The sequence below is a fragment of the Catenuloplanes niger genome, assembly GCF_031458255.1.
Taxonomy (GTDB): Bacteria; Actinomycetota; Actinomycetes; order Mycobacteriales; family Micromonosporaceae; genus Catenuloplanes; species Catenuloplanes niger.
In genome coordinates this window covers 3,904,860-3,962,530 of record NZ_JAVDYC010000001.1, presented here as the reverse complement: position 1 = coordinate 3,962,530, position 57,671 = coordinate 3,904,860, and the positions used below count along the sequence as shown (strand labels likewise).

General features: G+C 72.4%; 48 protein-coding genes and 1 pseudogene (2 of these 49 cut by a window edge). 35 read left to right on the top strand and 14 right to left on the bottom strand.

Annotated elements, in window-relative coordinates:
• On the top strand, positions 1 to 971 hold the 3' portion of the coding sequence (locus J2S44_RS17260; RefSeq protein ID WP_310429744.1) for a sensor histidine kinase. The gene continues 670 nt to the left of window position 1, outside the view; the window shows 971 of its 1,641 coding nt (coding positions 671-1,641); its start codon lies beyond the left edge, outside the window; it ends in the stop codon at positions 969 to 971.
• 130 nt (positions 972 to 1,101) lie between these two features.
• On the opposite strand, the gene J2S44_RS17255 is transcribed toward J2S44_RS17260, so the two are convergent.
• Positions 1,102 to 2,763 (bottom strand): glycosyltransferase family protein, encoded by a 1,662-nt coding sequence (locus J2S44_RS17255; protein WP_310414744.1) that lies wholly within the window; start codon positions 2,761 to 2,763, stop codon positions 1,102 to 1,104.
• A gap of 116 nt (positions 2,764 to 2,879) precedes the next feature.
• Here J2S44_RS17255 and J2S44_RS17250 point away from each other — a divergent pair, with 116 nt between their 5' ends.
• The 4 genes from J2S44_RS17250 to J2S44_RS17235 are packed head-to-tail and all read left to right on the top strand — an operon-like array spanning position 2,880 to position 6,638.
• Positions 2,880 to 4,130 carry an efflux RND transporter periplasmic adaptor subunit gene (locus tag J2S44_RS17250; protein WP_310414741.1) on the top strand — a complete coding sequence of 417 codons (1,251 nt, stop codon included), beginning with the start codon at positions 2,880 to 2,882 and terminating at the stop codon, positions 4,128 to 4,130.
• Positions 4,127 to 4,864 (top strand): ABC transporter ATP-binding protein, encoded by a 738-nt coding sequence (locus J2S44_RS17245; protein ID WP_310414738.1) that lies wholly within the window; start codon positions 4,127 to 4,129, stop codon positions 4,862 to 4,864. Before J2S44_RS17250 ends, J2S44_RS17245 begins: the two co-directional genes overlap by 4 nt.
• Positions 4,861 to 6,057 (top strand): ABC transporter permease, encoded by a 1,197-nt coding sequence (locus tag J2S44_RS17240; protein ID WP_310414735.1) that lies wholly within the window; start codon positions 4,861 to 4,863, stop codon positions 6,055 to 6,057. Before J2S44_RS17245 ends, J2S44_RS17240 begins: the two co-directional genes overlap by 4 nt.
• Before the next feature lie 14 nt (positions 6,058 to 6,071).
• Positions 6,072 to 6,638: a single stranded DNA-binding domain-containing protein gene (locus tag J2S44_RS17235; RefSeq protein ID WP_310414732.1), complete on the top strand. Its 567-nt coding sequence runs from the start codon at positions 6,072 to 6,074 to the stop codon at positions 6,636 to 6,638.
• A gap of 20 nt (positions 6,639 to 6,658) precedes the next feature.
• Here J2S44_RS17235 and J2S44_RS17230 read toward each other — a convergent pair whose 3' ends face one another.
• A complete protein-coding gene (locus tag J2S44_RS17230; RefSeq protein ID WP_033339298.1) occupies positions 6,659 to 7,009 on the bottom strand; it encodes an STAS domain-containing protein in 351 nt (116 codons plus the stop codon).
• Between the two features lie 198 nt (positions 7,010 to 7,207).
• Here J2S44_RS17230 and J2S44_RS17225 point away from each other — a divergent pair, with 198 nt between their 5' ends.
• The 9 genes from J2S44_RS17225 (at position 7,208) to J2S44_RS17185 (ending at position 15,699) form a co-directional block, all read left to right on the top strand.
• Positions 7,208 to 8,071 carry an STAS domain-containing protein gene (locus tag J2S44_RS17225; RefSeq protein WP_310414730.1) on the top strand — a complete coding sequence of 288 codons (864 nt, stop codon included), beginning with the start codon at positions 7,208 to 7,210 and terminating at the stop codon, positions 8,069 to 8,071.
• Entirely contained in the window at positions 8,071 to 8,496 is a 426-nt protein-coding gene (locus J2S44_RS17220) for an STAS domain-containing protein (RefSeq protein WP_310414727.1), read from the top strand. Before J2S44_RS17225 ends, J2S44_RS17220 begins: the two co-directional genes overlap by 1 nt.
• A gap of 2 nt (positions 8,497 to 8,498) precedes the next feature.
• Complete coding sequence (locus tag J2S44_RS17215; RefSeq protein ID WP_310429742.1) at positions 8,499 to 8,918, top strand: anti-sigma regulatory factor; 420 nt, start codon at positions 8,499 to 8,501, stop codon at positions 8,916 to 8,918.
• A 37-nt stretch (positions 8,919 to 8,955) separates the two neighbouring features.
• The gene (locus tag J2S44_RS17210; RefSeq protein ID WP_310414725.1) at positions 8,956 to 9,951 is read left to right on the top strand and encodes a SpoIIE family protein phosphatase; all 996 of its coding nucleotides are present in this window, start codon (positions 8,956 to 8,958) and stop codon (positions 9,949 to 9,951) included.
• A complete protein-coding gene (locus tag J2S44_RS17205; RefSeq protein ID WP_310414722.1) occupies positions 9,948 to 11,300 on the top strand; it encodes a sensor histidine kinase in 1,353 nt (450 codons plus the stop codon). The genes J2S44_RS17210 and J2S44_RS17205 overlap by 4 nt, the downstream gene beginning before the upstream one ends.
• A 5-nt stretch (positions 11,301 to 11,305) precedes the next feature.
• Complete coding sequence (locus J2S44_RS17200) at positions 11,306 to 12,850, top strand: SpoIIE family protein phosphatase (protein ID WP_310429740.1); 1,545 nt, start codon at positions 11,306 to 11,308, stop codon at positions 12,848 to 12,850.
• 76 nt (positions 12,851 to 12,926) lie between these two features.
• Positions 12,927 to 13,463, top strand: a complete 537-nt coding sequence (locus J2S44_RS17195) for a PadR family transcriptional regulator (RefSeq protein WP_310414718.1) — start codon at positions 12,927 to 12,929, stop codon at positions 13,461 to 13,463.
• Positions 13,460 to 14,146 carry an ABC transporter ATP-binding protein gene (locus tag J2S44_RS17190; protein ID WP_310414715.1) on the top strand — a complete coding sequence of 229 codons (687 nt, stop codon included), beginning with the start codon at positions 13,460 to 13,462 and terminating at the stop codon, positions 14,144 to 14,146. The genes J2S44_RS17195 and J2S44_RS17190 overlap by 4 nt, the downstream gene beginning before the upstream one ends.
• The gene (locus J2S44_RS17185; protein WP_310414712.1) at positions 14,143 to 15,699 is read left to right on the top strand and encodes an FtsX-like permease family protein; all 1,557 of its coding nucleotides are present in this window, start codon (positions 14,143 to 14,145) and stop codon (positions 15,697 to 15,699) included. The genes J2S44_RS17190 and J2S44_RS17185 overlap by 4 nt, the downstream gene beginning before the upstream one ends.
• A 42-nt stretch (positions 15,700 to 15,741) precedes the next feature.
• On the opposite strand, the gene J2S44_RS17180 is transcribed toward J2S44_RS17185, so the two are convergent.
• The gene (locus J2S44_RS17180) at positions 15,742 to 17,841 is read right to left on the bottom strand and encodes a S9 family peptidase (protein ID WP_310414710.1); all 2,100 of its coding nucleotides are present in this window, start codon (positions 17,839 to 17,841) and stop codon (positions 15,742 to 15,744) included.
• A 125-nt stretch (positions 17,842 to 17,966) separates the two neighbouring features.
• Here J2S44_RS17180 and J2S44_RS17175 point away from each other — a divergent pair, with 125 nt between their 5' ends.
• Positions 17,967 to 19,232 carry an FAD-binding oxidoreductase gene (locus J2S44_RS17175; RefSeq protein WP_310414706.1) on the top strand — a complete coding sequence of 422 codons (1,266 nt, stop codon included), beginning with the start codon at positions 17,967 to 17,969 and terminating at the stop codon, positions 19,230 to 19,232.
• A gap of 80 nt (positions 19,233 to 19,312) precedes the next feature.
• Here the strand turns inward: J2S44_RS17175 and J2S44_RS17170 are convergent, their stop codons facing one another.
• Complete coding sequence (locus tag J2S44_RS17170; RefSeq protein ID WP_310414704.1) at positions 19,313 to 21,361, bottom strand: SpoIIE family protein phosphatase; 2,049 nt, start codon at positions 21,359 to 21,361, stop codon at positions 19,313 to 19,315.
• Positions 21,362 to 21,510: 149 nt separating this feature from the next.
• Between J2S44_RS17170 and J2S44_RS17165 the strand changes: the two genes are divergently transcribed.
• Together J2S44_RS17165 and J2S44_RS17160 are read left to right on the top strand one after the other, a co-directional pair.
• A complete protein-coding gene (locus J2S44_RS17165; protein ID WP_310414701.1) occupies positions 21,511 to 25,938 on the top strand; it encodes a HAMP domain-containing protein in 4,428 nt (1,475 codons plus the stop codon).
• Entirely contained in the window at positions 25,938 to 26,492 is a 555-nt protein-coding gene (locus J2S44_RS17160; protein ID WP_310414698.1) for a response regulator, read from the top strand. Before J2S44_RS17165 ends, J2S44_RS17160 begins: the two co-directional genes overlap by 1 nt.
• Positions 26,493 to 26,594: 102 nt before the next feature.
• Here J2S44_RS17160 and J2S44_RS17155 read toward each other — a convergent pair whose 3' ends face one another.
• The gene (locus tag J2S44_RS17155; RefSeq protein WP_310414696.1) at positions 26,595 to 26,918 is read right to left on the bottom strand and encodes an STAS domain-containing protein; all 324 of its coding nucleotides are present in this window, start codon (positions 26,916 to 26,918) and stop codon (positions 26,595 to 26,597) included.
• A 153-nt stretch (positions 26,919 to 27,071) separates the two neighbouring features.
• Here J2S44_RS17155 and hemL point away from each other — a divergent pair, with 153 nt between their 5' ends.
• From hemL to ccsB, 6 genes are read left to right on the top strand one after another with little or no spacing between them, the layout of a single operon-like run.
• Complete coding sequence (gene hemL / locus J2S44_RS17150) at positions 27,072 to 28,382, top strand: glutamate-1-semialdehyde 2,1-aminomutase (RefSeq protein ID WP_310414693.1); 1,311 nt, start codon at positions 27,072 to 27,074, stop codon at positions 28,380 to 28,382.
• A 3-nt stretch (positions 28,383 to 28,385) separates the two neighbouring features.
• Positions 28,386 to 29,036: a histidine phosphatase family protein gene (locus tag J2S44_RS17145; RefSeq protein ID WP_310414690.1), complete on the top strand. Its 651-nt coding sequence runs from the start codon at positions 28,386 to 28,388 to the stop codon at positions 29,034 to 29,036.
• A 2-nt stretch (positions 29,037 to 29,038) separates the two neighbouring features.
• The gene (locus J2S44_RS17140; protein WP_310414688.1) at positions 29,039 to 29,614 is read left to right on the top strand and encodes a TlpA family protein disulfide reductase; all 576 of its coding nucleotides are present in this window, start codon (positions 29,039 to 29,041) and stop codon (positions 29,612 to 29,614) included.
• Positions 29,607 to 30,362, top strand: coding sequence for a cytochrome c biogenesis CcdA family protein (locus J2S44_RS17135; protein ID WP_310414685.1), 756 nt, complete (start codon positions 29,607 to 29,609; stop codon positions 30,360 to 30,362). Before J2S44_RS17140 ends, J2S44_RS17135 begins: the two co-directional genes overlap by 8 nt.
• Entirely contained in the window at positions 30,359 to 31,993 is a 1,635-nt protein-coding gene (gene resB, locus J2S44_RS17130; RefSeq protein WP_374727857.1) for a cytochrome c biogenesis protein ResB, read from the top strand. Before J2S44_RS17135 ends, resB begins: the two co-directional genes overlap by 4 nt.
• Positions 31,993 to 32,976, top strand: coding sequence for a c-type cytochrome biogenesis protein CcsB (gene ccsB, locus J2S44_RS17125; RefSeq protein WP_310414682.1), 984 nt, complete (start codon positions 31,993 to 31,995; stop codon positions 32,974 to 32,976). The genes resB and ccsB overlap by 1 nt, the downstream gene beginning before the upstream one ends.
• 4 nt (positions 32,977 to 32,980) lie before the next feature.
• Here ccsB and J2S44_RS17120 read toward each other — a convergent pair whose 3' ends face one another.
• On the bottom strand, positions 32,981 to 33,628 hold the full coding sequence (locus tag J2S44_RS17120; RefSeq protein ID WP_310414679.1) for a hypothetical protein: 648 nt from the start codon (positions 33,626 to 33,628) through the stop codon (positions 32,981 to 32,983).
• 147 nt (positions 33,629 to 33,775) lie between these two features.
• Between J2S44_RS17120 and J2S44_RS17115 the strand changes: the two genes are divergently transcribed.
• Genes J2S44_RS17115 through J2S44_RS17105 form a run of 3 tightly spaced genes read left to right on the top strand, consistent with a single transcriptional unit; the run spans position 33,776 to position 36,733 of the window.
• A complete protein-coding gene (locus tag J2S44_RS17115) occupies positions 33,776 to 35,224 on the top strand; it encodes a menaquinone biosynthesis decarboxylase (protein ID WP_310414677.1) in 1,449 nt (482 codons plus the stop codon).
• Positions 35,221 to 36,117 (top strand): menaquinone biosynthesis prenyltransferase MqnP, encoded by an 897-nt coding sequence (gene mqnP / locus J2S44_RS17110; RefSeq protein WP_310414674.1) that lies wholly within the window; start codon positions 35,221 to 35,223, stop codon positions 36,115 to 36,117. Before J2S44_RS17115 ends, mqnP begins: the two co-directional genes overlap by 4 nt.
• Positions 36,110 to 36,733 (top strand): UbiX family flavin prenyltransferase, encoded by a 624-nt coding sequence (locus tag J2S44_RS17105; protein WP_310414671.1) that lies wholly within the window; start codon positions 36,110 to 36,112, stop codon positions 36,731 to 36,733. The genes mqnP and J2S44_RS17105 overlap by 8 nt, the downstream gene beginning before the upstream one ends.
• A gap of 5 nt (positions 36,734 to 36,738) precedes the next feature.
• Here the strand turns inward: J2S44_RS17105 and J2S44_RS17100 are convergent, their stop codons facing one another.
• Entirely contained in the window at positions 36,739 to 37,002 is a 264-nt protein-coding gene (locus J2S44_RS17100; RefSeq protein ID WP_310414668.1) for a BldC family transcriptional regulator, read from the bottom strand.
• 224 nt (positions 37,003 to 37,226) lie between these two features.
• Here J2S44_RS17100 and J2S44_RS17095 point away from each other — a divergent pair, with 224 nt between their 5' ends.
• Together J2S44_RS17095 and cds1 are read left to right on the top strand one after the other, a co-directional pair.
• Positions 37,227 to 37,676: an Lrp/AsnC family transcriptional regulator gene (locus J2S44_RS17095; protein WP_306837012.1), complete on the top strand. Its 450-nt coding sequence runs from the start codon at positions 37,227 to 37,229 to the stop codon at positions 37,674 to 37,676.
• Entirely contained in the window at positions 37,673 to 38,770 is a 1,098-nt protein-coding gene (gene cds1, locus J2S44_RS17090) for an L-cysteine desulfhydrase Cds1 (protein WP_310414665.1), read from the top strand. Before J2S44_RS17095 ends, cds1 begins: the two co-directional genes overlap by 4 nt.
• Before the next feature lie 895 nt (positions 38,771 to 39,665).
• On the opposite strand, the gene J2S44_RS17085 is transcribed toward cds1, so the two are convergent.
• From J2S44_RS17085 to J2S44_RS17075, 3 genes are all read right to left on the bottom strand, one after another.
• Positions 39,666 to 41,312 (bottom strand): DEAD/DEAH box helicase, encoded by a 1,647-nt coding sequence (locus J2S44_RS17085; protein ID WP_310414662.1) that lies wholly within the window; start codon positions 41,310 to 41,312, stop codon positions 39,666 to 39,668.
• A gap of 232 nt (positions 41,313 to 41,544) precedes the next feature.
• Positions 41,545 to 43,815 carry a hypothetical protein gene (locus tag J2S44_RS17080; RefSeq protein WP_310414659.1) on the bottom strand — a complete coding sequence of 757 codons (2,271 nt, stop codon included), beginning with the start codon at positions 43,813 to 43,815 and terminating at the stop codon, positions 41,545 to 41,547.
• A 74-nt stretch (positions 43,816 to 43,889) separates the two neighbouring features.
• On the bottom strand, positions 43,890 to 45,401 hold the full coding sequence (locus J2S44_RS17075) for a C40 family peptidase (protein ID WP_310414656.1): 1,512 nt from the start codon (positions 45,399 to 45,401) through the stop codon (positions 43,890 to 43,892).
• Positions 45,402 to 45,702: 301 nt separating this feature from the next.
• Here J2S44_RS17075 and J2S44_RS42920 point away from each other — a divergent pair, with 301 nt between their 5' ends.
• The 6 genes and pseudogenes from J2S44_RS42920 to J2S44_RS17045 all read left to right on the top strand — a co-directional run bounded on the left by J2S44_RS42920 (position 45,703) and on the right by J2S44_RS17045 (position 51,008).
• Positions 45,703 to 46,368: a hypothetical protein gene (locus J2S44_RS42920; protein WP_374727856.1), complete on the top strand. Its 666-nt coding sequence runs from the start codon at positions 45,703 to 45,705 to the stop codon at positions 46,366 to 46,368.
• Between the two features lie 49 nt (positions 46,369 to 46,417).
• The gene (locus tag J2S44_RS17065; RefSeq protein WP_310414653.1) at positions 46,418 to 46,681 is read left to right on the top strand and encodes a DUF4229 domain-containing protein; all 264 of its coding nucleotides are present in this window, start codon (positions 46,418 to 46,420) and stop codon (positions 46,679 to 46,681) included.
• A gap of 110 nt (positions 46,682 to 46,791) precedes the next feature.
• Positions 46,792 to 48,090: pseudogene (locus J2S44_RS17060) on the top strand (M14 family metallopeptidase); the annotation flags it as partial.
• A 217-nt stretch (positions 48,091 to 48,307) separates the two neighbouring features.
• The gene (locus J2S44_RS17055; protein WP_310429735.1) at positions 48,308 to 49,234 is read left to right on the top strand and encodes an ABC transporter substrate-binding protein; all 927 of its coding nucleotides are present in this window, start codon (positions 48,308 to 48,310) and stop codon (positions 49,232 to 49,234) included.
• Complete coding sequence (locus J2S44_RS17050) at positions 49,168 to 50,247, top strand: FecCD family ABC transporter permease (protein ID WP_374727990.1); 1,080 nt, start codon at positions 49,168 to 49,170, stop codon at positions 50,245 to 50,247. Before J2S44_RS17055 ends, J2S44_RS17050 begins: the two co-directional genes overlap by 67 nt.
• Positions 50,247 to 51,008 (top strand): ABC transporter ATP-binding protein, encoded by a 762-nt coding sequence (locus J2S44_RS17045; protein ID WP_310429733.1) that lies wholly within the window; start codon positions 50,247 to 50,249, stop codon positions 51,006 to 51,008. The genes J2S44_RS17050 and J2S44_RS17045 overlap by 1 nt, the downstream gene beginning before the upstream one ends.
• A 5-nt stretch (positions 51,009 to 51,013) precedes the next feature.
• Here J2S44_RS17045 and J2S44_RS17040 read toward each other — a convergent pair whose 3' ends face one another.
• Positions 51,014 to 52,270 (bottom strand): hypothetical protein, encoded by a 1,257-nt coding sequence (locus tag J2S44_RS17040; RefSeq protein ID WP_310414648.1) that lies wholly within the window; start codon positions 52,268 to 52,270, stop codon positions 51,014 to 51,016.
• 86 nt (positions 52,271 to 52,356) lie between these two features.
• On the opposite strand from J2S44_RS17040, the gene J2S44_RS17035 reads away from it, so the two are divergent.
• Complete coding sequence (locus tag J2S44_RS17035; RefSeq protein ID WP_310414645.1) at positions 52,357 to 53,538, top strand: NAD(P)/FAD-dependent oxidoreductase; 1,182 nt, start codon at positions 52,357 to 52,359, stop codon at positions 53,536 to 53,538.
• A 53-nt stretch (positions 53,539 to 53,591) separates the two neighbouring features.
• Here J2S44_RS17035 and J2S44_RS17030 read toward each other — a convergent pair whose 3' ends face one another.
• The 3 genes from J2S44_RS17030 to J2S44_RS17020 all read right to left on the bottom strand — a co-directional run.
• The gene (locus J2S44_RS17030; RefSeq protein ID WP_310414642.1) at positions 53,592 to 54,428 is read right to left on the bottom strand and encodes a CPBP family intramembrane glutamic endopeptidase; all 837 of its coding nucleotides are present in this window, start codon (positions 54,426 to 54,428) and stop codon (positions 53,592 to 53,594) included.
• Between the two features lie 117 nt (positions 54,429 to 54,545).
• Entirely contained in the window at positions 54,546 to 56,348 is a 1,803-nt protein-coding gene (locus tag J2S44_RS17025; protein WP_310414638.1) for a glycoside hydrolase family 15 protein, read from the bottom strand.
• A 39-nt stretch (positions 56,349 to 56,387) separates the two neighbouring features.
• Positions 56,388 to 57,671: the 3' portion of a HelD family protein gene (locus J2S44_RS17020; RefSeq protein ID WP_310414635.1), read on the bottom strand. 690 nt of this gene lie beyond the right edge of the window; only the last 1,284 of its 1,974 coding nucleotides appear in the window; the start codon falls outside the window, past its right edge; it ends in the stop codon at positions 56,388 to 56,390.

Here is a 57,671-nt window from a genome sequence, read left to right as displayed (position 1 = left end):
CCGGCGACCTGTCCCACCGCGCCGACGACGCGGACCCGCACACCGAACCCGGCCGCCTCGGCGTCGCGCTCAACTCGATGCTCGCCCGGATCGAGGCGGAGGTGAGCGCGCGGACCGCGTCCGAGGCCCGGCTCCGCCGGTTCGTCGCGGACGCCGGCCACGAACTGCGCACGCCGCTGACCTCGATCCGCGGCTTCGCGGAGCTGTACCGGCGCGGCGGCTCCCCGCCCGGCCCGGTGCTCGACGAGACGATGAGCCGGATCGAGTCCGAGGCGGCCCGGATGGGTCTGCTCGTCGAGGACCTGCTGCTGCTCGCGAAACTGGACGAGCAGCGCCCGCTGCAACGCAGGCCGGTCGACATGCTGCAGATCGCGGCCGACACGATCCGGGACGCGCACGCCCGCGCGCCCGGCCGCCCGATCCGGCTGGCCGCGCTCGGCCCGGACGACGACGCCGACTTCGAGCCGATCACCGTGCCCGGCGACGAGCACCGCCTGCGCCAGGTCGCCACGAACCTGGTCAACAACGCGCTGGTCCACACGCCCCCGGACGCCCACATCACCATCCGCGTCGGCCGCTGGACCCCCGCCGGCCCACCCGAAACCGCCCCGGCCCCGCACTCCCGACCCGGCCGCCCACAACCGGCCACTCCGCCGGCCACGGCTGCCGGTTTCGCGGCACCGGCCGCAGCTGCCGGTTTCGCGGCGCCGGCCACGGCGACCGGTTTCGCGGTGCTGGAGGTCAGCGACACCGGCCCCGGCATCCCCGCCGACCACGCGGAACGCGTCTTCGAACGCCTCTACCGCGTGGAGAGCAGCCGCGCCCGCGGCCGATCCGGCGCCGGCGGCTCCGGCCTCGGCCTCTCCATCGTCGCCGCCATCGTCCAGGCCCACGGCGGCCACGTCGAGCTCATCACCGCCCCCGGCCAGGGCGCCACCTTCCGCGTCCTCCTCCCCGCGAATGGGCCCTGAGCACGCGCCCCGAGGGGTCGTTCGGTGACCGGCGGCGGCACCGGCAGGGAGGAGCGCCAGCGACGACCGGTGCCCGCGGGAGCACTGGGAACGCGGGCACGCCGGAAGCGGGAAAGGCTCGCCGGGTTTTTCAGCGGTCCTCCTGGTAGATCAGGTAGCCGCCGGCCGGGGTGACGTCGAAGACGCGCAGCGTGCGGGCGCGGAACGCGGTGAAGGCGTCGTCCAGGTCGGAGCCGGCGGGCAGGACCCAGGCCGGGTCGGGGGCGTTGCGGACCACGGTGCCGTAGATGGGGAAGCGGTCGCCGCGCTGGTCGAGGCGGGCGTCGATGACCGCGCAGATGATGCGTTCGCCGGTGCGGAACGTGATGCGGTCGCAGGTGTCGCGGTCGGAGTAGACGCGGTTCGCGCCGGCCCGGTCGAGCGCGGCGACGAGCGCGCGGTCGTCGTCGGCGGCGGCGGAGAGCGCGGGACCGCGCAGGACGAGCGCGGCGGTGGCCGCGACCGCGAGCGTGAGCACGGCGGCGAGCACGGCGGAGCCGGTCAGGCCGGCGAGCGCGGCCGGCAGCGTGCGGGCCTGGCGGCCCCACAGCCGGGCGGCGGCGTGCCACAGCGGCCACAGCACCGCGGGCAGCGCGATCAGCGTGTAGTGCAGGTTCTTCGCGGCGGCCGCCGGGGCCAGCGCGGAGTTGGCGGTCAGGAAGAAGATCGCGAGCGTGCCCACGGTGGCCAGGATCAGCGTGAGCCGGCCGGCGTGCCGCGGCACCCGGGCGGGCGCCGCGTCTCCGAGCCCGCGGATCGCGCCGACGAGCGCGACGAGCAGCAGCGCCAGGTATGCCGGACCCCACCACGCCTGCCAGGTCACGCACTCGCCGGGCGCGCACAGGCCGGCGCTGATCGGGACCGCGGTGAAGAGCATGCCGGTCAGCCGGCCGGCCAGCGGCGCCTCGATCAGGTTGCCGCTGGCCAGCACGAGCAGCTGGTACGGGCTGCGGGGCGCACCGAGCACGGCGAAGGCGATCAGCGGCACCGCGCCGAGCGCGGTCCCGGCCGCGACGATCAGCCAGGCCGGCACGCGCCGGAAGCTGAGCAGCAGCATCAGGCCGGCGGCCGCGACGAACGGCAGGACCCACCAGTGCGTCCACACCATGACGCCGGCCAGCACGCCCCAGCCGAACAGGCCGAGGCCCGGCCGTTTCAGCTCGGCGCCGGCCAGCCGCACGGTGAGCAGCAGGAGCAGCGCGACCGCGAAGAGCATCTCCGGGTACGCCCCGGCGCCGGTCAGCTCGTTGCGGATCACCCGGTCCGAACCGAGCGCGAACAGGCCGATCGACAGCGCCGCGAACCAGGGCGTGTAGAGCCGGCGGAGCAGCATGAACGCCACGATCAGGAACCCGGCGAAGCAGATCAGCGCGGGTAGCCGCACCGACCACGACCCGGTGCCGAGCACGCGCACGAACGGCGCCGCCAGGAACGCCTGCAGCGAACCCATGAACCGCTCGCTGTCCAGGAAGAGCGGCAGCTCCTGGCCCTGCGCGATGCGGAGCGCGGCCAGTCCCGCAGCCGCCTCGGCCGCGTCACCGGGCGGCACCTCACCGCGCACCAGCAGCACGCGGTAGCCCAGCCCGAGCAGCCCGAAGAAGATCGCCCAGACGGCCGCGGCCCGCCGGCCCGGACTGTCCGACGGCCGCCGGTGCCCGCGCGGCTCCGGCCGGCCGGTCAGCACCGGCACGCGCCGGTCACCGCGCGCCGGACGATCGTCCCGGCGCACGCCCTCGGCCGTCCCGGCGCTCACCGATCGAGTTTGCCACACCCCACCGGCAAGTATTGAGGTCTTGCTATCGGATGCTTCCCAGTGCGTTCCGAGGCTGTCCTGGGGTGGTGTCGAGAGGGGGCGGCGACGCTACGCGCATGTCTGTGCGACGACCCCTCTTCGCTCGCCGCCCCTCCTGGATCGTCAACACCGGCCTCGGGCTGGCGATCGCCGGTGTCGGTGTGTGGGCCTACCTGTCCTTCGCCCAGCCCGCGCGCGGTGAGGCGAGCGCGACCACGAGCACGACGCGGACGCTGACCGTGCAGCAGGGCACGGTGACGTCCACGGTCGGCGCGGACGGCTCGGTGACCAGTGCTAACACGGCCAGCGCGAGTTTCGGCACGTCCGGCACGGTCACCGAGATCACCGTCCGGGTCGGTGACGTGGTGAAGAAGGGGCAGGTGCTCGCGAGGATCGACCCGACCGCGGCGAACCGGAACCTGACGGCGGCGCGGGCCGACCTCACGGCCGCGCAGGACGCGCTGGCCCGCGCCGAGGAGGCCGGCAGCGACACCTCGTCCGCGACGGCGCAGGTGACGCAGGCCGAGCTCGCGGTCGAGGCGGCGGAGGACGCGGTCGAGGGCGCCACGCTGACCGCGACCATGGACGGCACCGTCATCACGATCAACGGCAGCGTCGGGGGTACGGCGAGCGGGTCCGCATCGAGCGGCGGCGCCACCACCGGCTCCAGCGGGTCCGGTGGCTCCAGCGGGTCCGGTGGTTCCAGCGGTGGTGGGCAGACCGGCGAGAGCGGCACCGGCACCGCGTTCGTCGAGATCGCCGACCTGGACACGCTGGAGATCACGGCCTCGTTCGCGGAGGCGGACGCCACCGAGCTGGAGGTGGGGCAGGCCGCGACCGTCACCTGGAACGCGCTGACCGGCGTCACCGCGGCCGCGACCGTCGCCTCGATCGACCCCGGCGCGTCCGGCGAGGGCGAGTCCGTCACCTACGGCGCCACGCTCACGCTGGCCGAGGTCCCGGACGGCGCGAAGTCCGGCCAGACCGTCTCGGTCTCGGTCACCACCGGCACCGCGGAGAACGTCGTGATGGTCAATTCGGCCGCGATCACGTCCGGCGGCCGCGGCCACACGGTCACCACCGTGGTCGACGGCCGCCAGGTCGTCACCACCGTGGAGGTCGGCCTGGAGGGCGACACGACGACCGAGGTCACCTCCGGCCTCGCCGTGGGCGACCAGGTGGTCTACACGATCGAGGAGAGCGGCGGCTCGGGCGAGCAGGGCGGCGGTTTCCCCGGCGGCGGGGCCGGTCTGCCCGGCGGCGGTCAGCAGGGCGGCTTCACCGGCGGCGGCACCCGCGGCGGCGCACCGGCCGGTGGCGGCCGGTGACGACCGCGGCGACCCACCGCCGGGCCGGCGCACCGGAGAAGCCCCCGACACCGGTCCTCGACGTGCGGCAGCTGCGCAAGGTGTACGGCACGGGCGAGGCCACCGTGCACGCGCTCGCCGGCGTGAGCCTCACCGTGGAGCGCGGCGACTACGTGGCGATCATGGGCTCGTCCGGGTCCGGCAAGTCCACGCTGATGAACATCCTCGGCTGTCTCGACGTCCCGTCCACCGGCCGCTACCTGCTGGACGGCGTGGACGTCAGCGGGCTCTCCGACCGGCAGCTCGCGGTGGTCCGGAACCGGCTGATCGGCTTCGTCTTCCAGTCGTTCAACCTGATCCCGCGCACCACCGCGCTGGCGAACGTGGAGCTGCCGCTCGCCTACGCGGGTGTGCGGCCGGCCGTGCGCCGCCGGCGTGCCCTGGCCGCGCTGGACCTGGTCGGCCTCGCCGCCCGGGCCGGTCACGAGCCGAACCAGCTCTCCGGCGGCCAGCAGCAGCGCGTGGCGGTGGCCCGCGCGCTGGTCACCGAGCCGGCGCTGCTGCTGGCGGACGAGCCCACCGGAAACCTGGACAGCCGTTCCACCGCGGACGTGCTGAGCATCTTCGACGACCTGCACGCGCGGGGCCGGACGATCGTGCTGATCACGCACGAGGCCGAGGTGGGCGCGCGGGCCGGGCGGCTGATCCGGCTCCTCGACGGCCAGGTCCGGTCCGACGAGAGGAACCGCCGGTGAGCACCTGGGAGATCCTGACGTTCGCCGTCCGGGGCGTGACCGCGAACAAGCTGCGTTCCGCGCTCACCACGCTCGGCATCCTGATCGGCGTCGCGGCCGTCATCCTGCTGGTCGCGGTCGGCAACGGCTCCGCGGCCGCGATCACCAGCCAGATCTCCGCGCTGGGCACGAACACGATCACGGTGCTGAGCACGAACCGCGGCGGCGCCACGAACACGGCGCTGACCCCAGAGATCGCGGAGGCGTTGCGGGACGGGACGCTGGCGCCGGACGTACGGTCGGTCTCGCCGGTGGTCAGCGCGTCCGGCACGCTCACCTACGACGGCACCGACCACGAGATCAGTCAGTTCATCGGCACCGGCAGCGGTTACCTGGCCGCGCAGTCCTACGAGATCGACCGGGGTGCCGCGTTCACCGACGCGGACGTGTCGCAGGGCCGGCGGGTGACCGTGATCGGGCAGACCGTGGCGGAGGAGCTGTTCGCGGGCGTCGACCCGGTGGGCGAGCAGGTCACGGTCGGCGGCGCGCTGTTCACCGTGGTCGGCGTGCTGGCCGAGAAGCCCTCGTCCGGCGTGCAGGACGCGAACGATCTCGCGATCGCGCCGCTCACCGCGGTGCAGCAGACGCTCGCCGGGTACGGCTCGCTCAGCTCGATCGTGGTGGAGGCGGTCTCCGCCGACCGGGTCACCGCGGCGCAGAACGAGATCGCCACGATCCTCGACCAGCGGCTGAAGGTCGCGGACGGGGACACCGCGCCGTACCGGATCCAGAACGCGTCGCAGCTGCTGGAGACGCAGACCGAGACCGCGGACACGTTCACCGTGCTGCTCGGCGCGGTGGCCGGCATCTCGCTGCTGGTCGGCGGCATCGGCATCACGAACATCATGCTGGTCACGGTCACCGAACGGACCCGGGAGATCGGCATCCGCAAGGCGCTCGGCGCGCCCCGCCGGGTGATCCTGACCCAGTTCCTCGCCGAGGCCACGATCCTGAGCCTGACCGGCGGCGGCCTGGGCGTGCTGATCGCGGTGCTCGGCAGCCGGTTCGAGATCGCCGGTGTCCAGCCGGTCATCGTGCCGAGCTCGGTCTTCCTCGCGCTCGGCGTCTCCGTGGCGATCGGCCTGTTCTTCGGCGGCTACCCGGCGAGCCGGGCCGCGCGCCTCCGCCCGATCGACGCACTCCGCTACGAATAGGAACGCAGGTCACGATGGCTTTCAGACGATCGAAGCACCGGGGTACGGACACGGCCGTGCCGGCGAGCCCGGAGCCGGCCGACGCCGGGCTGGCGGCGGAGCTGGCCGCGGTCGCGCCGAGACAGTGGTGGAACCGGTGGACGCCGGTCCTGACGGCCGTGCTGCTGCTGGGCGGCGGCGTCATGGCGGGCGTCGAGATCCAGCAGCGCTGGGGCCCGGCCACGGTGCCGGGCGGCGGGGCGACGTTCCCCGGTGGCGCGGCCGGTTTCCAGGGGCGCTCGGGCGGCGGTGCGCAGGAGACCGAGCAGGGCTCGGATCAAGCAGCCGAGCAGGGCTCGGATCCGGCGGCCGAGAGCGGCGGCGATACCACGGAGGGCACCGTGAAGCTGGTGAACGGCACCACCGTGTACATCGTCACAGCCGACGGCCGGACCGTCACGGTGCGGACCTCGGACGGCACCGCGGTGCGCACGTCGGCCGACGGCACCCTCAGCGACCTGGCCGAGGGTGACACCGTCACCGTCGAGGGGACCGCGGGCGACGACAACTCGGTGACCGCCGCCACGATCACCGAGCGGTAGCGGAACGTCCCGGCGGCGCGTCAGGCCGAGGCCGGCGCGCCGTCCACGGCCTCGTCCACGGTCGGGTACGTCTGGAGCACCTCGACCAGGCCGCTCACCTCGAGGATGCGCAGGACGCCACGCTGCGGCGCCGCGAGCCGGACCAGGCCGCCGCTGTCATCCGTGCTGTTCTTGGCGCGGACGAAGACGGACAGGCCGGTCGAGTCGCAGAACGACACCTCCGCCAGGTCGAAGACGAGCCGGGTGCGGCCCTTCTCCAACAGGTCGGTGATCTGATCCTGCAGCTGCGGGGCGGTGGCCATGTCGAGCTCACCTGCGACCGACACGACGACGACGTCATCGCGCTGTTCGGTCTTGACCGTCAAGGACATTTAGCCGACCTCCTGTTATGGACGAAACGCTACTCCACCGGCGGCATGCTTGCAGTGTGAGGCGGATGCCAGATACTTGGCGTCGAGCAACTAACCGTCTTCGCTCCGGTGATAGTGTCCCACCGGTCGGTCAACTGAGTGATCCCCAGGTACCGAGTCTCCGGACGGCATGCCCACGGAGCTGATCAGGAGGCGAACGTGGCGCTCAGCGCGGAGGCGGCGAGCCGGCTCACCGCCCGGCTCGACGAGCACGAGGACCAGATCTCCCAGTTGTGGGTCCGTGAGGTCGGGGTCACCCTGCGCGGGCGCCTCAGCCAGGGCGAGCTCGACCGGCAGATCCGTGAGTTGTTCAGATCACTGCGCGACCTGCTGGCCGGCGGTGGCACGCGGCTGGAGGGCAACGACGGCGCCGAGGTGCGCGCGCTGCTGGCGGAGATGTCCCGTTCCCGGGCGTTGCAGGGCTTCACCTCCACCGAGACCGCGGTCAGCATCTTCGCGGTCAAGGAGGCGTTCTCGGTCGCCACGAACGCGTACGACACCGCGGAGTCGATGAGCGACTTCATTGCGTTCTCCGGGCTCGTCGACGAGCTGGGCCTGTTCACGTTCGCGACGTACGCGCAGGCCCGCGAGGAGGTCATCGCGGACCAGGCGGAGCAGCTGCTGGAGCTGGCCACGCCGGTGGTCAAGCTGTGGGACGGCGTGGTCGCGGTCCCGCTGGTCGGCACGCTCGACTCGGCCCGCGCCCAGGTGGTGATGGAGCGCCTGCTGCAGACGCTGGTCGACACCGGCTCGCCGTACGCGATCATCGACATCACCGGCGTCCCGGCGGTCGACACCCAGGTCGCCCAGCACGTGCTGAAGACCGTGGTCGCGGCGCGGCTGATGGGTGCGGAGTGCATCATCTCCGGCATCCGGCCGCAGATCGCGCAGACGATCGTGGCGCTCGGCATCGAGTTCGGTGACATCGCGACGAAGGCCACGCTGGCCGACGCGCTCCGGCACGCGCTGCGCCGCACCGGCGCCGACGTGACCCGCCGCGGCTCGGCCCGGCGGGAGCACTGATGGAGCGCGTACCGGTCCTCAAGATCGGGGACTTCCTCCTGGTGTCGATCCAGGTCGACATGGAGGACCAGATCGCGCTGCAGCTGCAGGAGGACCTCTCCGAGCGGATCGTTCAGACCGGCGTGCACGGCGTGATCATCGACATCACCGCGCTGGACATCGTCGATTCGTTCGTCGGCCGGATGCTCTCCACGATCGCCGCGATCTCGAAGGTGCTGGACGCCGAGACCGTGGTGGTCGGCATGCGCCCGGCCGTGGCGATCACGCTGGTCGAGCTGGGCCTGTCGCTGAACGGCATCCGCACCGCTCTGAACGTGGAGCGCGGCATGGAGCTGCTCGCCCGGGCGCGCGAGGAAGAGGACCTTCTCGACGGCGAGGACGACGACGAGCAGCCCGCGGAGGATGGGACGGCGGTGACGTCGTGACCATGGGCTTCGCCGGCGCCGCGGATGCCGGCGGCACGCTCGTGATCTCCAGCGACGAGGACGTGGTCCGCGTCCGGCAGCTCACCCGTACCGTGGCGGTCAAGGTCAAGCTCTCCCTGGTGGACCAGACCAAGCTGGTCACGGCCGCCAGCGAGCTGGCCCGCAACACGCTCGTCTACGGCGGTGGCGGCACGGTCGAGGTGACCGTCGTCGACAACGGGCGACGGCGCGGTGTACGAATAGTCTTCAGTGACCAGGGTCCCGGCATCGCCGACCTCGACCTCGCGCTCACCGACGGCTACACCACCGGCGGCGGCCTGGGGCTCGGGCTGAGCGGGTCGCGGCGGCTGGTGGACGAGTTCGACATCGAGACAGCGGTCGGCGAAGGCACCCGCATCACGGTGACCAAGTGGGCGCGCTGAGGCGACCCCTCGGGCACTGAACGTTAGAGGGGCGCACATGTCCGACGAGGGCACCTGGTTCCGCATCGACAACTCCAGCGTGGCGTCGACGGTGCGCCGTGCCGCCGACCGGCTGGCCGAGATGCTCGCACTGCCCGAGAGGGCCGCCTCCGACCTGTCGATCGTGACCGCGGAGCTGACCAGCAACCTGCTCAAGCATGCGGTCGACGGCACGCTGCTGCTGCGTCCGGTGCGCAACGCGGACACGGCCGGCGTCGAGCTGGTCGCCGTCGACTCCGGCCCCGGCATGGCGGACCTGTCCCGCTTCATCCGGGACGGGCACTCCACCGCCGGCACGCTCGGCATCGGGCTCGGCGCCATCGTCCGGCAGGCCGGCTGGTACGACATGCACTCGGTGCCGGGCCGCGGCACGACGGTGGCCGTGCAGGTGTGGCCGGGTGACGTGCCGGAGCCGGCCTGGGCGGCCGGGGCCAGCCGCCCGATCACCGGCGAGGCGGTCAGTGGCGACGGCTACGCCATCCGGGTCGCCGACGGCCGGCACCAGGTGCTGGTCAGCGACGGTCTCGGGCACGGCCCGCTGGCCGCCACCGCCAGTCAGGCCGCGGTCAACGCGTTCCGGGCCGCGCCGGCCGTACCGCCGGCGGCGCTGGTCGAGACCGTGCACCGCGCGATCGCGCACACCCGCGGTGCGGCGGTCGCGGTCGCGGAGCTGGACGCGGCCGCCGGCCTGGTGCGCTACGCCGGGCTGGGGAACATCGCGGGCACGATCGTGGACGGGATCAGCCGCCGCGGCATGATCTCGTTGCCCGGCATCGCCGGTCACCAGCGCCGCCAGGTCCGGGAGTACGAGTACCCGATCGGCCCGTCCGCCGCCGTGGTGATGCACTCGGACGGCGTGGTGGACCGCTGGCAGCCCGCCGACTATCCGGGGCTGAACACGGCCGCGCCGGTGCTGATAGCGGCCACCGTGCTGCGCGACGCCGGCGTGCGGCGTGACGACGCGTGCGTGCTGGCTGCGAGACTGCCGTCATGAGCGAATTCGTGCTGCTGAGGATGGCGCTGCGTCGTGAGCACGACATCTTCGTGATCCGGCAGCGCGGTCGCGAGGTGGCAGCCGCGGTCGGGCTCGAGCACCAGGATCAGATCCGGCTCGCGACCGCGCTCAGCGACGTCGCCCGCCTGCTGCTGCCGGTTCCCGGCGACGCCGACGTGGCATTTGTTGCGCTGACGGCCACACCTCCTAGGCTGGTGGTAGAGATTGTCGCCGGTCCGGGGGCGGCTGCGATGTTGAAGGGCGGGCCCGCGGGCCGGCTGGTCCACAGTTTGGAGGTCGACGGTGACGAGCACGCCACGCGCGTACGGCTGGTCAGCCGGCTTCCGATCGGTGCCGTGCCGTTGACCGAGGAACACATCGCGAACCTGCGCCGGGAGGTGGCCGCCAACGAGCCGGGTACGCCACTGGACGAGCTCGCCGTGCAGAACCGCGAGCTGATGTCCGCGCTGGAGGAGGTCCGGGCCCAGCGCGACGAGCTGGCCGAGACGAACCAGGGCGTGATGGCGCTCTACAACGAGCTGTCCCAGGAGCTTGAGGAGACCAACCGCGGCGTGGTCGCGCTCTACAACGAGCTGGACGAGAAGTCCGCTCAGCTCAAGGCGGCCAGCGAGGCGAAGAGCCGGTTCCTGGCGAACGTCAGCCACGAGCTGCGCGCGCCGGTCACCGCGGTCATCGGCCTGACCCGGCTGCTCGCCGACTCCGGCTCCGACCCGCTCACCGACGAGCAGACCCGGCACGTCGACCTGATCCGCGGTTCCGCGACCGACCTGCTCACGCTGGTCAACGACCTGCTCGACCTGGCCAAGGCGGAGGCCGGCCGGCTGGAGCCGGTCTGGACCGACGTGGACCTGCGCGCGCTGTTCGGCCAGCTGCGCGGCACCGCCCGCGCCATCATCACCCGGCCCGGCGTGGGGCTGGTGGTGGAGGACCCGCCGACCGGGTCCACCCTGACCACGGACGAGGCGCTGCTCGCCCAGGTGCTGCGCAATCTGCTGACCAACGCGATCAAGTTCACCGAGCGGGGCACGGTGTCGATGTCGCTGCGCGCCGCGACCGGGCAGGACGGCTGGGAGATCGAGGTCGCCGACACCGGCATCGGCATCCCGCCGGAGCTGCACGAGCGCATCTTCGAGGAGTTCTACCAGGTGCCCGGCAGCTCCGTCGGCCGCACCGGGACCGGTCTCGGCCTGCCCTACGCGCAGCGGTTGGTCACGCTGCTCGGTGGCTCGTTGCGCCTGTCCAGCGAGCCCGGGAAGGGCAGCGTGTTCACCGTCGTGCTGCCGCGCCGGCCGATGCCCCCGGCACCGGCCCAGCGTGACGAGGGGTGAGACGGGTGCACGTCGACCCGGCGACCGTGCTGGTCGTCGATGACAATCCGACCAAGCGCTACCTGCTGGTCAGCTGGCTCAGCCGGGCGGGTTACGCCGTCGTGGAGGCGGAGACCGGCCGGGAGGCGCTGGAGCTGGTCGAGGTCAAGCCGGTCGACCTGGTCGTGCTGGACGTGCGCCTGCCTGACATGTCCGGCTTCGATGTCTGCGAAAAGATCAAGGGCAACCCGAAGCACGCCGCGCTGCCGGTCGTGCACGTCTCCGCGCACGCGGTCGACGTGCAGGATCGCGCGCACGGGCTGAACCGGGGCGCGGACGCGTACCTGGTGGAGCCGATCGAGCCGGAGGAGCTGGTCGCCACCACGCAGGCGGTGCTGCGCTACTACCGGGCGCGCAAGCAGGCGGAGTTGCTCGCGCAGCGGATGGCGCTGCTGGCGGAGACCACGCTGGCGATCAACTCGGCGGCCGACTTCCCGCGTCTGCTCGCGGCCGCGGCCCAGGGCGCCGCCCAGATCTTTCAGGGGCCCGCGGCCGTGGTCACCGCGACCGGCGACGGCGACTTCTGGGCCGCCACCTGCGAGGACCCGGAGCAGGAACCGGTTCTGCGGCCGTGGCAGCCGCGCGAGGACATCGCGGTCGGCACCTCGTTCCGGATCGACCAGGCCGCCGACTGGTCGCTGCTGGCCTGGCCGGACGACGAACCGGTCGGCATCGCCACCACCCGCATCCGCCCCGACCGTCCCGCGGTCCAGGTCGCGGTGCCCGCCTCCGCCAACATCCCCGGCGCGCCCGTGTTGCGCCAGCTCGCGCAGGCGATCGCGGCCGCGGTCGAGGCACAGCGGTCCTACGACGAGGAGCACCGCATCGCGGTCACGCTCCAGCGCAGTCTGCTGCCCCGGCGCCTGCCCGACGTGACCGGGCTGGATCTCGCCCGCCGCTACGAGCCGGCCAGTGCGCACACCGAGATCGGCGGCGACTTCTACGAGCTGACGATGATCGACGGCCGGCTGCTGGTCGCGATCGGTGACGTGGCCGGTCACTCGCTGCACGCCGCCACGGTGATGGCGGAGCTGCGGCACGCGCTGCGCGCCTACGCGGTCGAGGGCCATCCGCCCGGCACGTTGTTGGTCCGCATCAACGACCTGATGCTGACGTTGCTGGCCGGCGAGGTCGCCACGGTCTGCGTGATGCTGATCGACCCGGCCAGCGGCCACGTGCGGATGGCCAACGCGGGCCACCTGCCGCCGATGCTGATCACGGACGGCCGCGTGGAGTTCATCGAGGACCGCGGTCCGCTGCTCGGCCTGCGCGCCCACCGTCCGGAGGACACCGAGTTCGTCGTACCGCCCGGTGCCACGCTCGTGCTCTACACCGACGGCCTGATCGAACGCCGCGACGCCACCATCGACGACGGGCTCCGCGCGCTCGCCGCGGTCGCGTCCTCCGGCGTCGACGACCACCTCGACGACTTCTGCGACCGGCTGCTCTCCGAGCTCACCGGCCCGGAGATGAGCGACGACATCGCGGTCGTCGCGCTGCGCCGTCGCTGAGAGGCCCCGTTTCGTTCGGCACCTTCCGCCCGGGGACCGTTGACATCGGCTATTCACTGAGTGAATAGTGGCGTCCATGTCCACCGGTCACGTGCTGCTGGGGTTACTGGCCACCGGCCCGAAGCACGGATACGAGCTCAAGCGGGCCCACGACGCGCACATGCCGCGGGCCAAGCCGCTGGCGTTCGGGCAGGTCTACGCGACGCTCGGGCGGCTCCAGCGGGACGGCCTGGTCACCGAGGGCGACCGCGACCGGGACGCCGGGCCGGAGCGCACCAGCTTCGCGCTGACCGACGCCGGCCGGGCGCGGCTCGACGAGTGGCTCACCGCGGTCGAGGCGCCGGCGCCGTTCGTGGCGAGCGAACTGCTGGCCAAGGTGGTCGTGGCGCTGCTCGCGGCGGACTCGCGACGGGCCGGCGACTACCTGGCGGCCCAGCGTGCGGCACATGCGGCCCGGTTGCGGGAGCTGACCGCGGCCAAGCTCGACCCGGAGTCGGCCCTCGGCGACGTGATCGCCGCCGACTTCGCCATCTCACATCTCGACGCCGACCTGCGCTGGATGGAGACCACCATCGCCCGCGTCGGCGAGCTGCAGCAGGGGGTTCAGGCATGACCGAGACCATCGTGGCCGCGCGGGGGCTGGTGAAGTCGTACGGTGCGTCGCCGGCGCTGCGCGGCGTGACGCTCGACGTCACGGCCGGTGAGATCGTGGCGGTGACCGGGCCGTCCGGCTGCGGCAAGTCCACGCTGCTGCACTGCCTGTCCGGCATCCTCCGGCCGGACGCCGGCGAGGTGCACTACCGTGACCAGCGTGTCGACCTGATGAGCGAGACGGTGCGGGCCCGGCTGCGCCGCTCCGAGCTCGGCGTGCTGTTCCAGTTCGGCCAGCTCGTCGCGGAGCTCACCGCGGCGGAGAACGTCTCGCTCCCGCTGCTGCTCGCCGGCGCCCCGCGGCGAGCGGCCCGGACCGCGGCGCTGACCTGGCTGGACCGGCTCGGCGTGGCCGACCTGGCCGACCAGCGCCCGGGCGAGATGTCCGGCGGGCAGCAGCAGCGGGTCGCGCTCGGCCGCGCGCTGGTCACCGAGCCGCGCGTGCTGTTCGCGGACGAGCCGACCGGCGCGCTGGACACGCTCGCCGGTGAGCAGGTGATGGGTCACCTGGTCCGGCTCGCCCGTGCGCAGAACACCACGGTCGTGCTGGTCACGCACGAGCCGCGGATCGCCGGCTACGCGGACCGGGAGATCGTCATGCGTGACGGCGAGATCACCATCGCGGCGATGGCGGCCGCCCGGTGAGCCCCGGCACCGCGCTGCGCCTGGCGCTCGCCGGCACCCGCACCGACACGCTGCGCGTGACGCTGACCGCGGTCAGTGCCGCGCTGGCCTCGATCGCCGTGCTCAGCGCCGCGACCGTGCTGACCATCCGCACGCCGGATGCCGGGGACGGCCTGAACCTGTCCCTTCGGTACCGGTCGGACCTGCTGCAGCAACCGGGTCTGCGCCCGGGGGTGGCGATCGCGCTGCTGCTGCTCTGCGTCCCGGTGCTGGCCCTGGCCGCGCAGTGTGCGCGGCTCGGCGCACCGGCCCGGGACCGGCGGCTGGCCGCGCTCCGGCTGGCCGGTGCCACACCCGGGCAGACGCTCGCGGTGATCACGACGGAGGCCGGCCTGGCCACGCTGATCGGCACGCTCGCCGGCCTGGTCGTCTTCCTCGGCGGGCACCGGCTGCTGGACCGGCGGAACGCGCGCGGCGAGCTGTGGCTGCCCACGGACGTGCTGCCGCCGGCCTGGGCGATCGTAGCGATCTGCGTGGCGCTGCCGGTGGCCGCGATGCTGATGGGCGCGCTGCTGCTGCGCCGGGTGCGGGTGACCCCGTTCGGCGTGGTCCGGCAGGCGACCCGGACCCGGACGCCGCGCACCTGGCCCGCGCCGATCCTGGCGCTCGGCGTCGCGCTGGTCCTCGGCCTCGCGCCGCTCACCGCGTGGGTCGCCGATCGCGCCCAGACCGCCGGTGAGTGGCTCGCCTACCTGGTCTTCGTCGCGGTCCCGCTGGTCATGGCGGTGTGCGTGATCGCCGGAACCGGGGCGATCGCGCACCTGGCCGGCGTGGCGCTGCGCCGGTGGGGGCGGGCACCGTCCACGTTGCTGGCCGGTGCGCGCCTGATGGCCGACCCGTGGAGCGGCAGCCGGGTGCTCGCCGCGCTGCTGGCCTGCGTGCTGGTCGGCGGGGTGTCGGTCGGTTTCCGGGCTCGGTTCCAGGCGATGGCCGACGCGGAGTGGGCGACGGACCGGCGGTGGATGGCGGCGACCGGCGAGCCGAGCCTGTCCGGCCCGCACCGGGACGGGTTCTACCTCAACGCGATGAACCTGGTGGACCTCGCGGTCGCGGTCGCCGTCGCCATCTCCGCCCTGGCGCTGCTGATCGCGGCCGCGGACGGCCTGGTGTCCCGCCGCCGCGCCTACGCGTCGCTGGTCGCGACCGGGGTGCCGCGCGGCGTGATCGCCCGGTCGGTGGTGTGGCAGGTGCTCACCCCGGCGGTGCCGGCGGTGCTGATCGCGGGCCTGTGCGGCTGGCTGGTCACGCGCAGTCTCGGGTCGAGGATCACGGCCGGCGGCATCCAGGGCACGATCTGCACGGTCGACGGGCCGATCTGCTTCGACCCGGTCGCGGGCGCGCCGTACCGGCGGGTGGTGGACATCGCGCCGGTCGTGTCGACCGTGCCCGTACCGGTGGAGGGTCTTGCGCTGCTGATCGGGGGCGCGCTGCTCGCGGTGCTGGCCACGGTCGGGATCAGCCTGCTCCTGCTGCGCAGCAGCACCGCGGTCGAGGAACTGCGCACCAGCTGGTGACGCGGGCCGGCCGGGTCGGGTGACCCGGCCGGCCCACGGCGGTCAGGCGCTCGCGCGGCCCAGCCGGTCGAGGATCCAGGCGAGCACGAACGCCTCTTCCTTCCACGCGTCGTAGCGGCCGCTCGGACCGCCGTGACCCGCGCCCATCTCCGTCTTGAGCAGGAACGTTCCGTCCGGCACCACGTGCCGGAGCCGGGCGATCCACTTCGCCGGCTCGTGGTAGAGCACGCGCGTGTCGTTGATCCCGGTCATCGCGAGGATCTGCGGGTACGCCTGCGCCGTCACGTTCTCGTACGGCGTGTACGACTTCATGTACTGGTACACCTCGGCCGACTCGAGCGGGTTGCCCCACTCCTCCCACTCGATCACGGTGAGCGGCAGCGACGGGTCGAGGATCGAGTTCAGCGCGTCCACGAACGGCACCTCGGCCACCACGCCGGTGAACGCGTCCGGCGCCAGGTTCGCGATCGCGCCCATCAGCAGGCCACCGGCGGAGCCGCCGCGCGCCACGATCCGGTCGGCGGACGTCCACCCGGCCTTGGTCACGTGCCGCGCGGCCGCGACGAAGTCGGTGAACGTGTTCTTCTTCGCCAGCAGCTTGCCGTCCTCGTACCACCGGCGGCCCATCTCCCCGCCGCCGCGCACGTGCGCGACCGCGAAGATCACGCCGCGGTCCAGCAGCGACAGGCGCGCGATCGAGAAGTACGGGTCCATGCTGGACTCGTACGAGCCGTAGCCGTAGAGCACCAGCGGGGCCTGACCGTCCCGGGCCACGCCCTTGCGGAACACCAGCGAGATCGGCACCCGGGTGCCGTCGTCGGCGAGTGCCCAGTCCCGGTGCTGCTCGTACGCGTCCGGGTCGAAGTCGCCCAGTACCGGCCGCCGCTTGCGCAGCGTCAGCGCGCGCGTCACCAGGTCGTAGTCGTAGACCGAGTCCGGCGTGACGAACGAGGTGTAGTGCAGCCGGATCGAGTTCGTCTCGTACTCCGGGTTGCCGGACAGCCCGACGTCGTAGAGCGGCTCCGGGAACTCCAGGTCGTAGCTGTCCGTGCTGCCGATCGGCAGCACGCGCACGCCGGTCAGCCCGTTCCTGCGCAGCGACACCACCAGGTGGTTCGTGAACGCGTCGACCGACTCCAGCCGGGTGCCCGGCTCGTGCGGGATCAGCGGCACCCAGTCGCCCGGGTTGTCCGCCGACGTGTACGCCAGCGCGAAGTCCTCCGCGCCGTCGTTGTGCAGGATCAGGAACCGGTGCCCGTGGTGCTCGACGGAGTACTCCACGCCCTGCCGGCGCGGCGCGATCAGGACCGGTTCGCTGAGCGGTGCGTGCGCCGGGATCGCCCGTACCTCACTGGTGATCTTGCTGCTCGCCTCGACCAGGACGAACTTCTCCGACCGGGTCAGGCCCACGCCCACCCAGAACCGCTCGTCCGGCTCCTCGAACACGATCGCGTCGTCGCCCGTGGGCGTGCCGATCACGTGCCGCCACACCCGGTACGGCCGCCACGCGTCGTCCACGGTCAGGTAGAACAGCACGGAACCGTCCGCGGACCAGGCGCTGCCGTAGGACACCTCGGGCACCGCGTCGGGCAGCACCTCGCCGGTGGTCAGGTCCTTGACGTGCAGCGTGAACCGTTCGTCGCCGGCGTAGTCCACCGAGTACGCCAGGCGCCGCCCGTCCGGGCTCACGTCGAACGTGCCGAGCGCGAAGAAGTCGTGCCCCTCGGCCAGCACGTTGCCGTCGAGCAGCACCTCCTCGCCGGCCAGCGGCGCGCCGTCGGCCGGGATCGGCGGGTCCGTCTCGCCGGGCGCGACCGCGCGCCGGCAGTGGATGCCGTACTGGCTGCCCTCGACCGTGCGGGAGTAGTACCAGTAGTCACCCTTGCGGGACGGCACGGAGAGGTCGGTCTCCTGGGTCCGCTCCTTGATCTCGTTGAAGATCTTCTCCCGCAGGCCGGCCAGGTGCGCGGTGACCGCGTCGGTGTACTCGTTCTCCGCGGTGAGGTACGCGATCGTCTCCGGATCGTCCTTCGCGGTCAGCCAGGCGTATGGGTCCACGACCGTGTCGCCGTGGTGGGTGCGCTCGGTCGGCACCCGCTTCGCGATCGGCGGTCGGGCGTGGGCAGGCGTTTCGGTGGTCACGCCTGCCCACGTTACCGGCGCCGCACCGAGCGTCGCTTCAGGACTTGCACAACCGTGTTCGAACGTGTGTACGATAAGCCGCCGTTGCCGACTGGGGGTCGTTGCGGACAGGGGAAAAAAGAATCATGGGATCGAGCGCCGACGACGCGATCCTGCGTCACCTCATGGAGATCTGCGGCCCGCAGTTCGCCCGGCCGGGCGGGCCCGCCGACGCCGTCGCCGGCATCGAGCCTCGCTGGGTCGCCGCGCCACCGCACACCCAGGGCGCCGCCGAGGTGCTGCGCCGCGCCGCGCGTGACGGCCTCGGGGTCACCGCGCGCGGTGCCGGCTCGAAGATCGAGTGGAGCGTGCCGCCGCACGGCCTCGACCTGATGCTGGACACCGGCCGCCTCGCCGGGCTGCGCCGCCACGCCGAGCCCGACCTGCTGGTCGAGGTGGGCGCCGGCACACCGCTGCGCGCGGTCCAGACCGTGCTGGCCGGCGTCAACCGCCGGCTGGCCATCGACCCGCCCTCCGCGGGCCCGACGATCGGCGGCGTGCTCGCGACGGACGAGACCGGTCCGCTCCGCCACCGCTGGGGCTCGCCGCGGGAGCAGATCCTGCGACTGCGCTGCCTCACCGTCGAGGGCGAGCCGCTGGAGCTCACCGGCGACGCGGTGCGGGCGTTCGGCGACGCCGGCGGCTTCCCCGGCCGGGTCGAGGGCATCCCCGCCGGGTTGCTCGGCGGTTTCCCACGCCGGCCCGCCCGGCTCGCCGGCTGCGCCGACCCGCTGCCCGGCATCATCACGTCCGCCACGCTGCGCGTGCTGCCGCGGCCCGGCGCGCGTCTCTGGGTCTCCCGGACGCTGGCGAGCCCGTCCGAGGCCCGCGACCTGGTCCTCGGCATCCGGAGCTCGGCCGTGCACCCGGACGCGGTCGAGATCGACCTGCCGGCCGGCCGCCCGGCCGGCATCCCGCGGCAGCGCACCGTCCGCGAGACGGCCGGCACGCTCTCCGTGCTGCTCGAGGGCGACCCCGCGCCGGTCGGTGTGCGCGCCGCGGTCCTGGTCGACCTGCTCGGCGGCGACGCCCGCCCGGAGAGCACGCCACCGGTCTGGTGGGGGCGGGCGCCGTTCGACGCCGGCGAGGTCGGCCTGCGCATCGACATGCCCCCGGCCGACCTGCACGCCGCCGTCTACGCGCTCCGCGACGCGGTCGGCACCCCGGTCCCGGTCCGCGGCCGGGCCGGCGTCGGCGTCATCCACGCCGCCCTGCCCGCCACGCTCAGCCCCGCCCGCGTCTCCGCCGTCCTCGACGCCCTCCGCGGCATCCTGCTGGCCCGCGACGGCACCTGCACCGTCCTCTCCGCCCCGGCCCCGGTCCGCGCGGCCGTCAAGCCGTGCGGCCCGTGACCGGCCCGCGGGCCAGCCCGCGGTGATCGTGACGCACGGCGTGGCCGACAGGTTCCCGGGGCCGCACCCGCCACGGTCCGCTATGGATCGTTGCGCAGCACCAGGATGGCGATGTCGTCGCGGGGCGGGTCTATCGAGAAGCCGATCGCGGTGGTACGCAGGCGGGCCGCCACCACGTCCGCGGAGTAGCCGGCCAGCGGGCCGGCGGCGGCGCGCAGCCGTTCCGGGCCGAAGAGCTCCCGGCCGCGACGGCGTTCGGTGACGCCGTCGGTGTAGAAGACGAGCGCGTCCCCCTGGCCGATCCGGACCTCGGTGGCCGGCGACGCGATCGCGTCGATCAGCCCGAGCGCGGTGCCGCCGGTGCCGACGAACACGGCCCGGCCGTCCGCGTGGATCAGCACCGGGCGGTCGTGGCCGGCCAGGTAGAGCGTGGTGTCGAGCAGGCCGTCGGCGGACCGGCCGACCGCGGCCAGCGCGAGCGTGCAGTAGCGTCCGCCGCCGCGCTCGACCAGCGTGTCGTTGAGGCGGGCGAGCACCTCGGGCAACGGCTTGCCGTCCCGGGCCAGCACCCGGATCACGTCGCGGACCAGGCCGGTCACGGCCGCGGCCTGGACGCCCTTGCCGGAGACGTCGCCGACCACGACCAGCCAGCGGCCGTCGGGCAGCGGCATCACGTCGTAGAAGTCGCCGCCGACCTCGATGTCCGAGCCGGTCGGCACGTACTCCGCGGCGAACCCGATGCCGGGCACCACCGGCAGCACCGGCGGCAGCAGCGACTGCTGGAGCGTCCGCGCGACCCGGCGGCGTTCGTCGTGGATGCGCGCGTTGTCGATGGCGAGCCCGGCCCGGCGGGCCACGTCCTCCAGCACCGCGATCTCGTCCGGGTCGTGCCGCTGACGGTTGTGCCGGCCGACCGCGAGCGTGCCGAGCGCCTGGCCGCGCGCGATCAGCGGCAGCGCGATGCCGTCCGTGGGCGCGCCGAGCGGTGCCTGCCCGCCGGTGCGGGAGACCTCGCGCAGCCGGGCCAGCGCGGAGTCCGGCCCGCTCTCCTTGAGCGCGGCGTGCAGCTGGGGGAGCGCGGACTCGTCCGCGTGGATCGCGGTGGCCAGCTCCAGCCGGCCCCACTCGTCCGTGGTGTGCACCGCGCACCACTGGCCCAGCCGCGGCACGACCAGCTGCGGGATGAGCGCCATGGTGAGTTCCACGTCGAGCGACTGGGCGAGCAGCTCACTGGCCTCGGCGAGGAACGTGAGCCAGGTCTGCCGGCGCAGGTCGGCGCGGCGCAGCCGGTCGTTCTCCAGGTGCAGCGAGAGCCGTTCGGCGACGAGCGTGGCCAGCGGCGCGGCGTAGCCGGAGGGCGCGGCGTCGAGTTCGAGCTCGCCGTTGTACGGCCGGTGCACGGTCAACGGCACGCGCACGGTGGGCACGTCGGCGCGGGGTGCCCGGCCGTACCGGGCGAGCTGCTGCTGGCCGCCGCCGTCGCCCCGGTCCAGGCGGACCACGCCGCCGGCCGCGCCGACCAGCTCGCAGACCCGGGCGAGCAGGTCCGCGGCGAAGTCGCCGAGCGCGTCGTCGCCGTACGGGTCCGGCACCGACTGCAGCAGCGTGGCGAGCGCCTTCGCGCTGGGCGCCGCGCCGGTGCTCTCCGGCGCGCCGATCTCCGGCAGCCGGCCGCCGGAAGCGGCCGGGACCTTGCGGTCGAGGCGGAACCAGACGCCCTTGCCGTGGCGGAGGTGGGTGGTGCCCCAGCGGCTGGAGAAGTGATCGACGAGCAGCAGTCCGCGCCCCCGCTCGGACACTTCCGAAATATCAGTTTCTTCGGTACGCGGACGCGCGGTCAGCGTCTCCAGTTGCCCGGCCGCGAAGTCGGTGACCGTCACGGTGAGCCCGTGCCCGTCCGCGACGACCTCTATCTCCAGCTCGGTCCGCGCGTGCACGACCGCGTTCGTGGACAGCTCGGTGGTCAGCAGCAACGCCTCGTTGAGCAGCTCGTCCAGGCCGCCCTCGGTGAGCACCGCGCGCACCACCGCCCGCGCCGCGGCCGGTGTCCGGCGGTCCGCGGGCAACCGCACCCGGCGTACGTGCTCCTGCCGGACGCTGTCCGGCCCGACACTGGCCTCGGCTGACACGCTTGCATCCTCCACTGAAAGGTGGGTCCTCACCAAGCTGGACGCTCGCACCTGATGGGTGAAAGGCGCAATGATGACATGGTCGACCCCGCGATCCGCGTGGTAAGACGCCCGGACAAGCCCCGAACCGCGAGTTGCGAGGACCTTCCATGACTACGGCGAAACAGACCCGCGCTGCCGCAGTCGCGGCCGAACCTGTGAGCACCGTCACTCACCCGTCCGAGGAGGCGGCCTTCCTGGCCGAGCTGGCGGACGCGCTCCGGGACGTGCGACGGGGCGACCTGAGGGTGCGCCTGCCCCGGCGCAGCGGCCCGGCGGCCGAGGTGGCGGACGCGTTCAACGAGGTCGTCTCGCTGCAGGAGCGGCAGAACCTGGACGTGCGCCGGATCAGCCGGATCGTCGGCCGGGACGGCCAGCTCGCGGAACGACTGGACGACGAGGCGTACGAGGGTGACTGGGCCAAGTGGGCGCGCGCGATCAACTCGTTGATCGACGACCTGGGCCGGCCGACCACGGAGATCGCCCGCGTGATCGTGGCCGTGGCCGAGGGCGACCTGTCGCAGCACATGGCGCTGGAGATGGACGGCCGGCCGCTGCGCGGTGAGTTCCTGCGCATCGGCCGCACCGTGAACACGATGGTGGACCAGCTGAGCAGCTTCGCCGACGAGGTCACCCGGGTCGCCCGGGAGGTGGGCACCGAGGGCAAGCTGGGCGGCCAGGCCGACGTGCGCGGCGTCTCCGGCACCTGGAAGGACCTCACCGACTCGGTGAACACGATGGCGTCGAACCTGACGCACCAGGTGCGGTCGATCTCCGACGTGGCCGGTGCGATCGCGCGCGGCGACCTGTCCCAGAAGATCACCGTCTCCGCGAAGGGCGAGGTCGCGGAACTGGCCTCCACGATGAACGGCGTGACCGACACGCTCCGGCTGTTCGCCGAGCAGGTCACCAGGGTGGCCCGCGAGGTGGGCACGGAGGGCAAACTCGGCGGCCAGGCCGAGGTGCCGAACGTGGCCGGCACCTGGAAGAACCTCACCGACTCGGTGAACTCGATGGCCTCCAACCTGACCGCGCAGGTCCGCAACATCGCCCAGGTCTCCACCGCGGTGGCGAACGGCGACCTGAGTCAGAAGATCACCGTGCAGGCCCAGGGCGAGATCCTGGAGCTGAAGGACACGGTCAACACGATGGTGGACCAGCTGAGCAGCTTCGCCGACGAGGTCACCCGGGTGGCCCGTGAGGTGGGCATCGAGGGCAAGCTCGGCGGTCAGGCCCAGGTCCGTGGTCTGGCCGGCACCTGGCGCGACCTCACGGAGAACGTGAACCAGCTGGCCGGCAACCTGACGTCGCAGGTGCGCAACATCTCCCAGGTCTCCACCGCGGTGGCGAAGGGTGACCTGTCGCAGAAGATCACCGTTGATGCCCGCGGCGAGATCCTGGAGCTGAAGAACACCGTCAACACGATGGTGGACCAGCTGAGTTCGTTCGCCGACGAGGTCACCCGGGTGGCCCGCGAGGTGGGCACGGAGGGCAAGCTCGGCGGTCAGGCCCAGGTGAAGGGCGTCAGCGGCACCTGGCGCGACCTGACCGACAACGTGAACTCGATGGCCTCCAACCTGACCGCGCAGGTCCGCAACATCGCGTCCGTCACCACCGCGGTCGCGAAGGGTGACCTGTCGCAGAAGATCACCGTCGACGCCCGCGGCGAGATCCTGGAGCTCAAGTCCACGGTCAACACGATGGTGGACCAGCTGAGTTCGTTCGCCGACGAGGTCACCCGGGTGGCCCGCGAGGTGGGCACCGAGGGCAAGCTCGGCGGTCAGGCGCAGGTGCGCGGCGTGGCCGGCACGTGGCGCGACCTGACCGACAACGTGAACTTCATGGCGTCCAACCTGACGTCCCAGGTGCGCAACATCTCCCAGGTCTCCACGGCCGTCGCCCGCGGTGACCTGTCGCAGAAGATCACCGTCGACGCGCAGGGCGAGATCCTGGAGCTCAAGTCCACGGTCAACACGATGGTCGACCAGCTGAGCAGCTTCGCCGACGAGGTCACCCGGGTGGCCCGCGAGGTGGGCACCGAAGGAAAGCTCGGCGGCCAGGCCCAGGTGAAGGGCGTCAGCGGCACCTGGCGCGACCTGACCGACAACGTGAACTCGATGGCCTCCAACCTCACCTCCCAGGTGCGGAACATCGCGTCCGTCACCACCGCGGTCGCCCGCGGTGACCTGTCGCAGAAGATCACCGTCGACGCGCAGGGCGAGATCCTGGAGCTCAAGTCCACCGTCAACACGATGGTCGACCAGCTGAGCAGCTTCGCCGAGGAGATCACCAGGGTCGGCCGGGAGGTCGGCATCGAGGGCAAGCTCGGCGGCCAGGCCCGGGTGCGTGGCGTGGCCGGCACCTGGCGCGACCTGACCGAGAACGTCAACCAGCTCGCCTCCGCGCTCACCACCCAGCTGCGCGCGATCGCCCAGGTCTCCACGGCCGTGACCCGCGGCGACCTGTCGCAACGGATCGCGGTCGAGGCGATGGGCGAGATCGCGGAGCTGAAGGACAACATCAACCAGATGGTGATGACGCTCCGCGACACCACGAAGAAGAACGCGGAGCAGGGCTGGCTCGACTCCAACCTGGCCCGCATCGGTGGCCTGCTGCAGGGCCAGCGGGACATCAGCGAGGTCTGCCGCATGATCATGCATGAGGTGACGCCGCTGGTGGAGGGCCACGTCGGCGCGTTCTTCATGATCGATCACGGGGACGCGAACCACAGCGACGCGGCCACCCGGCTGCGGCTGATCGCCTCCTACGGCTACGTGGCCCGGGACAACGAGGTCACGTTCGCGCCCGGCGAGGGGCTGGTCGGGCAGGCCGCGATCTCCCGCGACATGATCCGGGTCGGCGCCGCAGCGGACCAGCGCCTGGTGATCCGCTCCGGCATCGCCCAGACGCCCCCGGCCGACCTGGTGATCGTCCCGGTGATCTTCGAGGGTGAGCTGCTCGGCGTGATCGAGTTCGCCGCGGTCAGCCCGTTCTCCGACCTGCACCTGTCGTTCCTGCGCCGCCTGGTCGGCACGATCGGCATCGCGCTGAACACGATCCAGGCCAACCGGCGCACCGAGCAGCTGCTCGCCCAGTCGCAGCGGCTGGCGCACGAGATGCAGGAGCAGTCGGCCGAGCTGCAGCGGACGAACGCGGAGCTGGAGGACAAGGCGAAACTGCTGTCCGAGCAGAAGGGCAACATCGAGACGAAGAACCGCGAGATCGAGATGGCCCGGATCGGCCTGGAGGAGAAGGCGCAGCAGCTGTCCCGGGCGTCCGCGTACAAGTCGGAGTTCCTGGCGAACATGAGCCACGAGCTGCGTACCCCGCTGAACTCGCTGTTGCTCCTGGCCCGGCTGCTCGCGGACAACTCGGAGGAGAACCTGACCGCGAAGCAGATCGAGTTCGCCCGGACGATCCACAGCGCGGGCTCGGACCTGCTCAGCCTGATCGACGACATCCTGGACGTCTCCAAGATCGAGGCGGGCCGGATGGACGTGGAGCCGAGCGAGCTGGCGCTGGACGAGGTGTGCGGCTACGTCGAGCAGGCGTTCAAGCCGCAGGCCGAGGAGAAGGGCCTGGACTTCTCGGTGACGCTCGCGGACGACCTGCCGCAGTCGATCGTCACGGACGCGCAGCGGCTCCAGCAGATCCTCCGCAACCTGATCTCGAACGCGGTCAAGTTCACCGACGCCGGCGCGGTCAGCCTGAGCATCGGCTACGCGCCGTCCGAGCTGCGCTTCGAGGTGCCGTCGCTGATGTCCGCGGACCGGGTGATCGCGTTCACGGTCACCGACACCGGCATCGGCATCTCCGACGACAAACTGTCGCTGATCTTCGAGGCGTTCCAGCAGGCGGACGGCACGACCAGCCGCAAGTACGGCGGCACCGGCCTCGGCCTGTCGATCAGCCGCGGCTTCGCGAACCTGCTCGGCGGCCTGATCACGGTCTCGTCCGCGCCCGGCCACGGCTCCACGTTCACGCTCTACGTGCCGGACGTGCTGGTCCCGGACGCGGTGGTTCCGGTGCCCGCGTCGCAGCCGGCCCCGATCCAGACGGTTCCGTCCGGCCCGGTGCCGTCGATCGCGATGCCGATGCTGACCACGCCGATCGAGGAGGAGCGCAGCGCCCCCGGCAGCCGCCAGCTGGACGGCGCCACCGTGCTGATCATCGATGACGACGTGCGGAACGTGTTCGCGTTGACCAGCGCGCTGGAGCTGCACGGCATGACCGTGCTCTACTCGGACAACGGCGCCGACGGCGTCCGTCTGCTGGCCGAGCACCCGGAGGTCGACATCGTCCTGATGGACGCGATGATGCCGGACCAGGACGGGTACGAGACCACCCGCAGCATCCGCCGCAACCATCGCTTCGCGGAGCTGCCCGTCGTGTTCCTCACGGCGAAGGCGATGCCCGGCGACCGCGAGTCCGCACTCGCGGCCGGGGCCAGCGACTACATCACCAAGCCGGTCGACCTGGACGAGCTGATCTCGCTGATGGCGGCCTGGGTCAACGGCAGCGGTCGGGAGATCAACTGATGACGGACGTGGCGAAGGCCCTGCTGGTCGACGACCGCCGGGAGAACCTGCTGGCCCTGGAGGCGATCCTCCAGGGCATCGCGGTGCACCCGGTGGCCGTGGAGAGCGGCGAGGCCGCCCTGAAGCAACTGATGATGGACGACTTCGCGGTCATCCTGCTCGACGCCCAGATGCCCGACATGGACGGGTTCGAGACGGCCGGTCACATCAAGCGCCGCGAGCGCACCCGGCACGTACCGATCATCTTCCTGACCGCCGCCGACCGCGACTCCCACCTCGCGGTCCGCGGCTACTCGGTCGGCGCCGTCGACTACCTGACCAAGCCGCTCGACCCCTGGGTCCTGCGCGCCAAGGTCTCCGTCTTCGTCGACCTCTGGTCCAAGAACCGCCAGCTCCAGCTCCAGGCCGAGACGGTCCGCGAACGCGAGGCCCAATGGTCCTCACTCACCGAGGCCGTCGACGAGTCCCTCACCCTGCTCCGCGACGGCTCCGCCGACCCCGAGGCCGTCGCCCGCGCGGTCCGCGTCCTGGAGAAGGCCCGCTGGGGCAGCTGACAACCCGTCCGAGCCGGGCCGGCGGGCCCGGCCGGCGGTGCGGGAAGGCCGGACAGCCGCCTCCGAAGCCGCAGGTCCCGCACGGCCCGGCCCAGCTGGGTGCTACGACGCCTGGATCATCAGGGCTGAGCGCAGCCCGGTGATGTCGAGGACGCGGAGGAGGAAGTCGCCGACGTTGGTCAGGATGAGGACGCTCTGGGCGAACGACGCCTTTCGGGACAGCACGACCAGCGTGCCGAGGCCCTGGGAGTCGCAGAATGTGATGCCGCCCATGTCGAGGATGATCCGCGGCGGGGGATCGGCCACCATTTCGTTCACGATGCTCGATAGCTTGTTCACCGTGAGCATGTCGATTTCCCCGGCGAGCTTGAGAACGACTTCGCCGGGGGTCCGCTGTAGTGCGATGGACAGCTCCGGACGCTCCACGCGATCAGCCTATCGCGATCTGGTCTCGCTAGCCTGTTGAGAAACCCGTCCGGGGGTGTCGGCAGGTCCCGCCATCGCACCCGGTGACACGGACAACTCCTGGTCAGGGGTGGTTGCCCGGGTTGCGCCGGGCGCTGACAGAATGGGCGAACCGTGAGCGACTCACACATTGCCGAGGCACCCGCCTCCGAGGCCCTGTTCGACCGTGCCAAGGCCATCGTGCCGGGCGGGGTCAACTCTCCCGTGCGTGCGTTCCGCGCGGTCGGGGGCACGCCGCGGTTCATGGTCCGCGGCGAGGGCCCGTGGATGTTCGACGCCGACGGCAACCGCTACGCGGACCTGGTCTGCTCCTGGGGCCCGCTGATCCTGGGTCACGCGCACCCCGAGGTGATCGCGGCGGTGCAGGCCGCGGCCGCGAAGGGCACCAGCTTCGGCACGCCCACGCCCGGCGAGGTCGAGCTGGCCGAGGAGATGGTCGCGCGCACCGGGGTGGACGCGATCCGCCTGGTCAACTCCGGCACCGAGGCCACCATGTCGGCGATCCGGCTGGCCCGCGGCTTCACCGGCCGCTCGAAGATCGTCAAGTTCGCCGGCTGTTACCACGGGCACGTGGACGCGCTGCTGGCCGCGGCCGGTTCCGGCGTCGCCACGCTGGCGCTGCCGGACTCGCCCGGCGTGACCGGCGCGAGCGCGGCCGAGACGATCGTGGTGCCGTACAACGACGTCGCCGCCGTGGAGGAGGCCTTCGCCGGCAACCCGGACATCGCCGCGATCATCACGGAGGCGGTGCCGGGCAACATGGGCGTGGTCCCGCCGGTCGACGGGTTCAACCAGACGCTCGCGGACATCGCGCACCGGCACGGCGCGCTGCTGATCGTCGACGAGGTGATGACCGGCTTCCGGCTCTCCCGCAACGGCTGGACCGGCCTCGACCCGGTCGCGGCCGACCTCTTCACCTACGGCAAGGTGATGGGCGGTGGCCTGCCCGCGGCCGCGTTCGGCGGTCGCCGCGAGGTGATGGACCGGCTGGCCCCGGCCGGCCCGGTCTACCAGGCCGGCACGCTCTCCGGGAACCCGCTGGCCTGCGCGGCCGGGCTGACCACGCTGCGGCTCGCGGACGACGCGGTCTACGCGACGCTGAACGCGACCGCGGCCACGATCGGCGAGCTGGCCACGAAGGCGCTGACCGAGGCGGGCGTGCCGCACCGGCTCTCCACGGCCGGCAGCATGTTCTCGATCTTCTTCACGGACGCCGAGGTCACCGACTACGCGTCCGCGAAGCGGCAGGACGCGGAGGCGTTCAAGGCGTTCTTCCACGAGATGCTCGCGCTCGGCGTGTACCTGCCGCCCAGCGCGTTCGAGTCGTGGTTCGTCTCGACCGCGATCGACGACGAGGCACTGGAGACCATCGCTGCGGCACTCCCGCGGGCCGCCCGTGCGGCCGCGGCGAGCCGAAGGGGGTAAGGCGTGACGAGCAAGACCGTCGTGCACGTGCTGCGGCACGGTGAGGTGCACAACCCGGAGAAGATCCTTTACGGCCGGCTCCCCGGTTACCACCTCTCCGAGCTGGGCGTCCAGATGGCGAAGGCGGCGGCGCAGGCCGTCGCCGAGCGGGACATCACGCACGTGGTGGCCAGCCCGCTGGAGCGCGCGCAGCAGACCGCCGAGCCGATCGCGGCGCAGTTCGGGCTGCCGATCGCGGTGGACGACCGGCTGATCGAGAGCGCGAACTGGTTCGAGGGCAAGCGCGTCTCGGTCGGCGACGGCTCGCTGCGTGACCCGCGGAACTGGTGGGTGATGCGCGACCCGGTGACCCCGTCCTGGGGCGAGGCGTACACGCTGATCGCGAAGCGGATGTACGCGGCGCTGGAGGCCGCGCGCGTCGAGGCCGAGGGGCACGAGGCGCTCTGCGTGTCGCACCAGCTGCCGATCTGGACGCTGCGCAACCACGTGGAGCGCAAGCGCCTCTGGCACGACCCGCGCAAGCGCCAGTGCGGCCTGGCCAGCCTCACCTCGTTCCACTTCGAGGGCGCCAGGATCGTCGGTGTCATGTACTCGGAGCCGGCCGCGCACCTGATCGCGATGTCGCCCACCGCCCGGACGGCCAAGGGGGCCTGACCATGCCAGCGCTCACCAGGCCGAAGGCGATCGTCGCGGGCGTCGCGCTGCTGGTCGCCGGCGCGGTGGCGGGCGGGCTGCTCGCCGGGCGCGGTGACTGGACCGAGGCCTGCGCGACCGGCGCGAACGGCGTGATCGAGTGCGCCGCCGGCGAGCGGCCGGACGCGCCCGAGGCCGCCGGTGAGCTGCTGGACGGCTCGCGCTACGACCTCGCCTCGGCCCGGGGCAAGGTCGTGGTGGTCAACTTCTGGGGTTCCTGGTGCTCGCCGTGCCGCGCCGAGGCCAAGGAGCTGGAGCAGACGTACCAGGCCACCAAGGCGAGCGGCGTCGAGTTCCTCGGCATCAACAACCGGGACGACCGGGACGCGGCGATCGCGTTCGAGCGCGGGCGCGTGACGTACCCGAGCCTGTTCGACCCGGCGAACCGGCTGGGCCTGGACTTCGACATCCCGCCGGGTGCTACGCCGTCCACCGTGGTCCTGGACCGCGAGGGCCGGATCGCGCTGGTGATCCGCCGGTCGGTGCTGGCCAGCGAGCTGACGCCGCTGGTGCAGAAGGTGGCCGCGGAGAATGGGTGACACGTTCGCGAGCACCGCGACGAACGGCCCACTGGTCCTGGCGATCCTGGCCGCGACGCTGGCCGGCCTGGTCAGCTTCCTCTCCCCGTGCGTGCTGCCGCTGGTCCCCGGCTATCTGTCGTTCATCACCGGCCTGACCGGCGCGGACCTGGAGAAGACCGCCACGAGGGTACGCGGTCGCGTGCTCGCCGGCACCGCGCTGTTCATCGCGGGCTTCACCGCGGTCTTCACGCTCAGCACCGTGCTGGTGGCGAACGTCGGCCGGCTGATGCTGGAGCACCAGCGCCCGCTGGAGATCGGCGCCGGTGCGCTGATCATCGTGCTCGGCCTGTCCTTCATGGGCCTGATCCCCGGCCTGCAGCGCGAGTTCCGGATCAACCGGCTGCCGGACGCGGGCCTGATCGGCGCGCCGATCTTCGGGGCGATCTTCGCGCTCTCCTGGACCCCGTGCATCGGCCCGACGCTCGGCTCCGTGATGGCGCTCTCCGCCGCGGCCGGCCAGGCCGACCGCGCCGCGGTGCTGGGCGTCGCGTACAGCCTGGGCCTGGGCATTCCGTTCCTGATCTTCGGATTGGGGTTCCGGCACCTGCTCGGCGTCTTCAAGACGCTGCGGAGGCACGGCCAGTGGGTGACCCGGATCGGTGGCGGCATGCTGGTGCTGGTCGGCCTCGCGCTGGTCACCGGCGCCTGGAACCAGTTCCTCATCTGGCTGCTCACCACCGTAGGAGTCGGGGACGTGTTGCTGTGACCGCGCTCGACGAACGCCCCACCGTGGACGACCGGCGACGGCCGAATCCGGTGTGGGCGCTGCTGCGCAACTCGTGGCGGCAGCTGACCAGCATGCGGACCGCGCTGACGCTGCTGTTCCTGCTGGCGATCGCGTCCATTCCGGGCTCCGTGCTGCCGCAGCGCGCGGTGAGCGCGCAGGCGGTGTCCGACTACTTCCGGGACCACCCCGACCTGGCGCCCACGCTGGACCGGCTGGGCGCCTTCGACGCGTACGCGTCCGTCTGGTTCTCCGCGATCTACGTGCTGCTGTTCACGTCGCTGATCGGCTGCATCATCCCGCGCGTCCGCGAGCACTGGCGCGCGGCCCGGATGACGCCGCCGGAGGCGCCGCGCCGGCTGGACCGGCTGGCCGCGTCCGTCCCGGCCGAGGAGATCGACGGCACGCCCGCGGAGGCGGCCGAGCGGATCCGCGCGATGCTGCGGGCGGCCCGGTGGCGCGCGATCGCCCGCGAGCAGGCCGACGGCGGGTGGACGGTCAGCGCGGAGAAGGGCCACCTCAAGGAGACCGGCAACCTGGTCTTCCACACCGCGCTGCTGTGCGTGCTGGCCGGCGTCGCGTTCGGCGGCTGGTACGGCTGGCACGGCAACCGCATCCTGGTGGCCGGCCCGGACACCGCGTTCTGCAACAGCGTCCCGCAGTTCGACGAGAGCGACCTCGGGCCGCGCGTCGACGACGCCGACCTGCCGCCGTTCTGCCTGGAGCTGACGGACTTCGAGGCCCGCTTCCTGGACACCGGAATGCCGGAGTCCTTCGAGGCCACGGCCACGGTCGAGGAGAACGGCGGCGCGCGGAGCGAGCGGTTCGCGGTCAACTCGCCGCTGCGCCTGGACGGTGCCAGCGTGTACCTGCTCGGGCACGGCTACGCGCCGGTCATCCGGTACACGGACCGGTACGGCGTCACGCAGGAGCGGGTCAGCCCGTTCCTGTCCACCGATCTGAACCAGACCAGCGAGGGCGTCGCCAAGTTCCCGGACGCCAACGTGGACCCGGCCACCGGACAGCGCCAGGACGACCAGCAGGTCGGGTTCCAGGGCATCTACGCGCCGACCATGCCGACGGAAGGGCTGGTCACGATCTCGGTCCACCCGGCGGAGCGGAATCCGGGCCTGACGTTGCTCGCCTACCGCGGCAACCTGGGTGAGGACGCCGGCATCCCGAACTCGGTCTACTCGATCAACCAGGCGCAGATCGACCGGGGCAAGCTGACCCAGATCGGCGAGGCCAAGCTGCTCCGGCCGGGCGAGTCGTGGACGCTCGACGACGGCAGCACGGTCACGTTCGTCGGCACCCGCGAGTACGCCACGATCGCCGTCCGCAGCGATCCCGGCCAGCTCTTCGTCCTGTTCAGCAGCGTGCTCGGCCTGATCGGACTGACGCTCTCGCTCTACGGGAAGCGACGCCGGGTGTTCTTCCGAATCACGCCCGGCGACCTGGGAGAATCGTCCACGACGGGACGTAGTAGTTTCATGGAGGCCGGTGGGCTGCCGCGCACCGACTATCCGGGCTTCGCCGATGAGTTCGCCCAGCTGGTCGCCGCGACCAGGCCGGGCGGTGGCACGGCGAAGGACACCGCTGAAGGGACCGTGTGATGGCTGAGCTCTCCGATCAGCTGCTGGTGGTGACCGTCCTGGCCTACCTGGCGGCGATGATCTGCCACGCGGCGGAGTACGCGTTCGGCACCCGGAGTCACATCGGGCGCGCGGCGATGCGGCCGGAGCGCGAGCTGGTCATGGCCGGCGCGGGCGGCCCGGCCGAGTCCGGCACCGAGGCGCCGGCCGTCGTGGAGCCGGTCGAGCCGGCGGCCAAGGCGGTGAAGGGCGGCGTCCTCGGCTGGGCGGCCGTCGGCGTCACCGTGCTCGCCGCGCTGGCCCATCTCGGCACGCTGGTCACCCGCGGCATCGCGGCGGACCGGGTGCCGTGGGGCAACATGTACGAGTTCATCCTCTCGGCCACGTTCATCGGCATCGTGGCCTGGTTCGTGGTGCTGGCGCGCCGGCCCGGCCTGCGGCACCTCGGCCTGTTCGTGGCGCTGTTCCAGGTGCTGCTGCTCGGTGTGGCCGGCATGGTGGCGTACACGCCGGTCGGCCCGCTGGTTCCGGCGCTGGACTCGGCCTGGTTCATCGTCCACATCGCGGCCGTCTCCACCTCGTCCGGCATCTTCCTGCTCGGCGTCGTGCCGGCCACGCTCTACCTGATGCGCAACGGGTACGAGAAGGGCCGGCGCAGCTTCCCGTACTCGCTGGCGAAGAACGTGCCGAACGCGGCCGCGCTGGAGCGGCTGACGTTCCGGCTGCACGCGTTCGCGTTCCCGATCTGGACGTTCGGCGCGCTGATCGCGGGCCCGATCTGGGCGGAGGCGTCGTGGGGCCGCTACTGGGACTGGGACCCCAAGGAGGTGTGGGCGTTCATCTCCTGGATCGTCTACGCCGGTTACCTGCACGCCCGGGCCACGCCCAGCGTGCGGCGCAACGTGGCGACCTGGATCGCGATCGTCGGCTTCCTCACCATGCTGATGAACCTGTTCGGCGTGAACCTGTTCTTCGGCGGCCTGCACTCGTACGCCGGGGTCTGAGCCGTCAGCACGTCCCGGCGGACCAAAACGTGAAGCGGGACTGCCACTCCACGCAGTAGCCCTCGTCGCCCTCGCCGGTCGTGCTCGGCGCGGTCTCCGGCGTCCACGGCACGTCCGGGCCGTCCGGGCCGAGGCGTACCCGCGCGTAGTCGATCTCCGCGTGCGGCACGTGCATCGGCCCGTCGCTGTCGTCGTGGTAGATCTCGACGTACTGCTCCATCCGCCCGGCCGCGCCGATCGGCACGTGCTTCTCGGCCAGCAGGTGCCAGTCGCCGTCCCACCACGCCCACGCCTGCCACATGCCGTCCGCGCCGGGGCGCAGGTCGATCCAGACCTCGTCGCCGGGCCGCAGCCGGATCGCGTCGTGGAAACGCCAGGTCGTGGAGACGCTGTCGTACGTGTAGAGCCGCTGCCGCCCGTCGCCACCCCACCCGGTCTCCGCCCAGCCCGCCTCCAGCCACTCCACGCCGCCGTCCGCGGTCTCCCGCTTGGCCAGCAGCCGGGCGGCGACGAAGTCGTGCGTGCCGGGCCGGACCTCCGGGTCGACCACGGTGAGCCGCGCGGACGCGCCGTGGAACTCGCCGATCGTGGTGGCACCGAGGTGGTGGTATCCGGACATCCGGTCCTGCGCCGGTAGCGGCGGTGTGACCACCGCCAGAACCATCAAAGCCGCCAGTCCCCGCATATCAGAACAAACTACGTTGTAATCATTCGGATACGCACGGTGATTGTGTGGCGGCGGACCAGTTATGGGACCGCACGCGCAACCGATCCCGGAGAGTGCGCAAGACTGGTCATCATGGCGGCGTTCACGGACCTGAAGGACTTCCTCGCCGCGCTGGAGAAGACCGGTGATCTCCGCCGGGTCAGCGCGCCGGTCGACCCCACCCTCGAGATGAGCGAGATCGTCAACCGTACGGTCAAGGCTCACGGCCCCGCTCTGCTCTTCGAGCGGCCCACCCGCGGCGACATGCCCGTGGCGATCAACCTGTTCGGCACGGAGGCACGCACCGCGCGGGCACTCGGCGTCGGCTCGCTCGACGAGATCGGCGAGCGGATCGGCAACATGCTCAAGCCGGAACTGCCGGTCGGCTGGTCCGGCATCCGCGACGGCATCGGCAAGGTGCTGCAGCTCAAGTCCATGCCGCCGAAGAAGCTCAAGTCGGCGCCCTGCCAGGAGGTCGTCTACAAGGGCGACCAGGTCGACCTGAACCGGCTGCCCGGACTGCAGATCTGGCCCGGCGACGGCGGCATCTTCCACAACTTCGGGCTCACCCACACCAAGCACCCGGAGAACGGCAAGCGCAACCTCGGCCTCTACCGGCTGCAACAGCACTCGCACAACACGCTGGGCATGCACTGGCAGATCCACAAGAACTCCACGGCCCACCACGCGGTCGCGGAGCAGCTCGGCCAGCGGCTGCCGGTGGCGATCGCGATCGGCGCGGACCCGGCGGTCTGCTACTCCGCCTCCGCACCGCTGCCGGCCGACATCGACGAGTACCTGTTCGCCGGCTTCCTGCGCAACGAGCGGGTCGAGATGGTCGACTGCCTGACCGTGCCGCTCCAGGTCCCGGCGAACGCGCAGATCGTGCTGGAGGGCTACCTGGAGCCGGGCGAGCGGATGCCGGAGGGCCCGTTCGGCGACCACACCGGCTTCTACACGCCGGTCGAGCCATTCCCGGTGCTGCACATCGAGTGCATGACCATGCAGCGCGACCCGGTCTACCACTCGATCGTCACGTCCCAGCCGCCGCAGGAGGACCACGGGCTGGGCAAGGCCACCGAGCGGATCTTCGCGCCGCTGCTGCGCTTCATGATCCCGGACATCGTCGACTACGACCTGCCGGCCGAGGGCGTGTTCCACAACTGCGCGATCGTCTCGATCCGGAAGCGGTACCCCAAGCACGCGCAGAAGGTGATGAACGCGATCTGGGGCGCGCACATGATGTCGCTGACCAAGCTGATCGTCGTGGTGGACGAGGACTGCGACGTGCACGACTACTCCGAGGTCGCGTTCCGCGCGTTCGGCAACGTCGACTACTCGCGCGACCTGCTGCTCACCGAGGGGCCGGTCGACCACCTGGACCACTCGTCGTACCAGCAGTTCTGGGGCGGCAAGGCCGGTGTCGACGCGACCCGCAAGCTGCCGTCCGAGGGCTACACCCGCGGCTGGCCGGAGAGCATGGTCATGTCCCCGGAGGTCGTGCAGAAGGTCACCAAGCGCTGGAAGGAGTACGGCCTGTGACCGACACCGTGGCCCGGCCGAACCCGGTCAAGGGCTTCCTGCGGCTGGTGATGATCGAGCACTCGATCTTCGCGCTGCCGTTCGCCTACCTGGCCGCGCTGACCGCCATGCGGTCTCAGGGAACCCACGTGCAGTGGGGCACGCTCGCGCTGATCACGGTCGCCATGGTCTCCGCGCGGACGGTCGCCATGGCCGCCAACCGGATCATCGACGTGCGGATCGACGCGCAGAACCCACGCACCGCCAACCGCGAGCTGGTCACCGGCGCGATCTCGATGCGCGTCGCCTGGGCCGGCCTGCTCATCTCGCTGGTGATCTTCTTCGCCTCGGCCGCCGCGCTCAACCCGCTCTGCCTGCTGCTCGCCCCGCTCGCCCTGTTCGCGCTGGTCATCTACTCGTACGCCAAGCGCTTCACCAACTACCCGCAGGTGTTCCTGGGCGCCGCGCAGGCCGTGGCCCCGGTCGGCGCCTGGATCGGCGTGACCGGCGCCTGGTCGTGGGAGGCGCTGGTGCTCGGCCTCGCGGTCGGCACCTGGATCGGCGGCTTCGACTGCATCTACGCCTGCCAGGACGTGGACATCGACCGGCAGATCGGCGTCGGCTCGGTGCCGGTCAAGCACGGCGTCGCCGGTGCGCTGCGGATCGCCGCGGCCACGCATGTGGTGACGGTCGCGCTCTACGCCGCGTTCGGCTACCTCACCGGGTACGGCTGGCTCTGGTGGCTCGGCCTGGCCGGGATCGCCGGCGTGCTGGTCTACGAGCACCGGATCGTGCGCCCGGACGACCTGTCCCGGGTCAACCGCGCGTTCTTCACGGCGAACGGCCTGATCGCGGTCGCGCTCTTCGCGTTCGCCCTGCTCGACCTGGTGATCCTGCAGGGCCTCCGTGGATAGACGGACCCCCTGGGTGGTCGGCGTCTCCGGGGCGTCCGGGACGCCGTACGCCGCCGCCGTGCTCCGCGCGCTCTTCGAGGCGGGCGAGCCGGTCGACCTGATCGTCTCCCGGGCCGCCCGGCTGACGATCCTCGACGAGACCGGCCGCCCGTTCCGGGACGCGCACTGGAAGGACGACCTGGCCGCGTGGCTCGGCACCACGCCGGGCGACGTCGTGCACTGGCCGGCCGGCGACCTCGCGGCCGGCCCGAGCAGCGGCTCGTACCCGGTGCGCGGGCTGGCGGTCGTCCCCGCGTCGACCGCGGCCTGCGCCGGCATCGCCATCGGCCTCTCCAAGGACCTGCTGCAGCGCGCGGCCGAGGTGTCCCTCAAGGAGCGCCGTCGCGTCGTGGTGGTGCCACGTGAGACGCCGGTGACCAGGTCGCACCTGGAACACCTGATCGCACTGCACGACGCGGGCGCGGTGGTGCTCCCGGCCAGCCCCGGTTTCTACGGGGCCGGCGCGGGCGCCACGGCACAACAGCTCGTCGACTTCGTGGCGGGCAAGGTGCTGGACGCGCTCGGCGTACCGCACAGCCTCTTCCGCCGGTGGGCCGGCGAGCTCAACGCACGTTGACCAGCTCAGTTGAGCGACGGCGGGTGATAGCCGCCGGACCCACCGTTGCCGCCGTTCGGTTCCGGCGGCAGATCCTTGTTCAGCTCCTCCAGGGCACCCTCGCCCTCGAGCAGCTGGCGTACCTCGGACTCCCGGAAGCGGCGATGCCCGCCCGGTGTCCTGATGCTGCCGATCCGGCCGGCGGCCGCCCAGCGAGTGACCGTCTTCGGGTCGACGCGGAACAGCGCAGCCACCTCGCCCGGCGTCAGCAGACGATCTCCAGTGTCCACGACCCCTCCTAGCGTCGATCGATGCTTCGGGGATTATTGATTACGTTCCGTGTCCACACCGAAGCACTCTAGGGACGTACGGCCATTGAAGCACCGCCCGCGTAGCGTGTCCGGAGAACGTGGAAAACGCACTGGTTGAGCCGTTCGGCGGTACTATCTGCGAGATTGGTTCTGATTTACGACGGATCGCCGCGCGCGGTCGAGGGCGATATTGTTAACGCACCGTGGATACAACTGACCTGAAAATCGTGGAGCTGTTGCGTGGCAACGCGCGCATCTCGTACGCGGAGCTGGCCCGCCAGGTCGGCCTCTCCGCCCCCGCCGTGCACGAGCGCGTCGGCAAGCTGGAGTCGAACGGCGTCCTGCGCGGCTACCAGGCCGAGGTGGACCCGGAGGCCGTCGGGCTCGGCGTGACCGCGTTCATCGGCATCGTGCAGGACTCCGGCGGCGACACCGACGACGTCGGCGCCGCACTGCGCGAGATGCCGGAGATCGAGGACTGCTACTTCATGGCCGGCCTCGAGTCGTTCCAGATCAAGGTGCGGGTCGGCACGATAGCCGAGCTCGAGCAGATCGTCGTGCGCATCGGCCGGGTCCCCGGCGTCGCCAGCACGCGCACCGCGATCGCGCTCTCCACCAAGTGGGAGCACCGCCCGCAGCCGGTGGTCCGATGACCTCCTTCGCGCGCTGTGACGAACCGGCGCGGGTCTGGGTGATCGAGGCGATCGGCAAGGTCGAGGCGGACGCGAACCGGTCCGCCGACACGCACCTCCTCCCGTTCCCGCTGCCGCCCGAGTGGGGCATCGACCTCTACCTCAAGGACGAGTCGGTGCACCCGACCGGCTCGCTCAAGCACCGCCTGGCCCGCTCGCTCTTCCTCTACGGCCTCTGCAACGGCTGGATCGGCCCGCAGACCACGATCGTCGAGGCGTCCTCCGGCTCGACCGCGGTCTCCGAGGCGTACTTCGCCCGCATGCTCGGCCTGCCGTTCATCGCGGTCATGCCGGCCACCACGTCCGCCGAGAAGATCAGCCTGATCGAGTTCCAGGGCGGCAAGTGCCACCTGGTGGCGAACCCGGCCGCCGCGTCCATCGAGGCCCGCCGCCTCGCCGACGACCTGGGCGGCCACTTCATGGACCAGTTCACCTACGCCGAGCGCGCCACCGACTGGCGGGGCAACAACAACATCGCCGAGTCGATCTACGCGCAGATGGAGCTGGAACGGCACCCGATCCCGGCCTGGGTCGTCACCGGCGCCGGCACCGGCGGCACCAGCGCCACACTCGGCCGCTACGTCCGCTACCGCCGCTACGACACCCGCGTCTGCGTGGTCGACGTGGAGAACTCGGCGTTCTTCCCGGCGTACCGCGACGCCGACTGGACCGTCGAGACCGGCCGCGGCTCGCTCATCGAGGGCATCGGCCGCCCCCGCGTCGAGGCGAGCTTCCAGCCCGCCGTCGTCGACCGCATGCTCGCGGTTCCGGACGCCGCGTCGCTCGCCGCCATGCGCGCCGCCAGCGCCGTCCTCGGCCGCCGCGTCGGCGGTTCCACCGGCACCAACCTGTGGGGCGCGTTCACGCTGATCGCGGAGATGCGCGCCGCCGGCCAGACCGGCTCCGTCGTCACGCTGCTCTGCGACGGCGGCGAACGCTACGCCGACACCTACTTCTCCGACTCCTGGGTCACCGAACAGAACCTCGACCTGGCCCCGCACCTCACCACCATCCGTGACTTCCTGACGTCCGGAACCTGGCCCCAGTTCCCGTAACAACCGCGTTCCCGCCCCCGGCGCGGTCACCGTCGCCCGCTCCGGCGGGCGCTGTGCGGTTCCGGGGGCGACCCCGGAGCTCGCTGTTCCCGCTTCCGGCGTGGTCACCTTCCGCATGCCCCCGCGGGCGCCGTGCCGTTCCGGGAGCGACCCAGACCCCGCGTTCCCGCTTCCGGCGTGGTCACCCTCCGCATGCTCCCGCGGGCAAACCGCGCGGTGTCCTCCGACTCCGCTGGCGCTCCGCTCCGGACGCCGCGGCGGAGCCGGTCCCGGCCCGGTCCCGAAAGATCAGCGGTCGGGGCGTCGCGTGGCCTGCACGCCGCAGGCTTCCGGGGAATGCTAAGGGCCAGCTGGCTTGCGGGCGGCCAGCTGGCTTGCGGGCGGGCGGCGGGTTTGCGGGCGGGCGGCTGGCTCGCGGGCGGCTGGCTCGCGGGTGGGTGGCCCGCGGGTGGGTGGCGGGAAGCTCCGGCCCGGTCCGATCCGTCGGCTGGCCGCCACCGCGCGGCGACATCGGCACGTCGGCAGGGTCAGCGGGCGGGTGCCGGATTACGTGGCCGGAGACCGCGCCGGGTGAGCCCGTGCCGATGATCTGCGCGGCTGTCCGGGGTGGCGACGGATGGGGGCGGTCAGCCCGGGCCGCCACTACGGCGGCATCTCGGGCGCCGATCGCGGTGGGAGCATGACCCCGGCCCGGCAGCGCCCGGCAGCGGCCCGGCAGCGGCCCGGCAGCGGCCCGGCAGCGCCCGGCAGCGGGCCGGCAGCGGCCGAGGACCGGTCGGGAACCGGTCGGGAACCGGTCGGGTGAACGGCAGCGTGCCGTCGCGCAGGGTTTCGGTGCCGTGGAACGGCGAAGGCCGTCACCCCCCTCGGGTGACGGCCTTCGCTGTGTGCGGTGTCAGTGCGTGCGTGCCGGGCGGCGGTGCGGGCGCTCGCCGCCGCCACTGGGGCGGTCGTCGCGCGGGCGGTCGTCGCGGGGACGCTCGTCGCGCGAGCGCCAGTTCGGGCGACGGTCGCCGGTGAAGCGGTGGTCGCCGCCGCCGGTGCCACCGGCGGCGGCGCCGGTGCCCTGGCCGCCCTCGCGGGGGCCGTCGAAGCGGCGCGGACGGTCCTCGCGAGGACCGTCGAAGCGGCGCGGACGCTCACCGTCGAAGCGGCGCGGGCCACGGTCACTGTCGAAGCGACGCGGACCACGGTCGCCACCGCCGCCGCCACCGAAGCGACGGCCGCGGCCGCCCTCGGACCGGCGCGGCGGCTCCGGCTCCTCGACGACCGGCACACCGGACGGCTCCTGCGCGCCGACCAGCTCGGTCAGCGCGGCGTCGCCGGCCCGGACGCGGGTCTGCGCGGGGTTGACGCCGGCCTTCTCCAGCATGCCGAGCGTGGTGCGGCGCTGCTTCGGCAGGACCAGCGTGGCGACCGCGCCGGACTCGCCGGCGCGGGCGGTGCGACCGGCCCGGTGCAGGTAGTCCTTCGGGTCCTTCGGCGGGTCGACGTGCAGCACCAGCGAGATGCCGTCGACGTGGATGCCACGTGCGGCGACGTCCGTGGCGACCAGCACGTTCGTCCGGCCTTCCTTGAACTCCGCCAGCGTGCGGGTACGCGCCCGCTGCGTCTTGCCGCCGTGCAGCGCACCGGCCCGGACGCCGACGGCAGCGAGCTGCTCGACGAGCCGGTCCACGCCCATCTGCGTACGCGCGAAGATGATCGTGCGGCCCTTGCGGGCGGCGATCGACGCGGTCACCGGGAACTTGTCCTGCGGCGGGATCAGCAGCATGTGGTGATCCATGGTCGAGACGGTCGCGACCGGCGGCGCGGTCGAGTGCGTGACCGGGTCGGTCATGAACCGCTTGACCAGCGAGTCCACGTCCTTGTCGAGCGTGGCCGAGAAGAGCAGCCGCTGGCTGTCCGACGGCGTCTTCGACAGCAGCTCGGTGACCTCGGGCAGGAAGCCCATGTCGGCCATCTGGTCCGCCTCGTCCAGGACCGTGATCTCCACCTTGTCCAGGCTGCAGACGCCGCGGTTGATCAGGTCGCCGAGCCGGCCCGGCGTGGCCACGATGATCTCGACGCCCCGGCGGAGCGAGTCGATCTGACGGTCGTACGGCACGCCGCCGACCGCGGTCTTGATGAACACACCCAGCGGCTTGCCGAGCGGCATCAGCGCGTCCGCCACCTGCATGGCGAGCTCGCGCGTCGGCACCAGGATCAGCGCCTTGGGGTGGTGCGGCTCGGCGCGGCCGCCCAGGGCGACGCGGGCCAGCACCGGGAGGCCGAACGCCAGCGTCTTGCCGGAGCCGGTCTGACCACGGCCGAGCACGTCCCGGCCGGCCAGCGCGTCGGGGACGGTCGCGGCCTGGATCTCGAACGGCGTGGTGATGCCCTCGCGGGCGAGCGCGCGCACCAGGCGGCTGGGGAGACCGAGGTCCTCGAACGTGACCTCGGGGGTGCTCTCCGCCTCGACGGCGGGAGCGGACTCGGCGGAGGGCTCCGCGGACGAGTCGAAGAGGGACGGGAACGTGCTGGGGTCAACGAAAGTCGTCAAAGAAACCTCTCAACGGGGCGCATGCTCGCTAAGTGGCCCCGCCGCGGCGAGGGGAGTCGCCGCGAATGCCCTGCAAGAACGCCCTGCGGCAGGCGCTGAAGACGCCCACCGGAAACGAATGATGAATGACAGCCTACCCGTCAACCAGCGATGCGCCGGGGGCATTCCCGGCCCGTAGTGGCGGGGCTCACTGTGTTACCCGATTGGCGTAACGCCCGATTTGTTCTTCTGGTTACTGGCCGAACAGGTCCCTGAGCTGGTCACCTACGACGATCGAGGCGATGATGCCGACGACAATGATGGCAATCGCGACGCTCGCCAGGATGACCATCACTCGGGTGGAACTGTTGGAGTCGGAATTGTCGTTCCACCGCTGTGGCGACAGGATGTGCCCGGTCAGCGACCCTGTGTTCTCGATCGCCGGATTGGCCGGAACGCCGCGCGACACCGGCTCCCCGGTCCGCGCGGGCGGCGAATAGACCGTGCCGGACTCGCGACGCTGACCGCGGGCCCACTGGTTGTACTCCGCGGACGCGGCCACGCCGTGCGGGTCGTCCGCGCTGTCCGGCGAGAGCCCACGCACCACCGGGGTCACCGGCGCCTCGTCACGCGGCGGCCACTGACGCCCGGGCTGGGCGACCTCGGAGGCCGGCCACGGCGGCAGCGCGGCCGGGGGCACGTCGGCCCGCCCCGGCGCGTGCGCGGCGGACGCGGACGACCAGGTGGTGCCGACCGCGGGCGGCGGCGGGAACGGCGGCATCGGGGACGGTGACGGGAACGGCGGCGCGGGCGGCATCGGTACGGGCGGACCCGGCTGCGGTCCCGGCGCCGGGCCGGGACGGTTCGGGTCCGGGAACGGGGCGGGCACCGGACCGGGACCCGGCGCGGGCGGCTCGGCCGGCTGCGGCGGCTCCGGTGGGGCCGGCGGTTCGGCCGGCTCCGGCGGCTCGACCGGATCGGGCTCGGTCGCACCCGGCGCACCGGCCCGGTAGACGCGCGGATATCCGGTGCCCGAGCTCGCCGAGCCCACCACACCGCCGGAGCCCGGCGTGATCCGGTTCAGTCCCGGCACGGACGCGCGCGCCCGGGTCGGCTCGGCCGGAGCGGTGCCACCGGTCCGCTGCGCCGGTAGCGAGTAATCCGGCCGCACCGCCGCGGGCGTGGGATCCGGCAGCGTGTAGTCCGGCTGCACGGCGGGCGTGCCGGTCGGCCGGCCGTAGGACGAGGGCGACGCGGCCCGGAACGCGGGCGGCCCGCTCGTCACCGGCGGCGTGGACGCGGGCGCGCCACCGGAGACCGGCGTCGCGGACGCGGGCGGCGCGCTGGAGATCGGCGGCGCCGAGACCGGTGCACCGAAGGCCGGCGACGCGCCACCGAACGCCGACGATGCCCCGGAACCCGACGATGCGCCGTAACCCGAGGATGCCCCGGCACCCGAGGATGCCCCGGAACCCGAGGATGCGCCGGAAACCGGCGGTGCGGAGACCGGCGGTGCGGAGACCGGCGGTGCGGAGACCGGCACGTCGCCGAACGCCGAGGGCGCCGAGGACGAGACCGGCGCACCGCCGAACGGCAGCGCGGAGCCCGAGAAGCCGGCCGCCGGCGGCGCCGAGACCGGCGCGCCACCGAAGACCGGCGACGAGGCGGCAGGCGACGAGACCGAGGACGGCGAGGCGGCAGGCGACGAGACCGGGGACGACGAGACCGGGGGCGACGAGACCGGAGCTGATGGCACCGGGGGCGCCGAGACCGGGGTGGCGGATGCCGCGGGCGCCGGATCGGGCTCGGCGCCGCCGAACGCGAGCGCGCTCGGCCACGCCGCGGACTGCACGCCGAGCGGCGCCGCGGCCGGCGACGGCGCGGCCGGCGGGGTCGTGGTCATCGCGGACCCGCCGTAGGCGGCGGACCCCGCGGCGATCGGTGCGGAGGCGACGGGCGCCGCGACCGCGGTCTCCGGCAGCAGCTCGGCCGGCGACACGACGGCCGGAGCCGGCTCCGCGGGCTCCCGGACCGGCGCGGGCTCGCTCTGCGCGGTGGCGACCGCGGCGTTCAGTGACGCGTCGGCGGTCTCCCGCTTCGGCATCGCGAAGTTGGACCAGGCGGAGGCCCCGCCGGCCTCGGCGCCGGTGGACGGCTCGCCCGGCGCGGAGCCCGCACCGGCCGGCCGGTCACCGCCGGCGTCCGCGGACCCCGGGTGCTCCGCCGGGGGCGTGGTGAAGGACAGCACGGGCGCGGGTGTGATCGAGCCCTCCGCCGGCTTCAGCGCGGGAGCCGGCGACGGCTCACCGGGGGCCTCCGACGGCTCACCGGGGGCCGCCGTGGGCGTGCCGTAGTCACCGGCCCGATATGTCCGGCCCGCGGCCGGCTGCCGGGACGGAAGAACCCCGAGACCGGCACGGTCGCCGGCGGTCGATCCGGTCACGGAGGCGCGTCCCACCTGGGCGCGTGCCACCGCCGGGGCGTTTCCGGGCGCGTCCGCACCCTCCACCCGATCCTCGCTCATGACATCGCCTCCCACGTTCCACCCTCGCATAAAACGTGCCATACCCGCGAGTCACGGGACAGCCGACCCGGGGGTCAGCCGTTGGCGGACGCGGAAGTCCCCGCGGAGGCACTTCCGGAGGCGGCGGAAGAGGCGCTGCTGGACGAGGATGCGCTGGCAGGCGTGCTGTCGGACGGCGGATTCGCCGGTGGCTCGGACGACGCGGCGCTCTTCGACGGCGTCGGGGACGGCGGGTCCGGCGGCGTCGGCGGGGTGGACGGCGTCGGCGTCGGCGTGACCGGCGTCGGCGAGGTGCTCGGCGACGGGCTGGGCGAACCGGACCCGGTCGGCGTGGGCGTCGGTGAACCGGTGCCCGGCGGCTTCGGCAACGTCGGCAGGCTCGGCTTCGGCGGCGTCGGGGACGGCTGCGGCTTCGGGGTGGGTGCCGGCTTCGGCGTGCCGCCGGCGCTGGACGGGCCCTCCACCGCGCCGAAGACGCGTGTCGCGGCGAAGAACCGCGACCACTGGATCGACTGCACCTTGACCACCTCGCCGATGGTCGGCGCGTTGACCATCTTGCCCTCGCCGACGTACATGCCGACGTGGTAGATGTCGCTCCACCGGTTGCTGGTGCTGAAGAAGACCATGTCGCCGGGGAGCAGCGCGGACTTCGAGACGGTTTTGCCGCGGGTCGCGTAGTACTGGTCGTTGGCGACGCGGGGCAGCTGGAAGCCGACGCTGCGGTACGCGTCCCACATCAGGCCGGAGCAGTCGTACGTGTTCGGGCCCTCGGCCGCCCACTCGTACCACTTGCCGCGCTGGGCCATCGCGAACTCGAGCGCCTTGAGCGCCTTCGGGTGGGCGACCAGCCCCTCGGTGGTGGAGTTGTCGAGGTAGTCGGCGCCGAGCGCGGCCTCCGCCGCGTCCTGCTGGGCCGCTATCGCGGTGAGCTGGTCCTCGTTCTGCTCGCGAATCTTGAGCAGTTCGGCCTCGAGCGCCTTGAGCGCGGCCTGCCCGGCGGTCAGCTGGGTGCGCAGCTCGGCCTCGGCGGCGATCGCGGCGTCCCGCTCGCCGACCGCGGCGAGCGCGGCGTTCTGCGCCCGGGCCAGGTCGGCGGCCAGACTGCCCGCGGTGTCGTCGGCCTCGCGCGGCACCCGCCAGAGCGAACCGATCTTGTACAGGTCGGAGGTGAAGACGTCGGGCGGGAGCGCCGCCTCCTTCTTGAGCGTCTCGGCGGCCGCGCTGTCCCGCGCGGTCTCGGCCGCGGCGAGCACGGCGCTCGCGGACACGACCTTCTGCTCGGCCACGGCGACCGCGGCGGAGGCGGCCGTGAGCTGCTCCTCCAGTGCCAGCGTGCGCTGACCGGCCTGGTTGAGCTCGGTCTGCTTGGCCTCGAGCTGGTTGGCCACCGGGTTGCCGGTGAGCGAGGTGGGCTGGGTGGTGGTGCCGCCGGGCGTGGTGACGCCGGGCGCGCCGGGCAGTGTCAGGGAGCCGGTCGCGGCCGGGCGGGAGCCGCTGTTGGGCACGCCGGGGATGGGCGGCGCCGCGTACGCCGGAGAGCTGATCACCGCGGCGAGCGTGGCGCTGACCACGGCGGTGAAGATCACCGGGCGCACCAGCGGAGACGGTGCCGCGCGGTGACGTCCCACATGTGTGTACTGACCCATACCAATCCCCACGTGCTCGCCGGACGATCATTATGGATGGCACCCGGCTCGTCCCGTTCCCCATAAGGGTGTACCTCACACTCCCACAGGGTGTCGATCGGTCAATGACGATCCGACGCTGTGAACTCCCTGAGATTCGAGCGATTTGGACGGATAAATCGGAAAGTTGAGCCCGGCGACCCGACGTGAGATCCGTTGCAGCCGGCCGGTCGTTCAGATTCCGGCCACGTACGCTCTGAGCATGGATTCCGGGCTGAAGCGCACGCTGGAGCAGAAGGTCTACGCCGGGGAACGGCTCACCCGAGATGACGGAATTGTCCTCTTCGGCACGGACGAGCTGGCCTGGCTGGGCAGGTTGGCCCACCACCGCCGGACCGAGTCGTACGCCGACCGGGTGACGTTCGCCGCCGATCGGTCCATCGACGCGGGTGAGATCGCCTACGGCCGCGCCGAGGACCCGGCCGCGCACCTGGTGGACGCGGTGCTAAATCTCCGTGAAGATCTTCGGCCGCCGTCCGTCACGCTCGTCAAAGAGGACGGTGCGCCCGCCGAGGCGCTCCGCACGTTCGCGGTCGCCCGGCTGCTGCTCGACCCGGCCGTCCACCTCACCGCCGACTACGCCTCGCACGGCCCGGCGCTGGTCCAGTTGTTGCTCAACTACGGCGCGGACGATCTGGCCGGCATCCCGTCCGGCGAGCGGGACGAGGAGGGGACTCCGGAGCAGCGGTGGCGCAACGCGGACAAGCGCGCGGTCGAGCTGGACCCGGGCCAGGAGCTGCTGGAGCTGATCTGGGACGCCGGGCTGCGGCCGGTCGAGCGGGACGCGTCCTACGGCGTGGTCCGCGAGTACGACGCGCCGGCCCCGCTGGCGGACCGCCGGGCCGTACCGCAGAAGGTCTGGGCCTGACGGCGTACCCTCTGATGGTTGTGGTTCCCGGCTGAAGAGGTGAGGCGCTGTGGCCGCGATCAAGTACACGGCCGGCCGGATCGGTCTCTTCCTGGCGTTCCTGGCGGCGATGTGGTTCGTCGACACGGACATCTTCATCAAGCTGATCGTGGCGTTGCTGCTCTCCGCGGTCGCGTCGTACTTCCTGCTCGGCCAGTGGCGTGACGAGATGGCGACCGAGTTGGCCGCCCGCGCGGACCGGCGCAAGGCCGAGCGCGCCCGCCTCCGTGCCGCGCTGGCGGGCGAAGAGGAAGAGCCGGCCGCGAAGGGCTGACCATGTCATCGGCGGGATGATCGCTTTGGGATATCGAAGCGTATTGAGCTGATCACGCTCGCGGTGGTGGAGTGTGCGGACGTACCTCCCCACCCCCAGGAGGCTCAACCGTGTCCACCTCCCGCATCCGCCTCGCCGTGGCAGCAGTCGCCGCCCTGGCGCTGGTGGTCACCGCGACCGGGCCCGCGACCGCGCGTCCGGCGGAGCCGCAAGACAGCGGCCGGACCACCCAGTACACCGTCTCCGGCGTGCGCACGGCCGACGCGCGCAACGCGATCGCCCGCACCGGCGCGGCCATCGACGCTGTCCAGGAGCACGGCGTCGTCACCGTCTCCGCCACCGCGGCCGAACTGTCGTCGATCCGCGCGCTCGGCTACCAGGTGCAGGCCGTGGCCGCGCCGTCCGCGAGCGACTTCGGCACGCTGGACTTCCCGCCGGCCGACTCGAACTACCACAACTACGCGGAGATGACCGCGGTGATCAACCAGGTGGTGTCCGACCACCCGACGATCGCCCGCAAGACCAGCATCGGCCGGTCGTACGAGGGCCGTGACCTGCCGGTCATCAAGATCTCCGACAACGTGGCGACGGACGAGAGCGAACCGGAGATCCTGTTCAACCACCAGCAGCACGCGCGTGAGCACCTGACCGTCGAGATGGCGATCTACCTGCTCAACCTGTTCACCGACAACTACGGCACGGACAGCCGGATCACGAACATCGTGAACTCGCGCGAGATCTGGATCGTGCCGACCGTCAACCCGGACGGCAGCGAGTACGACATCGCCACCGGGGCGTACCGGTCGTGGCGCAAGAACCGGCAGCCGAACTCCGGCTCGTCCAACGTGGGCACCGACCTGAACCGCAACTGGGGCTACAACTGGGGCTGCTGCGGCGGCTCGTCCGGCTCCACGTCGTCGGCGACCTACCGCGGGCCGTCCGCGTTCTCCGCGCCGGAGACCCGGGCGCTGCGCGACTTCGTCAACAGCCGGGTGGTCGGCGGCGTGCAGCAGATCAAGACGAACATCGACTGGCACACGTACTCGAAGCTGGTGCTCTGGCCGTACGGCTACACCACGGCGAACACGGCCGCCGGGATGAACGCGGACCAGTACAACACGTTCGCGACGCTCGGCACGCAGATGGCGAACCTGAACGGGTACACACCGGAACAGTCCAGTGATCTCTACATCACGGACGGCGACAGTCTCGACTGGATGTGGGCCACCCACAAGATCTTCGCGTACACGTTCGAGATGTACCCGGGGTCCAGCGGCAGCGGCGGCGGCTTCTACCCGCCCGACGAGGTGATCCCGGCGCAGACCGCGGTGAACCGGACCGCGGTGCTGCTGCTCGCGGAGTACAGCGACTGCCCGTACCGGATCATCGGCAAGCAGGCCACCTACTGCTAGTTCCCGGTCACAGTTGACGCGGGCCCCGGTCGAAAGGCCGGGGCCTGCACTAGCGTCTGGGGTAGGAACCGTTCCCGCAGCGAAGTCCGGTGCGAATCCGGCGCTGTCCCGCAACTGTGAAAGCCAGGTCGCCTGCGGAGCACGGTTGCGATCAACGCCCTCGCGGACCGGGGCGCGTCGCGACGACGCGTGCCGGTTCGCCGTCGAACCGGAGGTGGCCGTGGCGCGCGGACGTCGTACCCTCGCAGTGATTCTCGCCCTGCTGACGATCGGGGGGTGTGCGAGCCCGGACGAACCGGCACCGCCCGCGGCGTCCTCCCCGGCGAGCGCCGCGTTCCCGGTCACGGTCGGCGGCGTCACGCTCGACGAGCGGCCGGACCGGATCGTCTCGCTCTCCCCGACCGCCACCGAGGTGCTGTTCGCGATCGGCGCCGGACCGCAGGTGGTCGCGGTCGACGACCAGTCCGACTACCCGGCCGGCGTGCCGGTGACTGATCTGTCCGGCTTCCAGCCGAACGCGGAGGCGATCACCGCGCGGACGCCGGACCTGGTGGTGCTCTCGAACGACATCAACGGCATCGTCGCGTCGCTCACCACGCTGCGGATCCCGGTCTACCTGGCCCCGGCCGCGACCTCGCTGGACGACGCGTTCCGCCAGTGGCGCGAGCTGGGCACGCTGACCGGGCACCCGGCCGACGCCCTGGTCGGCCAGGTCGGCACCGAGATCGACAAGCTGGTCGCCGCCCTGCCGGAACGGGCCAAGCCGCTGACCTACTACTACGAGCTCGGTCCGGAGCTGTACTCGGCGACGTCCACCACGTTCGTCGGCGCGCTGCTCGGCCGTGCCGGGCTGACCAACGTGGCCGATCCGGCCGACGCGAACGGCGCCGCCGGCGGATATCCGCAGCTCAACCAGGAGTTCCTGGTGAAGGCGAACCCCGACTTGATCTTCCTGGCCGACGTCACCTGCTGCGCGCAGAGCGCGGCGACCGTCGCGGCCCGGCCCGGCTGGGACACCATGACCGCGGTGCGGGCGAAGCAGGTCGTGGCGCTCGACGACGACGTCGCGTCCCGCTGGGGCCCGCGCGTCGTCGACCTGGTCCGCGCGGTCACGGACGCGGTGGCCAAGGTCCCCGCGTGACCCGGCTGCGGCCGCTGTGGTGGCTGACCGGCCTGCTCGCGGTGGCCGTGGCGGGTGTCGCCGGGCTCGCGTTCGGGCCGGTCCCGCTGCCGCCCGTCGCCGTCGCGACGGAGATCGTCAACCTCCTTCCGGGGGTACGGATGACGAGCGGCCTGGACGAGCGCGAGGTCGCGGTGCTGCTGCAGTTGCGGTTGCCGCGCGTGGTGCTGGGCCTGCTCGTCGGCGCGATGCTGGCCCTGGCCGGCGCCGCCTACCAGGGCGTGTTCCGGAACCCACTGGCCGACCCGTACCTGCTCGGCGTGGCGGCCGGCGCGGGACTGGCCGCCACCGCGGTGATCGCGCTGGACGGTCCGCGCACGCTGCTCCCGGCCGCCGCGTTCACCGGTGCGCTGGCCGCGATCGGACTGACCTACCTGCTCGGCGCGGCCGGCGGCCGGGACCGGTCACCGGCCGCGCTGATCCTCGCGGGCGTCGCGGTGGCCGCGTTCCTGGAGGCCGGGCAGACCTGGCTGATGCAGCGGCACGCGGACGACCTGCGCGAGATCTACTCCTGGCTGCTCGGCCGGCTCGCCACCGGCGGCTGGTCGGACGTGCGCATGCTGCTGCCGTACGTGGTGGTCACCGCGGTCGTGGTGCTGCTGCACCGGCGCGAGCTGGACGTGCTCACGGTCGGCGACGAGGAGGCGGCCGGGCTGGGCCTGCATCCGCAGCGCTCCCGGCTGATCCTGGTCGCGGCCGCGTCGCTGGGCACCGCGGCCGCGGTCTCGGTCTCCGGGCTGATCGGCTTCGTCGGCGTGATCGTGCCGCACACGGTCCGGCTGCTGGCCGGTGCGTCGTACCGGGCGGTCCTGCCGCTGTCGATGCTGTTCGGCGCCGCGTTCCTGATGCTGGCCGACCTGGTCGCGCGCACCGCGGTGGCGCCGGCCGAGGTGCCGATCGGCGTGATCACCGCGTTGTTCGGCGCGCCGTTCTTCGTGCTGGTGCTGCGTACCCACCGGCGGGTGGCGCTGTGATCCGGGTCCGCGGTCTGCGGGTGCTGCTCGGCGGCGCGACGGTCCTGGACGGCGTGGACCTCTCCGTGGCGCCCGGCGAGTGGGTGACGGTCATCGGGCCGAACGGCGCGGGCAAGTCGACGCTGCTGCGCGCGCTGACCGGCGCGGTGCCGTACACCGGCAGCGTCGGACTGGACCCCGGCGTGGAGGTCACCGCGCTGCGGCGGCGCGAGCGGGCCCGGCGGATGGCCACGGTCGCGCAGAGCCCGGCGGTGCCGCCCGGCATGACGGTCCGCGAGTACGTGCTGCTCGGCCGCACCCCCTACGTGCCGCCGCTCGGCCGCGAGTCCGCCGCGGACCTGGCCGTCGCGGACGAGGAGATCGCGGCGCTGGACCTGGTCACGTTCGCGGACCGGCCGATGACCACGCTGTCCGGCGGCGAGCGGCAGCGCGCGTTCCTGGCCCGCGCGCTCGCCCAGCGCGCCCCGCTGCTGCTGCTCGACGAGCCGACCAGCGCGCTCGACATCGGCCACCAGCAGGACGTGCTCGACCTGGTCGACCGGCTCCGCCGGGACCGCGGGCTGACCGTGGTCGCCACCATGCACGACCTGTCGATCGCGGGCGAGTACGCGGACCGCATGGTGCTGCTCGCGGCCGGCCGGGTGGCGGCCGTGGGCACCCCGGCCGAGGTGCTGACCGAGTCGCTGCTGGCCACGCACTACCGGGCCCGGGTCCGTGTCCTGCCCGGCGAACACGGACCCCTGGTCGTCCCGGTGCGCTGAAGGCCCTAGTCGAGCAGATGGGCGTAGCGGTCCGGCGGGCCGCTCCAGGCCACCTCCGTGTCGAGCAGCACGGCCCAGTCCGGGCGCCACTGCGGTGACCGGCGCGTCATCTCCGCGTTCAGCTGGTCCAGCCAGGGGCCGGTGATGCCGTCGTACTCCCACCACTCCGGCCACGAGTCCCAGCGCCGTTCGACGCGGAAGTCGTCCGCGCTCGTCTCCAGCCGCACGAACAGCCACCGGCCGCGGCCACCGGCGTTCTCCGCCGTCCACAGTGCGCGGACCAGGTCGCTCGCCTCCCGGTACGCCGACCAGGAGTTCTCCCCCTCGCGGGTCGCGGGCGGGAACTCGCCGGGTTGCTCGCTGGAGCCGTCGATCTCCAGCTGGAACAGCGCCGAGCAGCGGCCGTCGCCGCGCGGCGCCCGGCCGCGCGCCCAGTGGATCAGCGCGGTCAGTTCCGGCGACGCCGGGTAGGTCGTCTCGTCCGGCCGGTCCAGCTCGTGGGCCTGCCGCATCGCGGTCCAGACCAGCTGCTGGTGCTGTTCGTCGCTGAGCGCGCGGACCCGGCGGCGGACCGGGCGCGCGGGCGCGGCCGGCACGAACGGCGCGGCGCTGCCCGGAGTGCCGCCGCCCTGCGCGGCCGCGGCCACGCCGGCACGCGGGTCGGGTTGCACCGCGCTGATCCGGCCGAGCAGGTTCCACAGCACGGTCTCGTCCACCGCGCGGGCGTACGCGGCGGCCAGCAGCCGGTCCGCGGCCGCGTTCACGGACGCGCGCTCGCGCACCGAGTCGGCGGGACCGTGCCGGCCCCACTCGAAGACGATCTCACCGAGCGCCAGCAGCGCCTGCTCGTCGTCGATCACCTCGCGGACCGTGGCCAGCAGACCGTCGTCGCCCAGGTCGTGCGGGTACGCGACGCGGTGCCAGGCCTTGTCGTACCAGTAGACGTACCCGAGCCGGTCGAGATTCGCGGCCGAGGTCAGGTCCGCCCAGGGCAGCCACTCGGGCGCGCCGGCCAGCAGGTCGATCGGCGGGCTGTGGTCCACGGTTCGGCTGTACTCGTGGTCGTACCCGAAGAGCACCGCCCGGTCGCCGTCGATCAGGGTCAGCCGGGCGTAGTTGCCGCCGTGATCGTCGTGGTGCGCGCCGGCACCGTCGATCCAGTACACGTCCCGGTATCCGATCGTCGCGAGCGCGGCCGCCTGCGCGACCCACCGCGCCCACAGTTGCGGGGGCGCGTCGAGGTCAACAGTCGTGATCTCCATGTGTACAAAGGTGCCATGAAACATCGGCCGAACGGCCAGCCGGTCACCTCGTTGACGCACCGGTCCCGGTCGACCACGGTGGGATCATGTATGACGCGATCGTTGTCGGCGCGCGCACCGCGGGCTCGCCGACCGCCATGTTGCTGGCCCGTCAGGGGCACAGCGTTCTGCTCCTGGACCGGGCCACGTTTCCCAGCGACACCCTGTCGACGCACCTGATGCACGTCCCCGCGATGGCCGCGCTCAAGCGGTGGGGCCTGCACGACGCGGTGGTCGCGACCGGCGCGCCCCCGCACACGACGTTCACCATGGACTTCGGCCCGTTCGCGATCGTCGGCCAGCCGCCGCCGTTCGAGGGTGCCGAGTCGCCCTACTGCGTACGCCGCACCGCGCTGGACGAGATCCTGGTCGGCGCGGCCCGGGACGCGGGCGTGGAGGTGCGTACCGGCACCGGCGTGGACGAGATCCTGATCGAGGACGGCACGGTCACCGGCGTGCGGACCCGGGACGGCGCGGTCGAGCGGGCGCGCATCGTGATCGGCGCGGACGGCCTGCACTCCACGGTCGCCAAGGCGGTCGGGGCGAAGGCCTACGCGGACACGCCGTCGCTGACCGCGGGCTACTACGCGTACTACACCGGCGTCTCGCGGGACGGCGCGGAGATCTACAACCTCGGCGACCGTACGGTGGTGGTGTTCCCGACCAACGACGGGACCGCCGTGGTGTTCGTGGCCTGCCCGATCGCGGACTTCCACGACTTCCGCGCGGACGTCGAGGGCAACTACACGGCCGCGATCGCGCGTGTGCCGGGCCTGGCGGAGCGGGTGGCCGCCGGCGAGCGCACCGAGCGGATCCGGGGCACCGCGGACGTGCCCAACTTCCTCCGCGAGGCGTACGGCGACGGCTGGGCGCTGGTCGGTGACGCCGGTTACCACAAGGACCCGTGCATGGCGGCGGGCATCATGGACGCGTTCCTGTCCGCGGAGTGGCTGGCCGCGGCCGTGCACGCGGGCCTGTCCGGTGAGCGGCCGATGGCGGACGCGCTCGCCGGGTACCAGACCGTCCGCGACGAGCGCTTCCTGCCGTACCTTCGGATGACCGTGGGCCTGGCCTCGATGGAACCGCCGGCGCCGGAGCAGGCCGCGCTGTTCGCGAAGATCGCGTCCGACCCGGCCGAGTCCACCCGCTTCTTCGGTGCGCTCCAGGGCAGCACGCCGATCGACGAGTACCTCTCCCCGGCGAACGTCACCCGCATCATGACCGCCTGAGTTGGTGCTCGAGGCGCCGGCCCGGCCGGCGCCTCGATCGCCGAACGGCCTGGCTACCGCGCGCGGGACCGGAACCGCCCGGCTCGCCGGGCCCGGCGGAGCAGCAGGACCGCCGGCACCGCGCAGACCAGCATCGCGACCGGGCTGGCCTCCGGGCCGAACGCGCCGCCGGTCAGCGCGGTCCGCGAGGTGTCCAGTGCCAGGTGCAGCAGGCCGGTGTCGCCGCCCGGGGTGCCGGAGGTCGCGTTGCCGAACACGCCCAGCTCGGCGAAGTTCCAGGCGAAGTGCAGGCCGATCGGCGGCCACAGCGAGCGGGTCAGCAGGTAGCAGGCCGCGGTCAGGGTGCCGCCGGCCAGGCCGATCGCGATCGCGCCCCAGAGCGTGGCGCCCGCGTTGACCAGGTGCGTCAGGCCGAAGAACGCGGACGACACGACGACCGCCACGACGCTGCCGGCGCGCTCCTCCAGGATCCGGAAGACGACGCCGCGGAACAGCAACTCCTCGTTGACCGCGACGCTCGCCATCATTCCCATGGTGACCAGGAAAGCGCCGACGGAATGCCATCGGAGGCTCACCCAGCCACCGAGCACACCGATCAGCAGAATGGTCGCCAGGAACAGCGCGAAACCGAGCAGGATGCCTTTTCGGAGACCCGCCCACATGCCGTTCCGGGACACCTCGGTCGCCTCTCGGCCCTCCACCCGCCGGTTCAGCCAGACGTAGAGCGCGATCGCGGCGACGCTGGTCAGCAGCCCGGTGAGCAGCGCGACGAGTGGATCGAACGCGGCCAGGACGTTGATTCCGCGGGCCGCCGCCAGCACCGCGGCCATCGCGCCGAGAAGGATCGGAAAACGGAATCGCCGGAGCTGTTCCTGCCGCGGAGTGATCATCGACCCGATCCTTGTGTGTCGCTCATGTCCCTGACCTGAGCGACGCTACGGATCGGGCCGAGTCACCCCATCCCCGTGCGGGGAGCAATCGAGGGTCCCCCGCGTGGGGGACCGCGGCTACCGGTCGAGCGCGGCGTCCAGGTTGACCGCCGCGGAGATCAGCGCGAGGTGCGTGAACGCCTGCGGGAAGTTGCCGAGCTGTTCGCCGGACGGGCCGATCTCCTCGGCGAACAGGCCGACGTGGTTCGCGTACGTCAGCATCTTTTCGAAGATCATCCGGGCCTCGCGGACCCGGCCGGCCCGGGTGAGCGCCTCGACGTACCAGAAGGAGCAGAGGTTGAACGTGCCCTCCTGGCCGGCGAGCCCGTCGTGGCCGGTGTGCGCGTACCGGTGGACCAGGCTGTCCGAGGCCAGCTCGGCGGAGATCCGGTCCAGCGTGGACAGGAACCGCGGGTCGGTCGGGCCGGAGAACTTAACCAACGGCATGACCAGCAGCGACGCGTCCAGCAGCTTGCTGCCCGGGTGCATCACGTAGGCACCGACCTCCCGGTCCCAGCACGAGTTCTGCACGAACCGGTAGGCCTGGTTGCCGAGCTTGCGCCACCGCTCGATCGGCGCCGGCAGTCCCCGGTCCCGGGCGAGCCGGCAGGCCCGGTCGTACGCCACCCAGGTCATCAGCGCGGAGTAGGTGAACCGCTGCCGTGGACCGCGGATCTCCCAGATGCCCTCGTCCGGCTCCTGCCAGTGGCTGGACAGCCAGTCGAGCCGCTTGGAGAGGTGGGTCCACAGGTCGTACGAGATCGGCACCTCGCGGTTGTAGAGGTAGACCGAGTCCATCAGCTCGCCGTACACGTCGATCTGCCGCTGGTTGACCGCGTTGTTGCCGATCCGGACCGGCGCGGAACCCCGGTATCCCTCCAGATGGTCGAGCGTGAACTCGGGGATCTCCGGGCTGCCGTCCACCGCGTACATGATCATGAGGTCGCGGTCCCGGTCGCGGTCCGCCTCCTCGCAGCGTTTCTGCACCCAGTCCATGAACGCGGCCGCCTCCTCCAGGAAGCCCAGCCGCATCAGCGCGTAGATGGTGAACGCGGCGTCGCGCAGCCACGCGTACCGGTAGTCCCAGTTCCGGATGCCGCCCAGCTCCTCCGGCAGCGACGTGGTCGGCGCCGCCACCAGCGCGCCGGTCGGGTGGTAGACCAGCAGCTTGAGCGCGAGCGCGGAGCGTTGCACGGTCTCCCGCCAGCGCCCGCGGTACTTGCACTGGCTCAGCCACCGCTGCCAGAAGTCCGAGGTGCGCACGAACAGGTCCTCGTTCTCGCCGTCGAGCAGCGGGCGCACCTCGCCCTTCCACTCCAGCTGGATCTCCACGGTCTCGCCCTCGTCCAGCGTGAACGTGGCGCCGACGCCGTTCTCCTCGATCTTCAGCGGCACGCTGGTGCGCAGCACGAACCGGCCGGCCGCGGAGGTGAACACCGCGCCGACGCCGCTGACCAGCTCGACCGTGTGCGACACCCGGCCGTAGTCGAAGGCCGGATGGCAGGCCAGCTCGAACGTGGCCCGGCCGCGGACCGCGCGCGCCCGGCGTACCAGCAGGTCGCGCGCGGCCGCGGTCTCCGAGGTCTCCGGAACCATGAAGTCGATCACCTCGCCGACCGCCTCCGCGCCGACGAAGCGGGTGACCAGGATGTTCGTCTCCGGCAGGTAGAGCTGCTTCGGGCGGGACGAGGCCCGGCTGCGGATCGAGAAGTAGCCGCCCTTCCGGGCGTCGAGCAGGGAGGCGAAGAGTGACGGCGCGTCGAACCGGGCCGGGCAGTACCAGTCGATGGTGCCGTCCGTGCCGACCAGTGCGATGGTGCGCAGGTCGCCGACGACGCCGTGCTCCTCGATCGGGAGGTAGCCGTTGCGGGGGAGTGTCATGTTCGTCCTCTCGCTGGGGCTCGCTCCCTAAACCATCGCTCAGGTCAGCGGCTCCGGCAGCGGAACGGCGTGAATGACAGTGAGGCGAGAGACCGCACGAGTCAGCACGACATAGAGCCTGTTCAATCCCCTTGGCTCGGCGTCGACGATCTCAGCAGGCTCGACGACGATCACGTGGTCGTACTCGAGTCCTTTGACGATCGAGGCGGGGACGATCTCGAGCCGATCACTCTGTGGGACGATCGCCGTCAGTGCCGCCACCGACGCGTCCGCCGCGATCACCGCGACCGACCCCTCGTGCTCCAGCGCGGCCCGCACCTCACGATCAAGATCACCGGCAAGATCGGTCGTCGCGCGTACGACCAGGGAGCCGTCCCGCCGCAGCGACTCGGCCGGCGGGACGTTCACCCGCAGCGCGGGCAGCAGCCGGTTGGCCAGCTCGACCACCACGGCCGGCACCCGGAAGCCGACGGTCAGCGGCACCACCGGCGCGCCCGGCTTGCCCAGATGCGCCAGCGACACCGCCCAGTCCGCGGACGCCCACGGCGCGGTGCCCTGCGCCAGGTCGCCGAGCAGCGTGATCGAGCCGTGCTCGCTGCGGCGCGCGATCGCTCGGCACTGCATCGGCGAGAGGTCCTGCGCCTCGTCCAGCACCACGTGCCCGAAGCTCGGCATCCGGTCCAGCAGCCCGGCGATCTCGTCCATCAGCACCGTGTCGGCGCTCGTCCACCGGGTGCTCTTCGGGGTCCGGCCGCCGGTCTTGACGATCGCGGCCTGTTCCTCGTCGGTGAGCAGGCCGCCGGCGTGCTCCCGCAGCGAGTCCGGGTCGGTCAGCAGCCGGTGCAGCAGGCCCTCCGGGGTCAGCGCGGGCCAGACCTCGTCCAGGAACTCGGTCACCGGCTTCGCCTTCGCCATCCGGCGCTGCCAGGACTCCGGCGGCGAGTCGCCCCGGCGCGCCTCCGACTGGCGCAGCAGCAGCGACACCACCCGGGCCCGGACCCGCTCGCGCCCCACCGCGTACGGCAGGCCCTCGCGCCGCGCCTCGTCCACCACCCGGCGCAGCGGCTCCTCGGCGATCCGCCACCGGTACGACCCGTCCGGCACGGTCATCGGCACGCTCGGCTTGCCGATGTGCGACCAGACCGCGCGGCGCAGCACCTCCGCCATCCGCGCGTCGTGCTTGACGACCGCGGCCGCCGTCCCGTCCTCGGCCCGGACGGGGACGCGCCCGATCAGGTCCTCGACCGTGCTCTGCGCGACCTCCACCTCGCCCAGCGCGGGCAGCACCGCCGCGATGTAGCCGAGGAACGCCCGGTTCGGCCC

Excerpts from the sequence above, each read along its gene's own strand:
- cds1 (WP_310414665.1), top strand. The coding sequence starts at position 37,673 with ATGACCTCCTTCGCGCGCTGTGACGAACCGGCGCGGGTCTGGGTGATC.
- J2S44_RS17215 (WP_310429742.1), top strand. The coding sequence starts at position 8,499 with ATGGGCTTCGCCGGCGCCGCGGATGCCGGCGGCACGCTCGTGATCTCC.
- J2S44_RS17195 (WP_310414718.1), top strand. The coding sequence starts at position 12,927 with ATGTCCACCGGTCACGTGCTGCTGGGGTTACTGGCCACCGGCCCGAAG.
- J2S44_RS17250 (WP_310414741.1), top strand. The coding sequence starts at position 2,880 with ATGTCTGTGCGACGACCCCTCTTCGCTCGCCGCCCCTCCTGGATCGTC.
- J2S44_RS17160 (WP_310414698.1), top strand. The coding sequence starts at position 25,938 with ATGACGGACGTGGCGAAGGCCCTGCTGGTCGACGACCGCCGGGAGAAC.
- J2S44_RS17175 (WP_310414706.1), top strand. The coding sequence starts at position 17,967 with ATGGGATCGAGCGCCGACGACGCGATCCTGCGTCACCTCATGGAGATC.
- J2S44_RS17025 (WP_310414638.1), bottom strand. The coding sequence starts at position 56,348 with ATGACACTCCCCCGCAACGGCTACCTCCCGATCGAGGAGCACGGCGTC.
- J2S44_RS17135 (WP_310414685.1), top strand. The coding sequence starts at position 29,607 with ATGGGTGACACGTTCGCGAGCACCGCGACGAACGGCCCACTGGTCCTG.
- J2S44_RS17035 (WP_310414645.1), top strand. The coding sequence starts at position 52,357 with ATGTATGACGCGATCGTTGTCGGCGCGCGCACCGCGGGCTCGCCGACC.
- J2S44_RS42920 (WP_374727856.1), top strand. The coding sequence starts at position 45,703 with ATGGATTCCGGGCTGAAGCGCACGCTGGAGCAGAAGGTCTACGCCGGG.
- J2S44_RS17030 (WP_310414642.1), bottom strand. The coding sequence starts at position 54,428 with ATGATCACTCCGCGGCAGGAACAGCTCCGGCGATTCCGTTTTCCGATC.
- J2S44_RS17040 (WP_310414648.1), bottom strand. The coding sequence starts at position 52,270 with ATGGAGATCACGACTGTTGACCTCGACGCGCCCCCGCAACTGTGGGCG.
- J2S44_RS17140 (WP_310414688.1), top strand. The coding sequence starts at position 29,039 with ATGCCAGCGCTCACCAGGCCGAAGGCGATCGTCGCGGGCGTCGCGCTG.
- J2S44_RS17190 (WP_310414715.1), top strand. The coding sequence starts at position 13,460 with ATGACCGAGACCATCGTGGCCGCGCGGGGGCTGGTGAAGTCGTACGGT.
- J2S44_RS17165 (WP_310414701.1), top strand. The coding sequence starts at position 21,511 with ATGACTACGGCGAAACAGACCCGCGCTGCCGCAGTCGCGGCCGAACCT.
- J2S44_RS17205 (WP_310414722.1), top strand. The coding sequence starts at position 9,948 with ATGAGCGAATTCGTGCTGCTGAGGATGGCGCTGCGTCGTGAGCACGAC.
- J2S44_RS17230 (WP_033339298.1), bottom strand. The coding sequence starts at position 7,009 with ATGTCCTTGACGGTCAAGACCGAACAGCGCGATGACGTCGTCGTCGTG.
- J2S44_RS17220 (WP_310414727.1), top strand. The coding sequence starts at position 8,071 with ATGGAGCGCGTACCGGTCCTCAAGATCGGGGACTTCCTCCTGGTGTCG.
- J2S44_RS17080 (WP_310414659.1), bottom strand. The coding sequence starts at position 43,815 with ATGAGCGAGGATCGGGTGGAGGGTGCGGACGCGCCCGGAAACGCCCCG.
- J2S44_RS17235 (WP_310414732.1), top strand. The coding sequence starts at position 6,072 with ATGGCTTTCAGACGATCGAAGCACCGGGGTACGGACACGGCCGTGCCG.
- J2S44_RS17210 (WP_310414725.1), top strand. The coding sequence starts at position 8,956 with ATGTCCGACGAGGGCACCTGGTTCCGCATCGACAACTCCAGCGTGGCG.
- J2S44_RS17115 (WP_310414677.1), top strand. The coding sequence starts at position 33,776 with ATGGCGGCGTTCACGGACCTGAAGGACTTCCTCGCCGCGCTGGAGAAG.
- ccsB (WP_310414682.1), top strand. The coding sequence starts at position 31,993 with ATGGCTGAGCTCTCCGATCAGCTGCTGGTGGTGACCGTCCTGGCCTAC.